The sequence below is a fragment of the Niallia sp. Marseille-Q9988 genome, from assembly GCF_976954375.1.
Genome location: NZ_CDRJSZ010000001.1, coordinates 403,700 through 460,848, shown reverse-complemented (window position 1 = coordinate 460,848; position 57,149 = coordinate 403,700). Strand labels below are relative to the sequence as shown.

The 57,149-nt window shown below is 38.3% G+C and carries 65 protein-coding genes, 3 rRNA genes and 2 other annotated features (1 of these 70 cut by a window edge); all 68 genes read left to right on the top strand.

The genetic code is table 11. The annotated features are described in order from the left end of the window. Nucleotides 1-119: ribosomal RNA gene (locus ACWNMZ_RS02335) — 16S ribosomal RNA — on the top strand; it begins 1,429 nt to the left of the window's first position. 358 nt (nt 120-477) lie between these two features. Beyond that, nucleotides 478-3,412, top strand: a 23S ribosomal RNA gene (locus ACWNMZ_RS02330). A 245-nt stretch (nt 3,413-3,657) separates the two neighbouring features. Further along, nucleotides 3,658-3,775 (top strand): 5S ribosomal RNA (gene rrf, locus ACWNMZ_RS02325). Together the 16S, 23S and 5S rRNA genes form the textbook arrangement of a ribosomal RNA operon. Before the next feature lie 365 nt (nt 3,776-4,140). Next, nucleotides 4,141-4,602, top strand: a complete 462-nt coding sequence (locus ACWNMZ_RS02320; RefSeq protein WP_031537870.1) for a CtsR family transcriptional regulator — start codon at nt 4,141-4,143, stop codon at nt 4,600-4,602. Nucleotides 4,603-4,632: 30 nt separating this feature from the next. Further along, a complete protein-coding gene (locus ACWNMZ_RS02315; RefSeq protein ID WP_031537871.1) occupies nt 4,633-5,181 on the top strand; it encodes a UvrB/UvrC motif-containing protein in 549 nt (182 codons plus the stop codon). 1 nt (nt 5,182) lies between these two features. Continuing rightward, a complete protein-coding gene (locus tag ACWNMZ_RS02310; protein ID WP_031537872.1) occupies nt 5,183-6,241 on the top strand; it encodes a protein arginine kinase in 1,059 nt (352 codons plus the stop codon). Nucleotides 6,242-6,263: 22 nt separating this feature from the next. Then, nucleotides 6,264-8,714, top strand: coding sequence for an ATP-dependent protease ATP-binding subunit ClpC (gene clpC, locus ACWNMZ_RS02305; protein WP_031537873.1), 2,451 nt, complete (start codon nt 6,264-6,266; stop codon nt 8,712-8,714). A 180-nt stretch (nt 8,715-8,894) separates the two neighbouring features. Continuing rightward, on the top strand, nt 8,895-10,274 hold the full coding sequence (gene radA, locus ACWNMZ_RS02300; RefSeq protein ID WP_031537874.1) for a DNA repair protein RadA: 1,380 nt from the start codon (nt 8,895-8,897) through the stop codon (nt 10,272-10,274). 398 nt (nt 10,275-10,672) lie between these two features. Beyond that, nucleotides 10,673-11,746 (top strand): PIN/TRAM domain-containing protein, encoded by a 1,074-nt coding sequence (locus ACWNMZ_RS02295; RefSeq protein WP_031537875.1) that lies wholly within the window; start codon nt 10,673-10,675, stop codon nt 11,744-11,746. A 17-nt stretch (nt 11,747-11,763) separates the two neighbouring features. Beyond that, nucleotides 11,764-12,453 (top strand): 2-C-methyl-D-erythritol 4-phosphate cytidylyltransferase, encoded by a 690-nt coding sequence (gene ispD / locus ACWNMZ_RS02290; RefSeq protein WP_031537876.1) that lies wholly within the window; start codon nt 11,764-11,766, stop codon nt 12,451-12,453. Nucleotides 12,454-12,503: 50 nt separating this feature from the next. Then, a complete protein-coding gene (gene ispF / locus ACWNMZ_RS02285) occupies nt 12,504-12,986 on the top strand; it encodes a 2-C-methyl-D-erythritol 2,4-cyclodiphosphate synthase (RefSeq protein ID WP_048717923.1) in 483 nt (160 codons plus the stop codon). A gap of 92 nt (nt 12,987-13,078) precedes the next feature. After that, nucleotides 13,079-14,536, top strand: coding sequence for a glutamate--tRNA ligase (gltX, locus tag ACWNMZ_RS02280; RefSeq protein WP_048717921.1), 1,458 nt, complete (start codon nt 13,079-13,081; stop codon nt 14,534-14,536). A 42-nt stretch (nt 14,537-14,578) separates the two neighbouring features. After that, nucleotides 14,579-14,814: a binding site (T-box leader), on the top strand. Nucleotides 14,815-15,250: 436 nt separating this feature from the next. Then, entirely contained in the window at nt 15,251-15,901 is a 651-nt protein-coding gene (cysE, locus tag ACWNMZ_RS02275) for a serine O-acetyltransferase (RefSeq protein ID WP_048717919.1), read from the top strand. Next, nucleotides 15,901-17,301, top strand: a complete 1,401-nt coding sequence (gene cysS / locus ACWNMZ_RS02270) for a cysteine--tRNA ligase (RefSeq protein WP_048717917.1) — start codon at nt 15,901-15,903, stop codon at nt 17,299-17,301. Before cysE ends, cysS begins: the two co-directional genes overlap by 1 nt. Nucleotides 17,302-17,304: 3 nt before the next feature. Then, nucleotides 17,305-17,712 (top strand): Mini-ribonuclease 3, encoded by a 408-nt coding sequence (locus tag ACWNMZ_RS02265; protein ID WP_048717914.1) that lies wholly within the window; start codon nt 17,305-17,307, stop codon nt 17,710-17,712. Nucleotides 17,713-17,724: 12 nt separating this feature from the next. Continuing rightward, on the top strand, nt 17,725-18,468 hold the full coding sequence (rlmB, locus tag ACWNMZ_RS02260; protein ID WP_048717913.1) for a 23S rRNA (guanosine(2251)-2'-O)-methyltransferase RlmB: 744 nt from the start codon (nt 17,725-17,727) through the stop codon (nt 18,466-18,468). A gap of 2 nt (nt 18,469-18,470) precedes the next feature. Then, nucleotides 18,471-18,980: an NYN domain-containing protein gene (locus ACWNMZ_RS02255; RefSeq protein WP_048717912.1), complete on the top strand. Its 510-nt coding sequence runs from the start codon at nt 18,471-18,473 to the stop codon at nt 18,978-18,980. 70 nt (nt 18,981-19,050) lie between these two features. Further along, on the top strand, nt 19,051-19,710 hold the full coding sequence (sigH, locus tag ACWNMZ_RS02250; protein ID WP_048717910.1) for an RNA polymerase sporulation sigma factor SigH: 660 nt from the start codon (nt 19,051-19,053) through the stop codon (nt 19,708-19,710). Nucleotides 19,711-19,817: 107 nt separating this feature from the next. Further along, nucleotides 19,818-19,961 (top strand): 50S ribosomal protein L33, encoded by a 144-nt coding sequence (gene rpmG, locus ACWNMZ_RS02245; RefSeq protein WP_081836646.1) that lies wholly within the window; start codon nt 19,818-19,820, stop codon nt 19,959-19,961. Between the two features lie 47 nt (nt 19,962-20,008). After that, nucleotides 20,009-20,191: a preprotein translocase subunit SecE gene (gene secE / locus ACWNMZ_RS02240; protein WP_031537887.1), complete on the top strand. Its 183-nt coding sequence runs from the start codon at nt 20,009-20,011 to the stop codon at nt 20,189-20,191. Between the two features lie 171 nt (nt 20,192-20,362). Continuing rightward, nucleotides 20,363-20,896 (top strand): transcription termination/antitermination protein NusG, encoded by a 534-nt coding sequence (gene nusG / locus ACWNMZ_RS02235; RefSeq protein WP_016204544.1) that lies wholly within the window; start codon nt 20,363-20,365, stop codon nt 20,894-20,896. A 167-nt stretch (nt 20,897-21,063) separates the two neighbouring features. Then, nucleotides 21,064-21,489 (top strand): 50S ribosomal protein L11, encoded by a 426-nt coding sequence (gene rplK / locus ACWNMZ_RS02230; RefSeq protein ID WP_031537888.1) that lies wholly within the window; start codon nt 21,064-21,066, stop codon nt 21,487-21,489. Nucleotides 21,490-21,603: 114 nt separating this feature from the next. Next, on the top strand, nt 21,604-22,293 hold the full coding sequence (gene rplA / locus ACWNMZ_RS02225) for a 50S ribosomal protein L1 (RefSeq protein WP_031537889.1): 690 nt from the start codon (nt 21,604-21,606) through the stop codon (nt 22,291-22,293). Between the two features lie 56 nt (nt 22,294-22,349). Beyond that, nucleotides 22,350-22,501, top strand: a sequence feature (ribosomal protein L10 leader region). A 32-nt stretch (nt 22,502-22,533) separates the two neighbouring features. Further along, on the top strand, nt 22,534-23,034 hold the full coding sequence (gene rplJ / locus ACWNMZ_RS02220) for a 50S ribosomal protein L10 (protein ID WP_251628849.1): 501 nt from the start codon (nt 22,534-22,536) through the stop codon (nt 23,032-23,034). Between the two features lie 55 nt (nt 23,035-23,089). Next, complete coding sequence (gene rplL / locus ACWNMZ_RS02215; RefSeq protein ID WP_016204548.1) at nt 23,090-23,449, top strand: 50S ribosomal protein L7/L12; 360 nt, start codon at nt 23,090-23,092, stop codon at nt 23,447-23,449. A 283-nt stretch (nt 23,450-23,732) separates the two neighbouring features. Next, nucleotides 23,733-24,338 (top strand): class I SAM-dependent methyltransferase, encoded by a 606-nt coding sequence (locus tag ACWNMZ_RS02210; RefSeq protein ID WP_031537891.1) that lies wholly within the window; start codon nt 23,733-23,735, stop codon nt 24,336-24,338. A 248-nt stretch (nt 24,339-24,586) separates the two neighbouring features. Then, nucleotides 24,587-28,147, top strand: coding sequence for a DNA-directed RNA polymerase subunit beta (rpoB, locus tag ACWNMZ_RS02205; protein WP_031537892.1), 3,561 nt, complete (start codon nt 24,587-24,589; stop codon nt 28,145-28,147). Nucleotides 28,148-28,353: 206 nt separating this feature from the next. Further along, a complete protein-coding gene (rpoC, locus tag ACWNMZ_RS02200) occupies nt 28,354-31,953 on the top strand; it encodes a DNA-directed RNA polymerase subunit beta' (protein ID WP_031537893.1) in 3,600 nt (1,199 codons plus the stop codon). 212 nt (nt 31,954-32,165) lie between these two features. Further along, a complete protein-coding gene (locus ACWNMZ_RS02195) occupies nt 32,166-32,414 on the top strand; it encodes a 50S ribosomal protein L7ae-like protein (protein ID WP_031537894.1) in 249 nt (82 codons plus the stop codon). A 100-nt stretch (nt 32,415-32,514) separates the two neighbouring features. Next, nucleotides 32,515-32,937 carry a 30S ribosomal protein S12 gene (gene rpsL, locus ACWNMZ_RS02190; RefSeq protein ID WP_016204553.1) on the top strand — a complete coding sequence of 141 codons (423 nt, stop codon included), beginning with the start codon at nt 32,515-32,517 and terminating at the stop codon, nt 32,935-32,937. Between the two features lie 40 nt (nt 32,938-32,977). Further along, complete coding sequence (gene rpsG / locus ACWNMZ_RS02185; protein WP_031537895.1) at nt 32,978-33,448, top strand: 30S ribosomal protein S7; 471 nt, start codon at nt 32,978-32,980, stop codon at nt 33,446-33,448. Nucleotides 33,449-33,495: 47 nt separating this feature from the next. Continuing rightward, nucleotides 33,496-35,571, top strand: a complete 2,076-nt coding sequence (gene fusA / locus ACWNMZ_RS02180; protein WP_031537896.1) for an elongation factor G — start codon at nt 33,496-33,498, stop codon at nt 35,569-35,571. A 118-nt stretch (nt 35,572-35,689) separates the two neighbouring features. Then, nucleotides 35,690-36,877, top strand: a complete 1,188-nt coding sequence (gene tuf, locus ACWNMZ_RS02175) for an elongation factor Tu (protein WP_031537897.1) — start codon at nt 35,690-35,692, stop codon at nt 36,875-36,877. A 557-nt stretch (nt 36,878-37,434) separates the two neighbouring features. Next, nucleotides 37,435-37,743 (top strand): 30S ribosomal protein S10, encoded by a 309-nt coding sequence (rpsJ, locus tag ACWNMZ_RS02170; RefSeq protein ID WP_009336571.1) that lies wholly within the window; start codon nt 37,435-37,437, stop codon nt 37,741-37,743. A gap of 39 nt (nt 37,744-37,782) precedes the next feature. After that, on the top strand, nt 37,783-38,409 hold the full coding sequence (rplC, locus tag ACWNMZ_RS02165; RefSeq protein WP_031537899.1) for a 50S ribosomal protein L3: 627 nt from the start codon (nt 37,783-37,785) through the stop codon (nt 38,407-38,409). Between the two features lie 28 nt (nt 38,410-38,437). Beyond that, the gene (rplD, locus tag ACWNMZ_RS02160) at nt 38,438-39,061 is read left to right on the top strand and encodes a 50S ribosomal protein L4 (RefSeq protein WP_031537900.1); all 624 of its coding nucleotides are present in this window, start codon (nt 38,438-38,440) and stop codon (nt 39,059-39,061) included. After that, the gene (gene rplW / locus ACWNMZ_RS02155) at nt 39,061-39,345 is read left to right on the top strand and encodes a 50S ribosomal protein L23 (RefSeq protein WP_016204560.1); all 285 of its coding nucleotides are present in this window, start codon (nt 39,061-39,063) and stop codon (nt 39,343-39,345) included. Before rplD ends, rplW begins: the two co-directional genes overlap by 1 nt. Before the next feature lie 30 nt (nt 39,346-39,375). Continuing rightward, nucleotides 39,376-40,206 (top strand): 50S ribosomal protein L2, encoded by an 831-nt coding sequence (rplB, locus tag ACWNMZ_RS02150; RefSeq protein WP_251628851.1) that lies wholly within the window; start codon nt 39,376-39,378, stop codon nt 40,204-40,206. Between the two features lie 60 nt (nt 40,207-40,266). Then, nucleotides 40,267-40,545, top strand: coding sequence for a 30S ribosomal protein S19 (gene rpsS / locus ACWNMZ_RS02145; RefSeq protein WP_016204562.1), 279 nt, complete (start codon nt 40,267-40,269; stop codon nt 40,543-40,545). Between the two features lie 18 nt (nt 40,546-40,563). Continuing rightward, complete coding sequence (gene rplV / locus ACWNMZ_RS02140; RefSeq protein ID WP_016204563.1) at nt 40,564-40,905, top strand: 50S ribosomal protein L22; 342 nt, start codon at nt 40,564-40,566, stop codon at nt 40,903-40,905. Between the two features lie 3 nt (nt 40,906-40,908). Then, entirely contained in the window at nt 40,909-41,565 is a 657-nt protein-coding gene (rpsC, locus tag ACWNMZ_RS02135) for a 30S ribosomal protein S3 (protein WP_031537903.1), read from the top strand. Nucleotide 41,566: 1 nt separating this feature from the next. Further along, nucleotides 41,567-42,001, top strand: coding sequence for a 50S ribosomal protein L16 (gene rplP, locus ACWNMZ_RS02130; RefSeq protein WP_031537904.1), 435 nt, complete (start codon nt 41,567-41,569; stop codon nt 41,999-42,001). Then, the gene (gene rpmC / locus ACWNMZ_RS02125) at nt 41,991-42,194 is read left to right on the top strand and encodes a 50S ribosomal protein L29 (RefSeq protein ID WP_003351417.1); all 204 of its coding nucleotides are present in this window, start codon (nt 41,991-41,993) and stop codon (nt 42,192-42,194) included. Before rplP ends, rpmC begins: the two co-directional genes overlap by 11 nt. Before the next feature lie 20 nt (nt 42,195-42,214). Next, entirely contained in the window at nt 42,215-42,478 is a 264-nt protein-coding gene (gene rpsQ / locus ACWNMZ_RS02120) for a 30S ribosomal protein S17 (RefSeq protein ID WP_031537905.1), read from the top strand. Nucleotides 42,479-42,516: 38 nt separating this feature from the next. After that, nucleotides 42,517-42,885, top strand: a complete 369-nt coding sequence (gene rplN, locus ACWNMZ_RS02115) for a 50S ribosomal protein L14 (protein WP_031537906.1) — start codon at nt 42,517-42,519, stop codon at nt 42,883-42,885. A 36-nt stretch (nt 42,886-42,921) separates the two neighbouring features. After that, a complete protein-coding gene (gene rplX, locus ACWNMZ_RS02110) occupies nt 42,922-43,233 on the top strand; it encodes a 50S ribosomal protein L24 (protein ID WP_016204568.1) in 312 nt (103 codons plus the stop codon). A gap of 27 nt (nt 43,234-43,260) precedes the next feature. Continuing rightward, complete coding sequence (gene rplE, locus ACWNMZ_RS02105) at nt 43,261-43,800, top strand: 50S ribosomal protein L5 (RefSeq protein ID WP_031537907.1); 540 nt, start codon at nt 43,261-43,263, stop codon at nt 43,798-43,800. Between the two features lie 25 nt (nt 43,801-43,825). Further along, nucleotides 43,826-44,011 carry a 30S ribosomal protein S14 gene (gene rpsN / locus ACWNMZ_RS02100; protein WP_009499044.1) on the top strand — a complete coding sequence of 62 codons (186 nt, stop codon included), beginning with the start codon at nt 43,826-43,828 and terminating at the stop codon, nt 44,009-44,011. Nucleotides 44,012-44,041: 30 nt separating this feature from the next. Then, a complete protein-coding gene (gene rpsH / locus ACWNMZ_RS02095) occupies nt 44,042-44,440 on the top strand; it encodes a 30S ribosomal protein S8 (RefSeq protein ID WP_016204570.1) in 399 nt (132 codons plus the stop codon). A gap of 31 nt (nt 44,441-44,471) precedes the next feature. Then, nucleotides 44,472-45,008: a 50S ribosomal protein L6 gene (gene rplF / locus ACWNMZ_RS02090; protein WP_031537908.1), complete on the top strand. Its 537-nt coding sequence runs from the start codon at nt 44,472-44,474 to the stop codon at nt 45,006-45,008. Nucleotides 45,009-45,040: 32 nt separating this feature from the next. Continuing rightward, nucleotides 45,041-45,403, top strand: a complete 363-nt coding sequence (gene rplR, locus ACWNMZ_RS02085; RefSeq protein ID WP_031537909.1) for a 50S ribosomal protein L18 — start codon at nt 45,041-45,043, stop codon at nt 45,401-45,403. A 23-nt stretch (nt 45,404-45,426) separates the two neighbouring features. Then, on the top strand, nt 45,427-45,927 hold the full coding sequence (rpsE, locus tag ACWNMZ_RS02080) for a 30S ribosomal protein S5 (RefSeq protein ID WP_016204573.1): 501 nt from the start codon (nt 45,427-45,429) through the stop codon (nt 45,925-45,927). Nucleotides 45,928-45,940: 13 nt separating this feature from the next. Further along, nucleotides 45,941-46,123 (top strand): 50S ribosomal protein L30, encoded by a 183-nt coding sequence (rpmD, locus tag ACWNMZ_RS02075; protein WP_031537910.1) that lies wholly within the window; start codon nt 45,941-45,943, stop codon nt 46,121-46,123. 33 nt (nt 46,124-46,156) lie between these two features. Continuing rightward, nucleotides 46,157-46,597, top strand: coding sequence for a 50S ribosomal protein L15 (gene rplO, locus ACWNMZ_RS02070; protein ID WP_031537912.1), 441 nt, complete (start codon nt 46,157-46,159; stop codon nt 46,595-46,597). Continuing rightward, nucleotides 46,597-47,892 carry a preprotein translocase subunit SecY gene (gene secY, locus ACWNMZ_RS02065; protein ID WP_031537913.1) on the top strand — a complete coding sequence of 432 codons (1,296 nt, stop codon included), beginning with the start codon at nt 46,597-46,599 and terminating at the stop codon, nt 47,890-47,892. The genes rplO and secY overlap by 1 nt, the downstream gene beginning before the upstream one ends. A gap of 61 nt (nt 47,893-47,953) precedes the next feature. Beyond that, nucleotides 47,954-48,604, top strand: coding sequence for an adenylate kinase (locus ACWNMZ_RS02060; protein WP_031537914.1), 651 nt, complete (start codon nt 47,954-47,956; stop codon nt 48,602-48,604). Between the two features lie 832 nt (nt 48,605-49,436). Continuing rightward, complete coding sequence (gene infA, locus ACWNMZ_RS02055) at nt 49,437-49,655, top strand: translation initiation factor IF-1 (protein WP_016204578.1); 219 nt, start codon at nt 49,437-49,439, stop codon at nt 49,653-49,655. A gap of 37 nt (nt 49,656-49,692) precedes the next feature. Further along, nucleotides 49,693-49,806: a 50S ribosomal protein L36 gene (gene rpmJ / locus ACWNMZ_RS02050; protein ID WP_000868344.1), complete on the top strand. Its 114-nt coding sequence runs from the start codon at nt 49,693-49,695 to the stop codon at nt 49,804-49,806. A 22-nt stretch (nt 49,807-49,828) separates the two neighbouring features. Beyond that, nucleotides 49,829-50,194, top strand: a complete 366-nt coding sequence (gene rpsM, locus ACWNMZ_RS02045) for a 30S ribosomal protein S13 (RefSeq protein WP_031537915.1) — start codon at nt 49,829-49,831, stop codon at nt 50,192-50,194. Nucleotides 50,195-50,216: 22 nt separating this feature from the next. Continuing rightward, nucleotides 50,217-50,606 (top strand): 30S ribosomal protein S11, encoded by a 390-nt coding sequence (gene rpsK, locus ACWNMZ_RS02040; protein WP_031537916.1) that lies wholly within the window; start codon nt 50,217-50,219, stop codon nt 50,604-50,606. Nucleotides 50,607-50,778: 172 nt separating this feature from the next. Continuing rightward, entirely contained in the window at nt 50,779-51,723 is a 945-nt protein-coding gene (locus ACWNMZ_RS02035) for a DNA-directed RNA polymerase subunit alpha (protein ID WP_109768975.1), read from the top strand. 57 nt (nt 51,724-51,780) lie between these two features. After that, nucleotides 51,781-52,143 carry a 50S ribosomal protein L17 gene (rplQ, locus tag ACWNMZ_RS02030; RefSeq protein WP_016204582.1) on the top strand — a complete coding sequence of 121 codons (363 nt, stop codon included), beginning with the start codon at nt 51,781-51,783 and terminating at the stop codon, nt 52,141-52,143. Between the two features lie 571 nt (nt 52,144-52,714). Beyond that, nucleotides 52,715-53,554, top strand: a complete 840-nt coding sequence (locus tag ACWNMZ_RS02025; protein WP_031540206.1) for an energy-coupling factor ABC transporter ATP-binding protein — start codon at nt 52,715-52,717, stop codon at nt 53,552-53,554. Beyond that, on the top strand, nt 53,530-54,402 hold the full coding sequence (locus tag ACWNMZ_RS02020) for an energy-coupling factor ABC transporter ATP-binding protein (protein WP_031540204.1): 873 nt from the start codon (nt 53,530-53,532) through the stop codon (nt 54,400-54,402). Before ACWNMZ_RS02025 ends, ACWNMZ_RS02020 begins: the two co-directional genes overlap by 25 nt. Beyond that, nucleotides 54,402-55,196, top strand: a complete 795-nt coding sequence (locus ACWNMZ_RS02015; RefSeq protein WP_031540203.1) for an energy-coupling factor transporter transmembrane component T family protein — start codon at nt 54,402-54,404, stop codon at nt 55,194-55,196. The genes ACWNMZ_RS02020 and ACWNMZ_RS02015 overlap by 1 nt, the downstream gene beginning before the upstream one ends. 11 nt (nt 55,197-55,207) lie before the next feature. Beyond that, the gene (truA, locus tag ACWNMZ_RS02010; protein WP_285846554.1) at nt 55,208-55,948 is read left to right on the top strand and encodes a tRNA pseudouridine(38-40) synthase TruA; all 741 of its coding nucleotides are present in this window, start codon (nt 55,208-55,210) and stop codon (nt 55,946-55,948) included. Nucleotides 55,949-56,251: 303 nt separating this feature from the next. Next, entirely contained in the window at nt 56,252-56,689 is a 438-nt protein-coding gene (rplM, locus tag ACWNMZ_RS02005; protein WP_016204587.1) for a 50S ribosomal protein L13, read from the top strand. Between the two features lie 22 nt (nt 56,690-56,711). Beyond that, nucleotides 56,712-57,104 (top strand): 30S ribosomal protein S9, encoded by a 393-nt coding sequence (rpsI, locus tag ACWNMZ_RS02000; RefSeq protein ID WP_016204588.1) that lies wholly within the window; start codon nt 56,712-56,714, stop codon nt 57,102-57,104. Nucleotides 57,105-57,149 lie beyond the last annotated feature (45 nt).

The window sequence follows — 57,149 nt, the reverse complement described above, 5'->3', positions numbered from 1 at the left end:
TAACACCCGAAGTCGGTGGGGTAACCTTTTGGAGCCAGCCGCCTAAGGTGGGATAGATGATTGGGGTGAAGTCGTAACAAGGTAGCCGTATCGGAAGGTGCGGCTGGATCACCTCCTTTCTAAGGAAAATGGAATGTACATTCCATCAAAGATTGTTGACGATTTGTTGTTCAGTTTTGAGGGAGCAATTCCTCAAAAGTAGGCTTATAATAAGCCAATTGTTCCTTGAAAACTAGATTATGAATAGTAAAAACAAGAAAGAAACCGAGTAATCGCCATCTTAGATTCTCTATTTTAGAGAATTATTTCTTTGAAAAGTAATCGTATCAATCGAATACTCTTTCAAAGATTTGAGAGCAAAGAGAAGCAAGTAGGTCAAGGAAGCGACCGAGCGAGCACCGGAGCGTACGCTAGTACGTGAGGAGCAGAGTAAGGAAGCTGACGAAGAGATACGCCGCTTATCTTTGGTCGAAACTAAGTTAAGTTAGAAAGGGCGCACGGTGGATGCCTTGGCACTAGGAGCCGATGAAGGACGGGATTAACACCGATATGCTTTGGGGAGCTGTAAGTAAGCTTTGATCCAGAGATTTCCGAATGGGGAAACCCTCTATCCGTAATGGGATAGAATCTTTACCTGAATACATAGGGTACTGAAGGCAGACCCGGGGAACTGAAACATCTAAGTACCCGGAGGAAGAGAAAGCAAACGCGATTCCCTGAGTAGCGGCGAGCGAAACGGGATTAGCCCAAACCAAGAGGCTTGCCTCTTGGGGTTGTAGGACACTCTATATGGAGTTACAAAGGAACGGGGTAGACGAATCGATCTGGAAAGGTCAGTCGTAGAAGGTAAAAACCCTGTAGTCGAAACTTCGTTCCCTCCAGAGTGTATCCTGAGTACGGCGGGACACGAGAAATCCCGTCGGAAGCAGGGAGGACCATCTCCCAAGGCTAAATACTCCCTAGTGACCGATAGTGAACCAGTACCGTGAGGGAAAGGTGAAAAGCACCCCGGAAGGGGAGTGAAATAGATCCTGAAACCGTGTGCCTACAAGTAGTTAGAGCCCATTTATGGGTGATAGCGTGCCTTTTGTAGAATGAACCGGCGAGTTACGATTACATGCGAGGTTAAGTTGATAAGACGGAGCCGCAGCGAAAGCGAGTCTGAATAGGGCGAAATAGTATGTGGTTGTAGACCCGAAACCAGGTGATCTACCCATGTCCAGGGTGAAGTCCAGGTAACACTGGATGGAGGCCCGAACCCACGCACGTTGAAAAGTGCGGGGATGAGGTGTGGGTAGCGGAGAAATTCCAATCGAACTTGGAGATAGCTGGTTCTCTCCGAAATAGCTTTAGGGCTAGCCTCAAGATTTAGAGTATTGGAGGTAGAGCACTGTTTGGACTAGGGGCCCCCATCGGGTTACCGAATTCAGACAAACTCCGAATGCCAAATACTTATTCTTGGGAGTCAGACTACGAGTGATAAGATCCGTGGTCAAGAGGGAAACAGCCCAGACCACCAGCTAAGGTCCCAAAGTATACGTTAAGTGGAAAAGGATGTGGAGTTGCTTAGACAACCAGGATGTTGGCTTAGAAGCAGCCACCATTTAAAGAGTGCGTAATAGCTCACTGGTCGAGTGACTCTGCGCCGAAAATGTACCGGGGCTAAACGTATCACCGAAGCTGTGGATTGACATCTAATGATGTCAGTGGTAGGAGAGCGTTCTAAGGGCGTTGAAGCTAGACCGTAAGGACTGGTGGAGCGCTTAGAAGTGAGAATGCCGGTATGAGTAGCGAAAGATGAGTGAGAATCTCATCCACCGAATGCCTAAGGTTTCCTGAGGAAGGCTCGTCCGCTCAGGGTTAGTCGGGACCTAAGCCGAGGCTGAAAAGCGTAGGCGATGGACAACAGGTTGATATTCCTGTACCACCTTTCAATCATTTGAGCAATGGGGGGACGCAGGAGGATAGGGTAAGCGTGCTGTTGGATTAGCACGTCCAAGCAGTTAGGCCGGTAATGAGGCAAATCCCATTACCACATAAGCGGAGCTGTGACGGCGAGGGAAATATAGTACCGAAGTTCCTGATTCCACACTGCCAAGAAAAGCCTCTAGCGAGATTGATGGTGCCCGTACCGCAAACCGACACAGGTAGGCGAGGAGAGAATCCTAAGGTGAGCGAGAGAACTCTCGTTAAGGAACTCGGCAAAATGACCCCGTAACTTCGGGAGAAGGGGTGCTCTTGCGGGTGCAAGCCTGCGAGAGCCGCAGTGAATAGGCCCAGGCGACTGTTTAGCAAAAACACAGGTCTCTGCGAAGCCGCAAGGCGAAGTATAGGGGCTGACACCTGCCCGGTGCTGGAAGGTTAAGAGGAGGGGTTAGCGTTCGCGCGAAGCTCTGAATTGAAGCCCCAGTAAACGGCGGCCGTAACTATAACGGTCCTAAGGTAGCGAAATTCCTTGTCGGGTAAGTTCCGACCCGCACGAAAGGTGTAACGATCTGGGCACTGTCTCAACGAGAGACTCGGTGAAATTATAGTACCTGTGAAGATGCAGGTTACCCGCGACAGGACGGAAAGACCCCGTGGAGCTTTACTGCAGCCTGATATTGAATTTTGGTACAGCTTGTACAGGATAGGTAGGAGCCTTGGAAGCCGGAGCGCTAGCTTCGGTGGAGGCATTGGTGGGATACTACCCTGGCTGTATTGACATTCTAACCCGCACCCCTTATCGGGGTGGGAGACAGTGTCAGGTGGGCAGTTTGACTGGGGCGGTCGCCTCCTAAAAAGTAACGGAGGCGCCCAAAGGTTCCCTCAGAATGGTTGGAAATCATTCGTAGAGTGTAAAGGCACAAGGGAGCTTGACTGCGAGACCTACAAGTCGAGCAGGGACGAAAGTCGGGCTTAGTGATCCGGTGGTTCCGCATGGAAGGGCCATCGCTCAACGGATAAAAGCTACCCCGGGGATAACAGGCTTATCTCCCCCAAGAGTCCACATCGACGGGGAGGTTTGGCACCTCGATGTCGGCTCATCGCATCCTGGGGCTGTAGTCGGTCCCAAGGGTTGGGCTGTTCGCCCATTAAAGCGGTACGCGAGCTGGGTTCAGAACGTCGTGAGACAGTTCGGTCCCTATCCGTCGTGGGCGTAGGAAATTTGAGAGGAGCTGTCCTTAGTACGAGAGGACCGGGATGGACGCACCGCTGGTGTACCAGTTGTCTTGCCAAAGGCATCGCTGGGTAGCTATGTGCGGAAGGGATAAGTGCTGAAAGCATCTAAGCATGAAGCCCCCCTCAAGATGAGATTTCCCATAGCGTAAGCTAGTAAGATCCCTGAAAGATGATCAGGTTGATAGGTCAGAGGTGGAAGCGTGGCGACATGTGGAGCTGACTGATACTAATAGATCGAGGACTTAACTAAAACGAAAAGCGGAAACGCCTGTTTATCGGCGTACAAACTGGAAGAGCTTGTTCTTTCGATAAAGGAAACACGATGAACGTAAGTGAATCGATGTTGACTTACGCAAAAGAGATGATCGGAAGTTTGATAGGCGATAGGCGTTGGAGCTGGACAATAAAACTTAGCGTAAGCTAAGTGAGATTACTTGTTTCTTTTCTTTTACTTCATAATCTAGTTTTGAGGGAATAACTCTCAAAAATCAATAGTCTGGTGGCGATAGCGAGAAGGTCACACCCGTTCCCATACCGAACACGGAAGTTAAGCTTCTAAAGCGCCGATGGTAGTTGGGGGTTCTCCCCCTGTGAGAGTAGGACGTCGCCAGGCTGTCAAAAAGTTCTAAAAGCATTATGCTTTTAGGGCTTTTTTTATTTTAATTATCCCTTTTTATATTTACCCCAAATGTTTTAATCTTTTAAGTTTCTTTCGCTTGATAAATATAAATATATATTATTTTTTTATTCAATAAGATAAGCCTCGGCAAATTATTTAAACTTGAAAATTGTGATAAATCAGACTATAGTTAATATAATCTTTATACATACTCTCCTTTCTGGCATGAAAGAATGATGATAGTAGGTTTGGAATCACTAAAAAATGGGAAAATTAATAAAACGTCTTCCTTGCTAAATATTATTTTTATCGTGTATAATTATAGTCAAATATAGTCAAAGTCAGAAGGGGGAGGCTTGGTGAGAAATATTTCGGATATAATTGAGCTTTACTTAAAAGAAGTATTAGAAATGAGCGAAAAATCATTAGTGGAAATAAAGCGAAGTGAAATTGCCGATAAATTTGAGTGTGTCCCATCACAAATTAATTATGTTATTAATACTCGTTTCACTATTGAAAAGGGGTATGTAGTTGAAAGTAAACGTGGTGGCGGTGGTTTCATTCGAATTATGAAGGTTCAAACACATGATCATGCCCATTTAATTGATCAATTACTATCCCTTATTCAAAGTCGGATACCTCAAAACAGTGCGGAAGATTTAATTCTTCGACTAGTAGAAGAAGATGTTATTAATAAGCGAGAAGCAAAGATTATGTTAAGTGTAATCGATCGCTCTGTATTATATTTAGAATTACCTTATCGAGATGAATTAAGAGCAAGATTATTAAAGGCGATGTTAACATCATTAAAATATAAATAACATCCCAGTTTTTAAATTGAGGTGAGAAACATGATGTGTTCTGAATGTAATCAAAGACCAGCTACTTTACATTTTTCAAAAAATATTAATGGGAATAAGACAGAGTTTCATCTCTGCGAGCATTGTGCACAAGAAAATGGTGATATGTTTATGATAAACGGAACAACTGGTTTATCTTTAAACAGTTTATTAGCGGGGTTACTAAATATAGAGCCAAGTTTTCAACACATCACTGAGGATACTTATAAGCGACAACAGCCTTTACAGTGCAAAGAGTGTCAGATGACATTTTCTCAATTCAGGAAAGTTGGTAAATTAGGCTGTCCTCACTGTTATGATACATTTAAAGAACAATTGCTGCCATTCATTAAACGATTGCATGGTGGTAATGTAGAGCATAAAGGGAAAATTCCAGAACGAATAGGTGGTCATTACCTCATTAAAAAGGAAATTGACCAGTTGCGAATAGAGCTCAAAGATCTAATTAATAGGGAAGAGTTTGAAAAAGCAGCAGTTATTCGAGATGAAATAAAGCATAAAGAACAACAGTTAACTTCTTTTAATGAGGGAGGGGAGTAACGTGTCTTTAGAAAAATTTATAAGTAAAGCACGGACTTCATGGATGAGTTCCGAGGGACCTGACTCTGAAATTGTGCTTACCTCTCGGATTCGATTAGCTAGGAATATACAGAACGTGAATTTTCCTCTTTTATTTTCAAAAGAAGAAGCTGATAATGTGATTCAGCAGGTGGAGGATTCTCTATTAAAGCAATTCAATCAAGAACTAGAATTGCTTGCAATGAGTGAGTTAAACACATTAGAGAAAAGAGTTCTAGTAGAAAAGCATCTCATTAGTCCTCAGCTTGCTGACCAATCTCCTAATGGAGCTGTAATATTATCAGAAGATGAAGAGTTAAGCATAATGATTAACGAAGAAGATCATATTCGAATTCAGTGTATAAAGCCTGGTCTCCAAATAGATGAAGCATTTAAAGAAGCTGATTCAATGGATGATTTAATAGAAAAAAAGATAAATTATGCTTATCATACAGAAATGGGATATTTAACAAGCTGTCCGACTAATATAGGAACAGGTTTAAGAGCTTCTGTAATGATGCATTTGCCAGGAATGGTGTTAACGCAACAAATGAGTCGAATTATTCCGGCTATTCAACAGCTTGGCTTAGTGGTTAGAGGTATTTATGGAGAAGGTAGTGAGGCACTTGGAAATATTTTTCAGATATCCAATCAAATAACATTAGGAAGATCTGAAAAAGACATCATGGAGGAACTAAAAAGTGTCGTTATGCAGTTGATTGAGCAAGAAAAAGGAGCAAGAAATGCATTAGCACAAACCTCCAACATACAATTAGAAGATAGAGTTTTCCGCTCCTATGGAATATTATGCAATAGTCGTATTATGGAAACAAAGGAAGCAGCTAAATGCCTTTCCGATGTTCGATTAGGTATTGATATGGGATATATCAAAAATATATCAAAAAGTATCCTTAATGAATTAATGATTCTTACCCAGCCAGGGTTTTTACAACTTTACGCTGGAGAACAAATGAATCCAACTGATCGCGATATTCGTCGTGCATCCTTAATAAGAGAAAGATTAAAATTGGAAACAGAATAAAGATTCTAAGGAGGATGAAAGTATGATGTTTGGCCGATTTACAGAAAGAGCGCAGAAGGTATTGGCACTTTCCCAGGAAGAAGCAATTCGCTTAGGTCATAATAATATTGGTACAGAGCATATTTTACTTGGGTTAGTTCGTGAAGGGGAAGGAATCGCAGCAAAGGCTTTACAGGCGCTTGGATTAGGTGCAGAAAAAATTCAAGAGGAAGTAGAAAACTTGATCGGCCGTGGGCAAGATGCAGCACAAACTATTCATTATACACCAAGAGCTAAAAAAGTAATAGAACTGTCGATGGATGAAGCAAGGAAATTAGGTCATTCATATGTAGGTACAGAACATATCCTTTTAGGGTTAATAAGAGAAGGAGAAGGGGTTGCTGCTAGAGTATTAAATAATTTAGGTGTAAGCCTAAATAAAGCTCGCCAACAAGTACTTCAATTACTTGGAAGTAGTGAGTCTGGCAACCATCCAGGTGGATCGGCAGCTAGTGCTAATACCCCAACTCTAGATAGTTTAGCTCGTGATTTAACAGCTATTGCAAGAGAAGGAAGCCTAGATCCGGTTATTGGTAGAAGCAAGGAAATCCAACGTGTTATTGAAGTGTTAAGCAGACGAACAAAAAATAACCCTGTATTAATTGGGGAACCTGGTGTTGGTAAAACAGCTATTGCTGAAGGCCTTGCACAACAAATTGTTCAAAATGAAGTTCCGGAAATATTAAGGGATAAACGTGTTATGACATTAGATATGGGGACAGTTGTGGCTGGTACGAAATACCGTGGTGAATTTGAAGACCGTTTAAAGAAGGTAATGGATGAAATTCGCCAAGCTGGTAATATTATTCTATTCATCGATGAGTTGCATACGTTAATTGGTGCTGGTGGAGCAGAAGGTGCAATTGATGCTTCCAATATTTTGAAACCATCTCTAGCGCGTGGGGAGCTTCAATGTATTGGTGCTACTACATTAGATGAATATCGTAAATATATTGAAAAAGATGCGGCATTAGAAAGAAGATTCCAGCCTATTACAGTAGATGAACCTACAAGTGAAGAATCTATTCAAATTTTAAAAGGTTTAAGAGATCGCTATGAGGCACATCATCGTGTTTCAATTACAGATGAAGCAATTGATGCAGCTGTAAAATTATCTGATCGCTATATTTCTGATCGCTTCTTACCAGATAAAGCAATTGACTTGATTGATGAGGCTGGTTCTAAGGTCCGTTTAAGATCTTATACAACTCCTCCTAACTTAAAAGAGTTGGAAGTAAAGTTAGAGGAAGTACGCAAAGAAAAGGATGCTTCTGTTCAAAGTCAAGAATTCGAGAAGGCGGCATCTTTACGTGATACGGAACAAAGATTGAGAGAACAGTTAGAAGAGACGAAGAAGAATTGGAAAGAAAAGCAAGGACAAGAGAATACAGAAGTGACAGTGGAAGATATTGCGAGTGTTGTTTCTAGCTGGACTGGAATCCCTGTATCTAAGCTTGCACAAACAGAAACAGATAAGTTATTAAACATGGAAAATATTCTTCACAATCGAGTAATTGGTCAAGAAGAAGCAGTAATTGCGATTTCTAAAGCAGTAAGACGTGCTAGAGCTGGATTAAAAGATCCAAAGAGACCAATTGGTTCCTTTATTTTCCTTGGTCCTACTGGGGTGGGTAAGACGGAGCTTGCTCGTGCCCTTGCGGAGTCTATGTTTGGGGATGAAGATGCGATGATTCGTATCGATATGTCTGAATACATGGAGAAGCACTCTACTTCAAGGCTAGTAGGATCTCCTCCAGGGTATGTCGGATATGAAGAAGGCGGACAATTAACGGAGAAAGTAAGAAGAAAACCATACTCTGTCGTGCTTTTAGATGAAATTGAGAAGGCACATCCAGATGTATTCAATATCTTACTTCAAGTTCTAGAAGATGGTCGACTTACAGACTCAAAAGGAAGAACGGTTGATTTCCGTAATACTGTCTTAATAATGACATCTAATGTTGGTGCTTCTGCGTTGAAACAAAATAAATATGTTGGTTTCAATGTTCAGGATGGAGACCAAGATTATAAAGATATGAAGGGTAAAGTAATGGAAGAGCTGAAAAGAGCATTCCGTCCAGAGTTTTTAAATCGTATCGATGAGACAATTGTTTTCCATGCATTAGAGAAAAAGCATTTAAAAGAAATCGTTACTTTAATGGCAGATCAATTAGTTAAACGCCTAGTAGAACAGGACATTCAACTATCTATTACAGAAGCGGCAAAAGAAAAAATAGCGGAAGAAGGCTATGATCCAGAGTATGGAGCAAGACCACTTCGTCGTGCGATACAAAGACATGTAGAGGACCGATTATCGGAAGAGCTTCTAAAAGGAACCGTATTAACTGGTCAACAGATTGAGTTAGATGTAGAGAATGGTGAGTTCACAGTAAAGGTCAATGGAGCAGAGCCAGCAGTAAATTTACAAAAATAATAAACGAGTAAATGAATATAAGTGACACACGTATTACAGCTTCCTGCGTGTGTCCTTTCTTTATTTAATAAAATATAGGTGTAAGATTACCATCTAAGTATTTTCGTATAGCAACATACCGGGAATACATATCATTAAGGTAGAAGAAGAAATGAGTATACAAGGAAAAGGGTGCTGAATATGGCCAAAAGGAAAACAAAATTTCTTTGTCAGGATTGCGGATATGAATCTGCAAAATGGATGGGGAAATGTCCAGGATGTGGCAACTGGAATACCATGGTGGAAGAAGTAGAGAAAAGCGCTGTTCAAAGAAAAGGAGCGTTTGCCCACACAGCTACCAGTACGATTGCTGCAAAACCGATTCCTATAACAAGCATTGAAACTGTTAATGAACCTAGAATTTATACAGATTTAATCGAATTAAATCGTGTGCTTGGAGGAGGAATAGTTCGAGGTTCACTCGTATTAATAGGGGGCGATCCAGGGATAGGGAAGTCTACGCTTTTATTACAAGTTTCTTCTCAATTGGCACAGAAGAAGCATTCCGTTTTATACGTATCTGGGGAGGAATCTCAGAAGCAAACAAAATTAAGAGCAGATCGGTTAGGTGTAGTTTCAGACCATTTGCTTGTTTATTCGGAAACCAATCTAGAAGAAATAAGTAGAACGATTGAAAATACGAATGTAGAGTTTGTTGTTATTGATTCGATTCAAACAATCTATCATCCCGAAGTTACTTCTGCACCTGGAAGTGTTTCTCAAGTTAGAGAATGTACAGCGGAATTGATGCGAATTGGAAAAACAAAAGGAATAGCAATTTTTATTGTAGGACATGTTACAAAAGAAGGATCTATAGCAGGTCCAAGATTGTTAGAACATATGGTGGACACTGTTTTATATTTCGAGGGAGAAAGACATCATACATATCGCATTTTGCGGGCAGTAAAGAATCGATTTGGGTCTACCAATGAGATGGGCATTTTTGAAATGAAAGAATTTGGTCTTGAAGAAGTAGAGAATCCATCTGAAATTTTCCTAGAAGAGCGTTCACAAGGTGCCGCGGGTTCAACAGTTGTAGCATCAATGGAAGGGACGAGACCTGTTCTTGTTGAAATCCAAGCATTGATTTCACCGACGAGCTTTGGTAATCCAAGGAGGATGGCGACTGGGATTGATCATAATAGAGTCCCGCTTTTAATGGCAGTGTTAGAAAAAAGAGTAGGAATGTTATTACAGAATCAGGATGCTTATTTAAAGGTAGCTGGTGGGGTAAAACTGGATGAGCCTGCTATTGATTTAGCAATCGCAGTAAGTATTGCGTCAAGCTTTAGAGATAAACCAACTAAAGCTACGGATTGCATTATAGGAGAAGTTGGATTAACTGGGGAAGTTAGAAGAGTTTCTCGTATTGAGCAAAGAGTACAGGAGGCTGCAAAACTTGGGTTTGAACGTGTTATTATTCCAAGCAATAATTTAAGCGGTCTAAAGGCACCAGAGGGAATAAAGGTTGTGGGAGTTAGTTCAGTGGCAGAGGCATTAACAGCCGCTTTTGGGGACTAATTAAGAAAAAATACATTGATGTGAATTTTTAGTTGTGTTAAAATGGAGTATTTAATTATTTGACAGCGATTTATTTTTAATGCTAATCTAGTTTTATCAAATAAAATAGATATTTATCTCTCTGTCTGTGTTATCTTTTCAATTTACAGTTGGGAATTATATGTTTTTCTATGTATCTTCCTTTATCAATAATTTTTATAGATAGATACGAAGGAAGTATTTATAGTATATTATTATTTCCCGCGCAATGTATAAGGATTGCATCAAAATTAACACTAGTATTTGGCATAGTCATCATATCTATAAAAATAACTTTTTCATTACAAATAAAAAATTCCTGTAATATTAGGTTTCAAATCTGGGAATTTGTTTATAATGTGAAAGAGGAGGTGGAAGTATTGTTAAAACGCATTGTTCAAATTTGTTTTTTAATTATTGGAGGAACAATAGGATTTTTATTCATTCCTGATTTATTCTCCATAATGTCTATTGATCATAATCTTATTAATAACGCATATGTGTCAGCAATACTTGGTGCCATTATTTTTTATCTTATTACTTTTTGGGCGATTGATTATATTGTTAACTTTATCAAGTTCTTGGAAGAATCGATTGTAAAGGCTCCAATAACAGATATTATTTTTGGTAGTGTTGGAATAGGATTTGGGTTAACTTTGGCCTTTTTAGTAGGGTATGCGTTAACATCTGTTCCTGTGCTTAATAATGTCGCGCCAATTCTTTTGTCATTACTTTTTGGATATTTAGGTTTTCAAGTTGGCTTTAAGAAGAGAGATGAACTGTTAACGCTCTTCACAGCAAGAAAGAAAAAAGTAGTGGAAGAAGAACCCTTAAAAGTTGAAAAAAGTAATTTAAAAATATTGGATACTAGTGTTATTATTGATGGGAGAATTGCGGATATTTGCCAAACAGGGTTCCTAGAGGGCACCATTGTTATTCCGCAATTTGTTCTTGGAGAGCTTCAGCATATAGCAGATTCATCAGATGCGCTTAAACGTAATCGAGGAAGAAGAGGGTTAGATATTCTTAATCGGATACAAAAAGAGTTAGCGATTAAAGTGGAAATTTACGAAGGTGATTTTGAAGATATCACAGAAGTAGATAGTAAACTAGTTAAATTAGCTAAATTGACTAATGGTGTTGTTGTAACGAATGATTTTAACCTAAATAAAGTTTGTGAACTGCAGAAGGTTGCTGTTCTTAATATTAACGACTTGGCAAATGCCGTAAAACCGGTTGTTCTTCCTGGAGAAGAGATGAAAATCCAAATTATCAAAGACGGGAAAGAACATAATCAAGGTGTTGCATATCTAGATGATGGAACAATGATTGTTGTGGAAGAAGGACGCAATTATATTGGAAAACATATAGATGTTCTTGTAACAAGTGTCTTGCAGACGTCTGCGGGTCGAATGATTTTTGCTAAACCAAAGTTATTAGAAAAAGCATTGTAAGAATAGGGGTTAGTAACATGGCTTATGAAGTCATTATTCCGGCAGCTGGACAAGGGAAACGAATGGGATTAGGAAAGAACAAACTGTTTCTTGAGTTAGACCATTTACCAGTATTTATTCATACCTTACTTGTTTTCGAAAATGATCCAAACTGTAATGGAATTTGGTTGGTAGTTAGTTCAGACGATAAAAAACAAATGAGTGAACTAGTAAAGAAATATGCAATTATGAAAGTTGCTGCACTAATTGAGGGTGGTAGTGAAAGACAACACAGTGTCTACCATGCAGTAAAGGAAATATCGGATGATACGATCGTTCTTGTTCATGATGCGGCTAGACCTTTTATTCAAACAGATCAAATAGCTAGATTGACAAAGGTTGCAGAGGAAAGTGGCGCAGCTGTTTTAGCAGTACCAATTAAAGATACTGTCAAAAGGGTTGATGGTGATTTGGTAGTGGAAACAGTTGAGCGTTCAAGCTTGTGGGCTATTCAGACCCCACAAGCTTTTCGCATTTCCATTTTAAAAGAGGCACATGAAAAGGCGGTTGTAGATACATATATAGGTACAGACGATGCTAGTTTGGTGGAGAGATTTGGACAAGCTGTTCACATTGTTGAAGGAAACTATGACAATATTAAATTGACGACACCGGAAGATTTATACTTTGCTGAAGCAATAGTAGCGAAGCGAAAAATAAAGAACTAGCGAGAGAGTAATATTTTTTAATAAGGGAAAAAGACTGGAGGATTTTTAAGATGTTTCGGATTGGACAAGGTTTTGATGTTCATCAATTAGTAGTCGGCAGGCCGCTTATTATCGGTGGGATAGAAATACCGCATGAAAAGGGACTGCTCGGACACTCTGATGCAGATGTTTTACTACATACGATTGCGGATGCCTGTTTAGGAGCTATTGGAGAAGGAGATATTGGAAAGCATTTTCCAGATACGGATGATGCATTTAAAGATGCTGATTCAGCAAAACTATTGCAGCATGTATGGCAAATAGTGAAGGAAAAAGGCTATAAATTAGTAAATGCTGATTGTACGATTATGGCACAGCAACCTAAAATGGCACCCCATATTCAGGCAATGCAAGCAAGGATTGCGGAGTTGCTCGAAACAGAACAGGAAAATGTAAATGTAAAAGCGACTACTACAGAGAAATTAGGGTTTACTGGAAGAGGAGAAGGAATTGCATCACAAGCGGTTGTATTACTCCAAAAAAGAAATGGATAAATGATAGGTAATTAAGGACGAAACCTTTTAAAGGAAAAAGCAAAGTGATAGAATAGATTAGAAAAAGCGTAAGTAATCAAGGAGGCACAAGCATGTCTAACGAAATTCGTGTTCGTTATGCTCCAAGTCCAACGGGACATCTGCATATTGGGAATGCGCGTACAGCATTATTTAATTATTTATTTGCACGTAGTAAAGGCGGAAAGTTTATTATCCGCATTGAAGATACTGATAAAAAAAGAAATATTCAAGGTGGAGAAGAAAGCCAGCTGAAATATTTAAAATGGCTTGGAATGGACTGGGATGAAAGTACGGATGTTGGTGGTGAATATGGCCCGTATCGTCAGTCTGAAAGAAATGATATTTACAAAAAGTACTACACAGAATTATTGGAAAAAGGACTTGCTTATAAATGTTATTGTACGGAAGAGGAAATTGAAGCAGAAAGAGAAGAACAAGTAAGCAAAGGAGAAACACCTAAGTATTCAGGCAAATGTCGCCATTTAACAAAAGAACAACAGGGGAAATTAGAAGCTGAGGGAAGACAGCCTAGTATTCGAATTCGTGTTCCTGAAAATGTTGTTTATGAATTTAATGATATGGTTAAAGGGGAAGTTTCTTTTGAATCAGAAACAATTGGCGATTATGTCATTGTTAAAAAGGACGGGACTCCAACATATAACTTTGCTGTGTCTATTGATGATCATTTAATGGATATCACCCATGTTTTACGTGGAGATGATCATATTACCAATACACCAAAACAATTGATGCTCTATGATGCATTTGGTTGGGAAAGACCGATATTTGGGCATATGACATTAATTGTCAATGAAAGCAGAAAGAAATTGAGTAAGCGTGATGAATCAATTATTCAATTTATTGAGCAATATGAAGAACTAGGCTATTTACCTGAAGCGTTATTCAATTTTATTGCTTTATTAGGCTGGTCTCCAGAAGGCGAAGAGGAATTATTCTCTATTGAAGAATTTATTCGTATTTTTGATCCAGCGAGATTGTCTAAATCTCCTGCGCTATTTGATCAAAATAAATTGGCATGGATGAATAATCAATATATTAAAAAGGCAAATATAGAAACTGTTGTGCGTCTAGCTGTTCCACATTTAGAAAAAGCTGGCTTAGTGAATGAAAATCGTTCTGCTGAAGAAGAGGCATGGGTAAATAATTTGGTTGCTTTATACCAAGAACAAATGAGCTGTGGAGCAGATATTGTAGACTTATCTACTTTGTTCTTCAGTGACGAAATTCATTATGATGAAGAAGCAAAAGAAGTTTTAGCTGGGGAACAAGTTCCTGCAGTAGTACAAGCCTTTAAAGAAGCATTAGCTGAAATGTCGGAATGGAGTGCTGATCAGATAAAGGCTTCCATTAAAGCAGTTCAAAAGGCTACCGGTCAAAAGGGTAAAAACTTATTTATGCCAATTCGAGTTGCTACAACAGGACAAACGCATGGACCAGATTTACCAAAAGCCATTGAGCTTCTAGGAAGAGAAAAAATTGATGCAAGATTAACAGCATTAATTAGTTAACATTTCTAGGGAAATGTAATATAGTAATAGGAAAGCTATATAGAAAAATCGTAGATGAGGAAAAGTAAAAAAGGAGAAGCTTATTAGAGAGAATCATCACCCGGCTGAAAGTGATTCAAGTAACCTCTTTTTTGAAGTGCGCCTCAGAGTCCTATATCGAAAAAATGTTTTAGTAGATAGAGGCGGAACCTATCCGTTAACAGGGATTGAGTGGAGATTATCGTTTACGAGCGATAGTCTAAACAGAGTGGAACCGCGCCTCAAAAAGCGTCTCTGTCTTTTTTAGACAGAGACGCTTTTTTTATGGATTTATCCCATTCTTAATGGACAGTAATTCTCCTAAAAGCTTATGGAAAATAAGAAGATAAGTGGGAGGTTAACTTTCCGTAAAGGTCCCATTGGTTCAACAAACCATCGGGAGAGGGCCCTCGACTAATGAAGGTTTCTTTATTCATTAAAGGTAAGAGCGAACTTGCTATTTGGAGGGAGTACGTTTACCTTGTGGTGATAGATTTGTTTTTAGAGTATTGTCTGTATGGAGAGTCGGGAGAATTTCTAAGTTCTAATTTTATATTAACAATAATGGTATTAAACTGATGTATCTTTTGCATAAAAATAATTATTTTAGGAAATGAAGCGAAAGAACAACGATCCATTTTTAAGGAGTATGACTGTTAGAAAGCAGAATATAGTTGCAAATGGGGGGAGATTAGTATGTTTCGGCGCATAAAAGAGGATGTTGCAGTTGTGTTTGAACAAGATCCTGCTGCAAGAAGCTCAATAGAGGTTATCTTAACCTACTCAGGGTTGCATGCCATATGGTTTCATCGAATTGCTCATTTTTTATATAGACATAAAAGGTTCTTCCTAGCTAGGGTCATCTCACAATTTTGCCGCTTTTTGACAGGTATTGAAATACACCCAGGAGCAAAGATCGGAAATCGACTATTTATTGATCACGGAATGGGCGTTGTCATAGGGGAGACGTGTGAAATTGGGGATAATGTCACCATTTTTCAGGGAGTAACGCTTGGGGGAACAGGGAAAGAAAAAGGAAAAAGACATCCGACTGTTAAGGATAATGCGCTGATTGCCTCCGGAGCCAAAGTATTAGGATCAATTGTTATTGGGGAAAATGCGAAAATCGGTGCTGGTTCCGTTGTGCTTAGAGACGTACCAGCAAATTCAACGGTTGTAGGTATTCCGGGGAGAGTAAAGGTACAAGATGGTATTAAAATAAAGAAAGACTTAAATCATTGTGATTTACCAGATCCAGTTGCTGATCGACTAAAAGAAATGGAAATGGAAATTACTCAATTAAAAGAACAACTAAAAGAATTACAGGATGAAAGGAGTTATAAGTAATGTCTATTCAAATATATAACACTTTATCAAGAGTAAAGGAGGACTTTGTTCCACTTGAAGAGGGAAAGGTAAAAATGTATGTGTGTGGACCAACAGTCTATAATTATATCCATATTGGTAATGCTCGTCCTGCTATTATTTTTGACACAGTTCGTCGCTATCTAGAATTCCGTGGTTATGATGTACAATACGTATCCAACTTCACTGATGTGGATGATAAATTGATTAAAGCAGCAAATGAACTTGGAGAAACAGTACCGGTTATTGCTGACCGCTTTATCCATGCATACTTTGAGGATGTTTCCGCATTGGGCTGCAAAAAAGCTGATTCGCATCCCCGTGTAACAGAGAATATGGATATTATTATCGATTTTATTGCTGCATTAATTGAAAAGGGCATTGCCTATGAGTCAGAAGGTGATGTCTATTATCATACAAGAGCTTTTAATGGATATGGTAAGCTCTCTCATCAATCCATTGATGAACTGCGCTCAGGTGCTAGAATTGCAGTAGGAGAGAAAAAACAAGATTCATTAGATTTCGCTCTATGGAAGAAGGCGAAAGATGGAGAGATTTTCTGGGAAAGTCCTTGGGGGCAAGGGCGTCCGGGGTGGCATATCGAATGCTCTGCAATGGTCCGCAAATATTTGGGTGATACCATTGATATCCATGCAGGCGGGCAGGATTTGGCATTTCCCCATCACGAAAATGAAATTGCTCAGTCTGAAGCATTAACTGGAAAGACTTTTGCTAATTATTGGATGCATAATGGATATATTAATATTGATAATGAGAAGATGTCTAAGTCGCTTGGGAATTTTATTACGGTAAACGATATTATTAAAATTCATGATCCACAAGTGTTAAGATTCTTTATGCTATCTGTTCATTATCGCAATCCAATTAACTATAGTGAAGAGGTATTGGAAAAGACAAGAGCTGGTTTAGAAAGAATTCGGACTTCTTATGAAAACTTAAAGCATCGCAGTACAGCAAGTACAGATCTTACTGATACAAATGACGAATGGATTGCTAAAATTGCTGATCTTCGAAAACAATTTGTTGAAAGTATGGATGATGATTTTAATACAGCGAACGGAATATCTGTTCTATTTGAATTATCGAAGCAAGCAAACTATTACCTACTTGAAAAGACAACATCACCTGCTGTTATTCATGCTTTTATGAATGAATTTGAAGAATTATTTGGAGTGCTTGGTCTATCCCTATCTCTTGATGAGGAATTATTAGATGAAGAAATAGAAGCACTGATTGAAAAAAGAACACAAGCAAGAAAGGATAGAAATTTTGCCCTTGCTGATCAAATTAGAGATCAATTAAAGGCAATGAATATCATTTTAGAGGACACAGCACAAGGTATACGATGGAAAAGAGGGTAAAAGATGCTTCTCTATGAAAAAAAAGTAGATGAAAAGCAATTGAACAGCCTTGCCCTTGCCTATATGGGTGATGCTGTTCTTGAAATATATGTAAGAAGACATTTGTTATATAGCGGAAAAGTGAAGCCAAATCAGCTTCATAGGGAAGCTACCAGATATGTATCAGCTAAAGGACAGGCAAAAGTAGTGCATCACCTCCTTGAAAAGGAATTTTTTTCGGAAGAGGAAATAGCAGTATTAAAGAGGGGAAGAAATGCAAAATCGGGTACGGTCCCTAAAAATACGGATGTACAGACATATCGATATAGTACTGGTTTTGAAGCGGTATTAGGATATTTATATTTAGCGATGAAAGAAGAGCGACTTGAGGAAATAATCCAAGCGGCTTTTTCTATCATTGAAAGCAAATAGGAGGAGCAAAAAGTGTCTAGTGACTTTATTGTTGGAAAAAATGCAGTAATTGAAGCATTAAAATCAGAAAGAGATGTAAATAAAATACTTATTGCCGAAGGATCCCAAAAGGGCCAAATGCAAACAGTAATCGGTTTAGCTAAACAGGAAAATGTACTCGTTCAATTCGTTCCCAAAAAAAAATTAGATAGCTTGGTAGATGCGAATCATCAAGGGGTTGTAGCGCAAGTGGCTGCCTATCAGTATGCAGAAATAGATGATTTGTTTGCATTAGCAGAAAAGAAGCAAGAAACACCCTTTTTCTTGTTGCTTGATGAAATTGAGGATCCGCATAATTTAGGATCTATCATGAGAACGGCTGATGCAGTAGGTGCGCACGGCATTATTATTCCTCGGAGACGGGCAGTAGGTTTAACGGCAACTGTAGCCAAAGCTTCCACAGGTGCTATTGAGCATATTCCTGTTGTACGTGTGACAAATATGGCAAGGACGATAGAGGAACTTAAGACGAGAGGAATATGGATTGCAGGAACAGATGCAAAAGGAAGTGAAGATTATCGGAGATTCGATGGAACGATGCCATTAGGATTAGTGATTGGTAGTGAAGGAAAAGGCATGGGAAGGCTGATTAAGGATAAATGTGATTTCCTTATTCATTTACCTATGGCTGGAGCTGTCACTTCGTTAAATGCTTCTGTTGCAGCCGCACTTTTAATGTATGAGGTATATCGGAAACGCCATCCACTTGAGGGATAAAAATGGATATTCTTATCGTCGATGGATATAACATTATTGGAGCTTGGCCAGAATTAAATGCGCTAAAACATAAAGATCTTGCAGCAGCAAGGGATGCTTTGGTTAGTAAAATGGCGGAGTATCAGGGATATTCAGGATATCGAGTAATAGTTGTATTTGATGCCTATTATGTGAAGGGGACAGAGAAAAAGTATAAAGATTACAAGGTGGAAGTCATTTTTACTCGGGAAAACGAAACAGCTGATGAACGGATTGAAAAGCTTGCTATTGAGCTAAATAACAGAAAAACACAAATACATGTTGCGACATCAGATTTTACGGAACAGTGGGCGATTTTTGGACAAGGTGCCCTGCGAAAATCAGCCCGGGAATTGTGGATAGAGATGGGTGGCATGGAGCAGGAAATAGGGAAAAAAGTAAAAAAAATAAAAGAAAAAAAGCCTGTTGCTAAGATTCCGCTTTCGAGAGAAATAGAAGAAATTTTCGAAAAATGGCGCCGTGGAGAGAAATGAGTTGTTGACGCTCAAAAAAAAGCTAGAGTATAATGGATTTATCCATGATTGCACGGTCGGGGGGATCTGTATGAGTACTGACAACTGGACTAAGAGTAACGAATATATTAGAAATTATATGGAACTTGAAGATGAAGTGTTAGTGGAATTGGTGCACAAAGGGGAAAGTGATGCTTTAGATTACTTAATTCAAAAGTATCGTAACTTTGTGCGAGCTAAAGCCAGATCCTATTTCTTAATCGGAGCAGACAAAGAAGATATTGTACAAGAAGGAATGATTGGTCTTTATAAGGCGATTCGTGACTTTAAAGAGGACAAACTCTCCTCATTTAAAGCTTTTGCAGAACTATGTATAACACGCCAGATTATAACTGCTATTAAAACGGCAACTAGGCAAAAGCATATTCCTTTAAATTCTTATGTTTCTTTGGACAAGCCTATCTATGATGAAGAATCTGATCGAACATTAATGGATATTATATCTGGTGCAAAGGTTCTTGATCCAGAAGAATTAATCATTAATCAGGAAGAATATGATCATATCGAGATAAAAATGTCTGAATTATTGAGTGATTTAGAAAGAAAAGTATTGTCTCTATATCTTGATGGTCAATCTTATCAGGAAATTTCTGAAGAATTAAATAGACATGTAAAGTCTATTGATAATGCTCTACAACGAGTGAAGAGAAAGTTAGAGCGATATTTAGAAATAAGAGAATTTTCGCTTTAAGCATCAATGTTTTTTTGAAATAGCAAATATTTACTGATATTGACATCTTATGCGTGTCCATGATACAGTTTGAGAAGATATAAAGGACGTAGTAGGTGTAATGTGAAATGAGAAAAAAGCTTGTGTTAGCATGTGAAAAATGTGGGTCAAGAAATTATTCTACTGTGAGTAACAATGGAACAGACCGTTTGGAGATAAAGAAATTTTGTCAAAATTGTAATGCTCACACCGTTCATAAAGAAACAAAATAACGATTTTTTAGAATAAATTACCCGCACTTAAAGATGGAGGTAACAAAATGCAAAGTGCTGTTAAGTATTTTCGCGAAGTTGGTAGAGAGTTAAGAAAGGTTAGTTGGCCAAGAAAGAAAGAGTTAACTAATTATACGCTCACAGTTCTTGTAACTGTTGTCTTTTTTGCTATCTTCTTTGCGGTTGTTGATTTAGGAATTTCTGAACTTATTCGTTTAATACTTGAATAACAGTTGTCTACTCATGGTATAATGGTAAAACGATAGGAAACATTTACAAAAGCCCGGTAACGGGTTTTTTCATTTGCTGAAAAATAAATGAATTGTTCCTTACAGATACTATAAAAAAACAGCACGAAAAAATAAAGTTACAGGGAGGGACGGACGAAGTAGTCCTCTTTTATGGAAAAAAACTGGTATGTAGTGCATACGTACTCCGGATATGAAAATAAGGTGAAAGCCAATTTAGAAAAAAGGGTAGAAACAATGGCGATGCAAGATAAAATTTTCCGCGTTGTGGTACCTGAAGAAGAAGAAACCGATATTAGAAATGGTAAAACAAAAGTAGTAAAAAGAAAAGTTTTCCCAGGTTATGTGTTGGTAGAAATTGTTATGACAGATGATTCTTGGTATGTAGTTCGTAATACCCCTGGTGTAACTGGGTTCGTAGGCTCTGCTGGATCGGGCTCGAAACCAACTCCGCTTTTGCCGGAAGAAGTCCAAGTGATTCTGAAGAGAATGGGTGTCGAGGAACAAAGAATTGAAATTGAGTTCGAATTAGGGGAAACAGTGAAGGTGAATGAAGGTCCATTTGCTAACTTTACTGGGACTGTTGAGGAAATTGATAAGGATAAGGCAAAGGTTAAAGTACTAGTAAATATGTTTGGAAGAGATACCCCTGTGGAACTCGATTTTACACAAATTGAAAAATTTTAACTAGAAAACTTGAAATGATATTAAAAAAGTGTTACTATTTCATAGGTCAGTATATCTCATAAAGAGATAGGATATTGTCAAATTTCTTTATTTCATATAAAGACGAAAAGTTGAGTGGGAGGGGAAACCCCTATTACCACATCACGGACTTTAAGGAGGTGTGTCTCGTGGCTAAAAAAGTAATTAAAGTTGTTAAATTGCAAATCCCAGCAGCTAAAGCGAATCCGGCACCACCAGTTGGTCCTGCATTGGGTCAAGCTGGCGTAAACATCATGGGATTCTGTAAGGAGTTTAACGCTCGTACAGCTGAACAAGCTGGTTTAATAATTCCTGTTGAGATTACGGTTTTCGAAGACCGTTCATTTACATTTATTACAAAAACTCCACCTGCTGCAGTTTTACTTAAAAAAGCAGCTGGTATCGAGTCTGGTTCTGGTGAACCAAATCGTAATAAAGTAGCAACTGTTAAGCGTGATAAAGTACGCGAGATTGCTGAAACAAAAATGCCCGATCTAAATGCAGCTAGCGTTGAATCCGCTATGCGCATGGTTGAAGGTACTGCCCGCAGCATGGGTATTGTTATTGAAGACTAAACCTATATATGGTTAGTGTTGATTAAGGTTGTGACGACGGTAAATCTTTAGTCGCAACCTTTATTCGTGGGAGGTAATTCCGCTAAAACCACAATTCAAGGAGGAAATAAAGTTATGGCTAAAAAAGGTAAGAAGTATTTAGAAGCTATCAAACTTGTTGATCGTACTAAAGCTTACCCAATTCAAGAAGCAATTGAATTAGTAAGAAAAACTAGCACTACAAAATTTGATGCATCTGTTGAGGTTGCTTTCCGTCTAGGCGTTGACCCTAAGAAAGCTGACCAACAAATCCGTGGAGCAGTAGTTCTTCCAAACGGAACTGGTAAAACTCAACGCGTTTTAGTTTTCGCTAAAGGTGAAAAATTAAAAGAAGCTGAAGCAGCAGGAGCAGACTATGTAGGCGATGCTGAATATATAAATAAAATCCAACAAGGTTGGTTTGATTTCGACGTAATCGTTGCAACACCAGACATGATGGGTGAAGTTGGTAAACTTGGTCGTGTATTAGGACCTAAAGGTTTAATGCCAAACCCTAAAACTGGAACAGTTACATTTGATGTAACGAAAGCAGTTAACGAAATTAAGGCTGGTAAAGTAGAATACCGTGTAGATAAAGCTGGTAACGTACATGTTCCAATCGGTAAAGTATCATTTGATGATGCTAAACTAGTTGAAAACTTCCAAACTATCTTTGATACAATGTCAAAAGCAAAACCAGCAGCTGCAAAAGGAACTTACATGAAGAACGTTTCTGTTACTTCAACAATGGGTCCTGGCGTAAAAGTAGATCCTTCTACTGTTTGATAAAAATTGGTATTTGACAAAATGAGATGGATATCATATACTTCATCTTGTTGAAAAAATAAATAACATTTGTACCGTAGACAGTAGGTGCTAAAATTTTAGCTTAATGTCCTGCCGAGGTAATACGATAGATTATTTGATCAGTTGTGAGAACGACTATTGTATACACCTCCATGTCTAAATGATATGGAGGATTTTATTTGTCGGTATAAATGTAGAAATTCTACAGGAGGTGTAAAGATGAGCAGCGTAATCGAACAAAAGAAACAAGTAGTATCTGATATTGCTGAAAAATTCAAAGCGAGTAAATCAACAATCGTTGTTGACTACCGTGGTTTGACTGTTTCAGAAGTAACTGAACTTCGTAAACAACTTCGTGAAGCAGGAGTAGAGTTCAAAGTTTTCAAAAACTCTTTAACTCGCCGTGCTGCAGAATCTGTTGAATTAGCAGGTTTAAACGAATCTCTAACTGGTCCTAACGCTATTGCGTTCAGTACAGAGGATGTTGTTGCACCAGCAAAAATTTTAAACGACTTCGCAAAAAAACACGAAGCGTTAGAAATTAAAGCAGGAGTAATCGAAGGAAACTTAGCAACAGTTGAAGAAGTGAAAGCTCTTGCTGAACTTCCATCACGCGAAGGTTTACTTTCTATGTTACTCAGCGTTCTTCAAGCACCAATCCGCAACCTTGCTCTTGCTACAAAAGCAGTTGCAGATCAAAAAGAAGAACAAGGCGCTTAATATTTAATACGGAAACGTATCATAAAAAACCCAAAATACAAGGAGGAAAAATATAATGTCTAAAGAACAAATCTTAGAAGCAGTTAAAAATATGACTGTTTTAGAATTAAACGATTTAGTAAAAGCAATTGAAGAAGAATTTGGAGTAACTGCTGCAGCTCCTGTAGCTGTAGTTGCAGGTGGCGGAGAAGCTGCTGCAGAAAAAACTGAGTTTGATGTAGTTCTTGCATCTGCTGGAGATCAAAAAATCAAAGTTATCAAAGTTGTACGTGAAATCACAGGTCTTGGTCTTAAAGAAGCAAAAGAACTTGTTGACAACACTCCAAAAGCAGTTAAAGAAGGAGCTTCTAAAGAAGAAGCTGAAGAAATCAAAGCTAAACTTGAAGAAGTTGGAGCTAACGTTGAAGTTAAGTAATGTTAGTTAAAAAAAGAAGCTCGCTATAATAGCGGGCTTTTTTTTCCTAAAGTGTATGAGGCTTAAGAAGCATCTAGTTACAATCAGTCCAGTAGGAAATGGCTTTTTTTGAAACCATCTTTTGTTAGGTTAATTATGTGAGAAGATTTGGTGGGGTCAGCTAACTGTATGTGATAGCTTAAAAGTCATCTACGCTTTTTTTAATTCATTGCAAGAATAGCTTGCTTTGCAATTAATCCTCAAGTAGTCTTCCTTATATAAATTCTCCTAAGGAGGTGTTCGTATGACAGAACATTATTATTCCCGAACCCAGAATGTAAATAGCGATCCAAATTACTGGAATTTTACACTTAAAGGTAATACAATACGTTTTAAAACAGATAATGGGGTTTTCTCCAAAAGAGAAGTTGATTTTGGCTCTAGGCTATTAATTGAAACCTATACATTTCCAAAAATAGATGGAGATATTTTAGATGTGGGTTGTGGTTATGGTCCATTAGGTCTTTCTATTGCAAAAGCAAATCCAGATAGAATGGTTCATATGGTAGATGTTAATTTAAGAGCGATTGAATTAGCACAAGAAAATGCGCAACAAAATAGTATTGAAAATGTTCAAATTTATGAAAGTGATCGACTTCTTGATGTGAAAGGGACTAAGTTTGCGTCTATCTTAACAAATCCTCCGATTAGAGCAGGAAAAAAAGTAGTCCATGATATTTTTGAACAAAGCTATGAACATTTAGCAGCAAATGGTGAGCTTTGGGTAGTGATTCAAAAGAAGCAAGGAGCTCCATCGGCGATTGCAAAGTTAGAAGCGTTTTTTAAAGAGGTAAATATAGTAGAAAAGAAAAAAGGGTATTTTATAATTCAAGCAAAAAAGATTGACTAGTCCTTTTTGTTGTGATAGCATTGTATAATGCCAATATAATATTTTTCTGAAACTCACAATTTTATCCATCTTATTGTATAAAATTGGTGTAAGAAGGAAAAACTAACAGAATAATATTAGAAATATGAAAATGTGGTTTTTTGATTGGAAAACCCTTTTTCTTTTTGTCTTATAAAAACAGGCTTTTAAGCCTATTTTATAAGATGTTAATAGATGTACTATAACGTTTGATTTGAGGGGTGAATCAGTTGACAGGTCAACTTGTTCAGTATGGACGACACCGCCAGCGGAGAAGCTACGCACGTATTAGTGAGGTTTTAGAATTACCAAATCTTATTGAAATCCAAACCTCTTCCTATCAATGGTTTTTAGATGAGGGATTGCGAGAAATGTTCCAGGACATTTCACCTATTGAAGATTTTACTGGCAATTTATCACTTGATTTCATTGATTACAGCTTAGGTGATCCTAAGTATTCAGTGGAAGAATCGAAAGAGCGAGATGTTACATATTCTGCACCTTTGCGTGTGAAGGTCCGTCTTGTGAATAAAGAAACAGGAGAAGTAAAAGACCAAGATGTATTCATGGGTGATTTCCCGCTTATGACTGAAACTGGTACTTTTGTTATTAATGGTGCGGAACGTGTTATCGTTTCTCAGTTAGTACGTTCTCCAAGTGTATATTATAATGGGAAACTCGATAAAAACGGGAAAAAAGGATTTACCGCAACGGTTATTCCTAACCGTGGAGCATGGCTAGAGTATGAAACAGATGCAAAGGATGTTGTATATGTACGTATTGACCGTACACGTAAACTTCCGGTTACTGTTCTGTTGCGTGCATTAGGATTCGGTTCTGATCAGGAGATTCTTGAACTGATTGGTGACAACGAATATTTACGCAATACTTTAGAAAAGGATAACACTGAAGGAACAGACAAAGCGCTACTAGAAATTTATGAGCGTCTGCGTCCTGGTGAACCGCCTACTGTTGAAAACGCAAAAAGTCTATTGGTATCAAGATTCTTTGATCCAAAAAGATATGATCTTGCAAATGTAGGACGCTATAAAATTAATAAAAAGCTTCATATAAAAAATAGATTGTTTGGTCAACGCCTGGCAGAAACACTAGTGGACCCTGAAACAGGAGAAATCATTGCTGAAAAAGGAACACTTCTAGATCGCCGTGCACTTGATCGTATTATTCCAAATCTAGAAAACAATATCGGATTTAAAAAACTAAGCCCTTATGGTGGTGTTTTAGAGGATGATGTTGTTGTTCAATCGGTAAAAATTTACTCACCATTGGATGAGGGAGATAAAGAAATTAATGTTATTAGTAATGCATATGTAGAAGAAGCTGTGAAAAACATCTCTCCTGCAGATATTATTGCTTCCATCAGTTATTTCTTTAACTTATTACATGGTGTTGGTTTAACAGATGATATTGACCATTTAGGTAACAGACGTTTACGCTCTGTAGGTGAATTGTTACAAAACCAATTCCGTATTGGTTTATCTAGAATGGAGCGTGTTGTTCGCGAAAGAATGTCTATTCAAGATACGAATACGATTACGCCGCAACAACTAATCAACATTAGACCTGTTATTGCATCCATTAAAGAATTCTTTGGAAGCTCTCAGCTTTCTCAATTTATGGACCAAACAAATCCATTGGCTGAATTGACCCATAAACGTCGTCTTTCTGCCTTAGGACCTGGTGGTTTAACAAGAGAACGCGCAGGAATGGAAGTTCGTGACGTTCACTATTCTCACTATGGCCGTATGTGTCCGATTGAAACACCTGAGGGACCAAATATTGGTTTGATTAACTCTTTATCTTCTTATGCAAAAGTGAATAGATTCGGGTTTATTGAAACACCATATCGACGTGTTGATCCTGAAACAGGTAAAGTATCATCAAGAATTGATTATTTAACTGCTGATGAACAAGATAACTACGTTGTTGCCCAAGCAAACTCTCGTTTAGGAGAAGATGGTTCTTTCTTAGATGAAGATGTAGTTGCACGTTTCCGTGATGAGAACGTTGTTGTTAAGCGTGAGCGTATAGACTATATGGACGTTTCTCCAAAGCAGGTTGTATCTGCTGCGACAGCATGTATCCCATTCTTAGAAAACGATGACTCTAACCGTGCCTTGATGGGTGCGAACATGCAACGTCAAGCAGTACCTTTAATGCAACCAGAAGCTCCAAGAGTAGGAACTGGAATGGAGTACGTTTCAGGAAAAGACTCTGGTGCAGCGGTTATCTGTAAGCATCCTGGTATTGTTGAACATGTAGAAGCACGTGAAGTTTGGGTTAGACGTATTTCGGAAGTAGATGGTCAAGAGGTTAAAGGAAATCTTGATAAATATAAAATGCTTAAATTTGTTCGTTCAAACCAAGGTACATGCTATAACCAACGCCCAATTGTTGCTGTTGGAAACAAAGTAACAAAAGGGGAAGTTCTAGCAGATGGACCTTCTATGGAGCTTGGTGAATTAGCACTTGGTCGTAACGTATTAGTTGCCTTTATGACATGGGACGGATACAACTACGAGGATGCTATTATCATGAGCGAACGCTTAGTAAAAGATGATGTATATACTTCTATTCATATTGAAGAATATGAATCAGAATCTCGTGATACAAAGTTAGGGCCGGAAGAAATTACACGTGATATCCCGAATGTCGGGGAAGATGCATTACGCAACTTAGATGATCGCGGTATTATTCGCATCGGTGCAGAAGTGAAAGATGGAGATTTACTAGTTGGTAAAGTTACACCTAAAGGGGTAACAGAATTAACAGCTGAAGAACGTTTATTACATGCTATTTTTGGTGAAAAGGCTCGTGAAGTTCGTGATACAAGCTTACGTGTTCCGCATGGCGGTGGCGGTATAGTTCATGATGTTAAAGTCTTCAATAGAGAAGATGGAGACGAATTGCCACCAGGCGTTAACCAATTGGTACGTGTATATATTGTTCAAAAACGTAAAATCCATGAAGGCGATAAGATGGCTGGGCGTCACGGTAACAAAGGGGTTATCTCCCGTATTTTACCTGAAGAAGATATGCCATATTTACCAGACGGAACACCAGTTGATATCATGTTAAACCCACTAGGTGTTCCATCACGTATGAACATCGGTCAAGTATTAGAATTGCATCTTGGAATGGCTGCCAGAAGCCTGAACATCCATGTTGCATCCCCTGTATTTGATGGTGCTCGTGAGGAAGACGTATGGGAAACAATTAGAGAAGCTGGAATGGCACAAGATGCGAAAACAGTACTATATGACGGACGTTCAGGTGAACCTTTTGATAACCGTGTATCCGTTGGTGTTATGTATATGATTAAACTTGCCCACATGGTTGATGATAAACTACATGCTCGTTCTACTGGACCATATTCTTTAGTAACGCAACAACCACTAGGAGGAAAAGCTCAATTTGGTGGTCAGCGTTTTGGAGAGATGGAGGTTTGGGCGCTTGAAGCTTATGGAGCAGCTTATACTTTACAAGAAATTCTTACTGTTAAATCAGATGATGTTGTTGGTCGTGTGAAAACATATGAAGCAATTGTTAAAGGAGAGAACGTTCCAGAACCAGGTGTGCCAGAATCATTCCGCGTGTTAATGAAAGAGCTACAAAGCTTAGGGCTAGATGTAAAAATCTTATCTAGCACAGAAGAAGAAATCGAAATGAGAGACACAGACGATGATGATGATATTCATCAAGCAGAATCTCTAACTATTGTTTCGGAAACGCAAGAGCCTGAGTCAGAAAAGGTAGGCATGCAAGAATAATAAAGTAATGTACATGGCCTGTCTAAAAACGAAAGGGTCAGACTCCACTACGAAGACATCTAGATAGAAGATCCTTTTATATCTTTTATAAATAGATTATTCACGTGAGGTCAGACCCTTTTGTGACGGCCTGTCTTTGATTATAAATGTTTTTAAGAAGTTCTAAGTAAGGCAAAAGCCTGAAGATCGAAAGGGAGGTAGGACCCTTGTTGGATGTTAATAATTTTGAATATATGAAAATAGGTCTAGCTTCACCAGACAAAATCCGTTCTTGGTCATTTGGTGAAGTCAAAAAGCCAGAAACAATTAACTATCGTACTTTAAAACCGGAAAAAGATGGCTTGTTCTGTGAGCGTATTTTTGGTCCTACAAAAGACTGGGAATGTCACTGTGGTAAATACAAGCGTGTTAGATATAAAGGCGTAGTTTGTGATCGATGTGGAGTGGAAGTTACTCGTGCAAAAGTTCGTCGTGAGCGTATGGGTCACATCGAATTAGCAGCTCCAGTTTCACATATTTGGTATTTTAAAGGAATCCCTAGCCGTATGGGACTTGTTTTAGATATGTCTCCACGTGCATTGGAAGAAGTTATTTATTTTGCTTCTTATGTAGTAACAGATCCAGGCGATACTGCTTTAGAGAAAAAACAACTTCTATCTGAAAAGGAATATAGAGCATACCGCGATAAATATGGTGTGAAATTCCAAGCTTCTATGGGAGCTGAAGCAATCAAAAAGCTACTATCTGATATTGATTTAAATAAAGATGTAGATGCACTAAAAGAAGAATTGAAAACTGCGCAAGGTCAAAGAAGAACTCGTGCCATTAAAAGACTAGAAGTATTAGAAGCGTTCCGTGGTTCTGGTAATGAGCCTTCTTGGATGATTCTTGATGTACTTCCAGTAATTCCTCCAGAATTGCGTCCAATGGTTCAATTGGATGGTGGACGTTTTGCAACATCTGACTTAAATGATTTATATCGTCGTGTTATTAACCGTAATAACCGTTTAAAAAGATTATTAGATTTAGGAGCACCAAGCATTATCGTTCAAAACGAAAAACGTATGCTTCAAGAAGCTGTTGATGCGTTAATCGATAATGGTCGTCGTGGACGTCCGGTAACTGGTCCTGGTAACAGACCGCTTAAATCTCTATCTCACATGCTAAAAGGGAAGCAAGGACGTTTCCGTCAAAACTTATTAGGAAAACGTGTTGACTATTCTGGACGTTCTGTTATTGTCGTTGGTCCTAACTTAAAGATGTATCAATGTGGCCTTCCTAGAGAAATGGCAATTGAATTGTTTAAGCCTTTTGTAATGAAAGAGTTAGTAGAAAAAGGAATTGCTCATAATATTAAATCTGCAAAGAGAAAAATCGAAAGACTTCAGCCTGAAGTGTGGGATGTGCTTGAAGAAGTAATTAAAGAGCATCCAGTATTGCTTAACCGTGCCCCAACTCTACATAGATTGGGAATCCAAGCGTTTGAACCAACTTTAGTAGAAGGCCGTGCGATTCGTCTTCATCCGCTAGTATGTACAGCATACAACGCTGACTTTGACGGAGACCAAATGGCTGTTCACGTTCCTTTATCTTCTGAAGCTCAAGCGGAAGCTCGTTTACTTATGCTTGCAGCTCAAAACATCTTGAACCCTAAAGATGGTAAACCAGTTGTTACTCCTTCTCAGGATATGGTATTAGGAAACTATTATCTAACATTAGAACGTGAAGGTGCAGTTGGAGAAGGTATGATCTTCAATGATACGAACGAAGCTGTTTTGGCATATCAAAATGGTTATGTACATTTACACACACGTGTAGCAGTACGCGCTACCTCTTTAAACAATGAAACATTCACGGAAGAGCAAAATAAGCAATTGTTATTAACAACTGTTGGTAAGCTAGTATTCAATGAAATTTTACCAAAATCTTTCCCGTATATTAACGAACCAACTAAAACAAACTTAGAAGAAAAAACTCCTGAACGATACTTTGTAGAGCCAGGTGTAGATGTGCCAGCTGCTATTAAAGAGTTGCCAATCATAGAACCGTTTAAAAAGAAAATTTTAGGGAATATAATCGCTGAAGTATTTAAACGTTTCAAGATTACGGAAACTTCTAAGATGTTGGATAGAATGAAGGATCTAGGATTTAAGCATTCTACCAAAGCTGGTATTACTGTTGGTGTGGCCGACATCGTTGTATTAGGTGAAAAACAAGAAATTATCGATGAAGCACAAGGTAAAGTCGATAATGTCATGAAGCAATTTAGACGTGGATTAATCACAGAGGAAGAGCGTTATGATCGCGTAATTTCTATCTGGAGCGCAGCGAAAGATACAATTCAAGCGAAGCTAATGAAATCCTTAGATAAACGAAATCCTATCTTTATGATGAGTGACTCTGGTGCCCGTGGTAACGCATCTAACTTTACACAGCTTGCTGGTATGCGTGGTTTGATGGCCAACCCGGCTGGTAGAATTATTGAGTTACCGATTATTTCAAGTTTCCGTGAAGGATTAACGGTATTAGAGTACTTTATCTCTACTCACGGAGCACGTAAAGGTCTTGCTGATACAGCGTTAAAAACAGCAGACTCTGGTTACTTAACTCGTCGTCTAGTAGATGTAGCACAAGATGTCATTGTACGCGAAGATGATTGCGGCACAGATAGAGGATTGTTAGTTGCTGCTCTTAAAGAGGGTACAGAAATTATCGAATCTCTTGATGAGCGTTTAATTGGTAGATATGCAAGAAAATCAATTAAACATCCAGAAACGAATGAAGTTATTGTTCCTGAAAATGGACTTATCACAGAAGACTTAGCAGTAGAAATTGTAGAGGCGAATATCGAAGAAGTATGGATTCGTTCTGCATTTACATGTAATACACGTCATGGTGTATGTAAAAAATGTTATGGTCGCAACCTAGCAACAGGCCAAGAGGTGGAAGTAGGAGAAGCTGTTGGTATTATAGCGGCACAATCTATCGGGGAACCAGGTACACAGTTAACAATGCGTACATTCCATACAGGTGGAGTTGCAGGGGACGATATCACACAAGGTTTACCTCGTATTCAGGAGATATTTGAAGCTCGTAATCCAAAAGGGCAAGCAGTTATTACTGAAATGGCAGGGGTAATTGTTGGTATCAATGAAGGCAGAGACCGTCAACATGAAATTGTTGTTCAAGGTGAATTAGAAACTAGAACATATACTGCTCCTTACACAGCAAGATTGAAAGTTAAGATCGATGATGTTGTAGAACAAGGACAAGAATTAACAGAGGGTTCTATTGATCCGAAAGAATTAATTAAAGTGAAAAACGTTACAGCAGTACAAGAGTATCTACTTCGCGAAGTACAAAAAGTATATCGTATGCAAGGGGTAGAAATTGGGGATAAACACGTAGAAGTAATGGTTCGCCAAATGTTACGTAAAATCAGAGTAGTGGATGCTGGTGAGACAGATGTATTACCAGGTACACTATTAGATATTCACCAATTTACTGATGCTAACGCAAAAGCTTTAAGAGAAGGTAAGCTTCCAGCAACAGGTAGACCAGTATTGCTTGGTATTACAAAAGCATCTCTTGAAACTGATTCATTCTTATCGGCTGCATCGTTCCAAGAAACTACAAGAGTTCTGACAGATGCTGCTATTAAAGGAAAACGTGATGAATTACTAGGATTAAAAGAGAATGTAATTATTGGTAAATTAGTTCCAGCTGGAACTGGTATGCCAAGATACAGACATGCTGAACCTATTACAGCAGAAGAACTAACAGAAGAGTCAATTACTGTAGAGTAATTAGCGATAAAGCATTTATTTTAGAAAAAAGAAAGTGGTTAATACGAGGATTATCGATTCTATCATTTAGGAAAGAGTCGATAATCCTCGTAAACCATAACTTTTAGGAATATCTATTAAAGTTTTTCAGGAAAATAATTGACATCTAATTTTATAGATGATACTATATCAAAGGTGCTCCTATTTCACCTGTTGCTTTGGAGGATATAAAAATGTCTTATGAAAAAGTACTACAGGCAAGTAAGATAGTAGTAGGAACAAAGCAAACAGTAAAAGCGTTAAAAAAAGGAATAGCGACAGAGGTTATTGTTGCTGAAGATGCTGATCCAATATTAATTAGAAAAGTATCTGAAATAGCCAAAGAAGTTAATGTTCCCATTATACTTGTTGAATCCATGAAGAAGCTAGGCGAATCATGTGGAATAGAAGTAGGCGCAGCAACTGTTGCCATAATTAATTAAAACTGTTTTTATGGAAAATACCATGAAAACTTTGTTTTTGCCCTAATATGAACCACCTGGATGTGTGGGCTTCAAACATAAAGGAAGGGAGGAAAAAGAAATGCCTACAATTAACCAATTAGTACGCAAACCTCGTCAATCTGCTGAAGAGAAGTCGAAGTCTCCTGCGTTAAACAAAGGTTATAACAGTTTCAAAAAAGCACAAACAAACGTATCTTCACCTCAAAAACGTGGGGTATGTACTCGTGTTGGTACAATGACACCGAAAAAACCAAACTCTGCATTACGTAAATATGCACGTGTTCGTTTAACAAATGGTATCGAAGTAACAGCATACATTCCTGGTATTGGTCACAACCTACAAGAACACAGTGTTGTACTAATCCGTGGAGGACGTGTAAAAGACTTACCGGGGGTACGTTATCATATCGTACGCGGTGCTCTAGATACTGCTGGTGTTAACAACCGTATGCAAGGTCGTTCTAAATACGGTACTAAAAAACCAAAAGCAGCTAAAAAATAATAAATTTGATTTTATAGCATAATTGAAAGGAGGAAATCAAATGCCACGTAAAGGTCCTGTAGCAAAAAGAGACGTGTTACCAGATCCGATATACAATTCTAAGCTTGTATCTCGTTTAATCAATAAAATGATGATCGATGGTAAAAGAGGAAAAGCACAAGCTATTCTATATTCAGCATTCGAAATCGTTGCTGAGCGTTCTGGAAAAGAAGCGATTGAAGTATTTGATCAAGCATTAAAGAATATCATGCCAGTTCTTGAAGTAAGAGCACGCCGTGTTGGTGGTTCTAACTATCAAGTTCCAGTGGAGGTTCGTCCTGAAAGACGTACAACTTTAGGTCTTCGCTGGTTAGTTAACTATGCTCGTCTTCGCGGTGAGAAAACAATGGAAGAGAGACTAGCTAACGAAATCCTAGATGCAGCAAACAACACTGGTGCATCTGTGAAAAAGCGTGAAGATACACACAAAATGGCTGAAGCAAACAAAGCGTTTGCTCACTATCGTTGGTAAGATTATAATTCATAAAAATACTTTCAATATGAAAGGAGAAAGACCAAATGGCAAGAGAGTTCTCCTTAGAAAACACTCGTAATATTGGTATCATGGCACATATCGATGCTGGTAAAACGACTACAACTGAGCGTGTACTTTATTACACTGGTCGTATCCACAAAATTGGTGAAACTCACGAAGGTGCATCTCAAATGGACTGGATGGAGCAAGAACAAGAGCGTGGAATTACCATTACATCAGCTGCAACAACTGCACAATGGAAAGGTAACCGTGTAAACATTATCGATACTCCAGGGCACGTAGACTTCACAGTTGAAGTTGAACGTTCTCTACGTGTACTTGATGGTGCTGTTGCAGTACTTGATGCTCAATCAGGTGTTGAGCCACAAACAGAAACAGTTTGGCGTCAAGCAACAACTTACGGTGTACCTCGTGTAGTATTCGTAAACAAAATGGATAAAATTGGGGCAGACTTCCTTTATTCATTAAAAACTTTACATGATCGTTTACAAGCAAACGCTCATGCAATCCAACTACCGATTGGTGCTGAAGATCAATTCGAAGGTATCATTGATTTAGTTGAAATGAAAGCGACTTTCTACGGAAATGACCTTGGTACAGATATTCAAGAACGTGAAATTCCAGAAGAGTACAAAGAGTTAGCTGATGAATACCATGAGAAATTGGTTGAAGCAGTAGCTGAACTTGATGAAGAACTTATGGAAAAATATCTTGGTGGTGAAGAAATCACTACTGATGAGTTAAAGGCTGCTATCCGTAAAGGTACAGTTAACGTTGAATTCTATCCAGTAATCTGTGGATCTGCTTTCAAAAACAAAGGTGTTCAAAAAATGCTTGATGCTGTAATCGAGTACTTACCATCACCATTAGATGTACCTGCAATTAAAGGTACAGCTCCTGATTCTGATGAAGTAATTGAAAAGCATTCAAGTGATGATGAACCATTTGCAGCTCTTGCGTTTAAAGTAATGACAGACCCATTTGTTGGTAAACTGACATTTTTCCGTGTATATTCTGGTACATTGAGCTCAGGTTCATATGTACAAAACTCTACAAAAGGCAAACGTGAGCGTGTAGGACGTATCCTACAGATGCATGCAAACAGCCGTCAAGAGATTACAGAAGTATATGCTGGTGATATCGCAGCAGCTGTAGGTTTAAAAGATACTACAACTGGAGATACTCTATGTGATGAAAAAGATTTAGTAATCTTAGAGTCCATGGAATTCCCAGAACCAGTTATCGAATTGTCTATCGAGCCAAAATCAAAAGCTGACCAAGACAAAATGACAACTGCTCTACAAAAATTACAAGAAGAAGATCCAACATTCCGTGCACATACTAACCAGGAAACTGGTCAGGTTATCATTGCAGGTATGGGTGAACTTCACTTAGATATTCTTGTAGACCGTATGCGTCGTGAATTCAAGGTTGAGGCTAATGTTGGTGCTCCTCAGGTTGCTTACCGTGAAACATTCCGTTCTTCTGCAGCAGTTGAAGGGAAATTCACTCGTCAATCTGGTGGTCGTGGACAATATGGTCACGTTTGGATTGAGTTTGCACCAAACGAAGAAGGTAAAGGATTCGAATTTGAAAATGCTATCGTCGGTGGTGTTGTTCCTCGTGAATACATTGCTCCAGTTCAAGCTGGTCTAGAAGATGCATTACAAAGAGGAGTACTTGCTGGTTATCCATTGGTAGATATCAAAGCTAAATTATTTGATGGATCATACCATGATGTTGACTCATCTGAAATGGCGTTCAAAATCGCTGCTTCAATGGCATTGAAAAATGCAGCATCTAAATGTAATCCTGTAATTCTTGAGCCTGTTATGAAAGTAGAAGTTATCATTCCGGAAGAATACATGGGTGATATCATGGGTAACATTACTTCACGTCGTGGACGTGTTGAAGGTATGGAAGCTCGTGGTAACGCACAAGTAGTTCGTGCAATGGTTCCACTTTCTGAAATGTTTGGTTATGCTACGACATTACGTTCAAGCACGCAAGGTCGTGGGGTATTCTCAATGGTGTTCGATCATTATGAAGAAGTACCAAAATCAATCTCTGAAGAGATCATCAAAAAAAATAAAGGGTAATTGTTGATTTTACCTTTTTAATGAAGTATAACTACTATGTAAGCAATAAAGCTGTGATGAATATTCACAGCTCTATAAAAATACTTAATTTTTTTAAAATCAAAGGAGGATTTTCCTAATGGCAAAAGCTAAATACGATCGTTCTAAGCCACACGTAAATATTGGAACTATTGGTCACGTTGACCATGGTAAAACTACATTAACAGCTGCTATCACAACTGTACTTTCTAAAGTGGGTGGCGGTGAAGCACGCGGATATGATCAAATCGACGCTGCTCCAGAAGAGCGCGAGCGTGGAATTACAATCTCAACTGCACACGTTGAGTATGAAACAGCTACTCGTCACTATGCACACGTTGACTGCCCAGGACATGCTGACTATGTTAAAAACATGATCACTGGTGCTGCTCAAATGGATGGCGGTATCTTAGTAGTATCAGCTACTGATGGTCCTATGCCACAAACTCGTGAGCACATCCTTCTTTCTCGTCAAGTTGGTGTACCTCACTTAGTAGTATTCTTAAACAAATGTGATATGGTTGATGATGAAGAACTATTAGAATTAGTAGAAATGGAAGTACGTGACCTATTATCAGAATATGAATTCCCTGGTGATGATATTCCTGTAATCAAAGGTTCAGCTCTTAAAGCTCTTGAAGGTGAAGCTGCTTGGGAAGAAAAAATCACTGAGCTTATGGCTGCAGTTGACGAATATATCCCAACACCAACTCGTGATACTGACAAACCATTCATGATGCCAGTTGAGGATGTATTCTCTATCACTGGTCGTGGTACAGTTGCTACTGGTCGTGTTGAGCGTGGACAAGTTAAAGTTGGTGACGTTGTAGACATCATCGGTTTAGCTGAAGAAAAAAAATCAACTACTGTAACTGGTGTTGAAATGTTCCGTAAATTACTTGATTATGCTGAAGCTGGAGATAACATCGGTGCACTTCTTCGTGGGGTTGCTCGTGAAGATATCCAACGTGGTCAAGTATTAGCAAAACCAGGTACTATTACTCCACACGTAAAATTCAAAGCTGAAGTTTACGTATTATCAAAAGAAGAAGGTGGACGTCATACTCCATTCTTCACAAACTACCGTCCTCAGTTCTACTTCCGTACAACTGACGTAACTGGTATTTGTAACTTACCTGAAGGTGTAGAAATGGTTATGCCTGGCGATAACATCGAAATGGATGTTGAATTAATTTCTTCTATCGCTATTGAAGAAGGAACTAAATTCTCAATCCGTGAAGGTGGACGTACAGTAGGCGCTGGTGTAGTTGCTACTATCGTTGAGTAATAACATTTAAAAAAACAAGCTGATTCGTCAGCTTGTTTTTTTGTGCTTAAAAGTAAGTAATCTATGAAAAGAATACTAGGATCAAATAAGTAAGTTAAACAACTCCTTTATTAGAATGAAAGGTATTTAATGTAATAATAAGTATAAGTGTTTACTATTGAAATAATTAGCTATAATAGATAAAAGTATTTATATAGAAGGAAATAGATTTTCCATAATCTTTCTATTTAAACAGCAATCCATTTTTGTTAGAATAAAAAAGTCGCAAAATGATTGGTTCGATTGAAAGATCATTAGCGTCTAATTGACTGACTATTGTACATTGGGTTGAAATATCAGCTTAGAATATGTATAATAATCTGAGTGTACTAAAACGAAAGAAAAATAATAAATGTTGTTGCTTTTCTAGGCGTTTTTATGTATAATAGACAATGTTGGTCTTTGACTGCGATGATGCGGGAGGTTGCTGACACACCCGGCCGCTTTGCCATGGCGAGTGTGTGGGAAATTCCTGCGGAGAATGTCTATTCTAAAATAGGCGAAAAGGAGGGAAAATAATGGCAAAACAAAAAATTCGTATTCGTTTAAAAGCGTATGATCATAGAATTTTAGATCAATCAGCAGAGAAAATCGTTGAAACTGCAAAACGTTCTGGTGCTGCTGTATCTGGACCGATTCCGTTACCAACAGAAAAGTCTATATACACTATCCTACGTGCGGTTCATAAATATAAAGATTCTCGTGAACAATTTGAAATGCGTACGCATAAACGTCTAATCGACATCGTGAACCCAACTCCACAAACAGTTGATTCACTAATGCGTCTGGATTTACCATCAGGTGTAGATATCGAAATTAAATTATAATTGAAATAAACATTTAAACTATCAGGAGGTGTGACTTAAATGACCAAAGGAATCTTAGGAAGAAAAATAGGTATGACTCAAGTATTTGCTGAAAATGGCAACCTTATCCCTGTAACAGTAGTTGAAGCTGCTGAGAATATTGTTCTTCAAAAGAAAACTGTTGAAGCTGATGACTATACAGCAGTTCAAATCGGTTTTGAAAACAAACGTGAAAAGTTAGCTAATAAACCTGAACAAGGGCATGTTGCTAAAGCAAGTACTGCTCCTAAGCGCTTCGTTCGTGAATTCAGAGATGTTAGCGTGGATGAGTATGAGGTTGGTCAAGAAGTCAAAGTAAGTATTTTCGCAGAAGGCGATGTAGTAGATGTAACAGGTATCTCTAAAGGGAAAGGTTTCCAAGGTTCAATCAAGCGCCATGGACAATCACGTGGACCAATGGCTCACGGATCTCGTTATCATCGTCGCCCAGGTTCAATGGGACCTGTTGCACCAAACCGTGTATTTAAAGGGAAAGCATTACCTGGTCGTATGGGTGGAGAACAAATCACAGTTCAAAACTTAGAAATCGTTAAAGTAGATACAGAACGCAATCTTCTATTAATTAAAGGTAATGTACCTGGAGCAAGAAAAGCTTTATTAAAAATCAAAACTGCTGTTAAAGCATAATTATTAATCTGGAAAGGAGGAAATAAGAATGCCTAAAGTTGCATTATTCAACCAAGACGGTACGCAAGCTGGAGATATCGAATTAAATGAATCAGTATTTGGTATCGAGCCTAACAATCATGTTTTATTTGAAGCTGTTGTTATGCAAAGAGCTTCATTACGTCAAGGAACTCATAAAACTAAAATTCGTTCTGAGGTTGCTGGTGGTGGACGTAAGCCATGGCGCCAAAAGGGTACAGGACGTGCACGTCAAGGATCTATCAGATCTCCACAATGGCGTGGTGGTGGAACAGTATTTGGACCAGTTCCACGTAGCTATAGCTACAAACTACCTAAAAAGGTTCGTAGACTAGCAATTAAATCTGCATTATCTGCTAAAGTATTAGAAGAAAATATTTTAGTATTACAAAGCCTTGCTTTTGATGCACCTAAAACGAAAGAATTCAAAGCGGTACTAGGTAATCTTTCTGTTGAAAAGAAAGCATTAATCGTTACAGCTGATCTTGATGAGAACGTAGCATTATCTGCTCGTAACATCCCGGGGGTAACAGTTGTTACTGCTACTGGAATTACAGTTTTAGATGTTTTAAACCATGATAAATTAATCATGACAAAAGCAGCGGTTGAAAAAGTAGAGGAGGTGCTTGCATAATGGATGCACGCGATACGATTAAGCGCCCCGTTATCACTGAACGTTCTACTGATTTAATGGTTGACAAAAAATACACGTTTGAAGTTGATGTAAGAGCTAATAAAACTCAAGTTAAAGATGCAGTTGAAGAAATCTTTGGCGTTAAAGTTGAAAAAGTAAACATCATGAACTATAAAGGTAAATTCAAACGTATGGGACGTTTTGGTGGATACACAAACAAACGTCGTAAGGCAATTGTTAAATTAACAGCTGACAGCAAAGAAATCGAATTCTTTGAAGCTTAATAATAATATTTAGAAGAGGAGGGAACACAAATGGCGATTAAAAAATATAAACCTACCTCCAATGGTCGACGTAACATGACGTCTTCTGACTTTAGTGAAATCACTACAAGTACTCCAGAAAAGTCATTGCTTGCTCCTTTACACAGAAAAGGCGGCCGTAATAACCAAGGTAAGTTAACTGTTCGTCATCAAGGTGGAGGTCATAAGCGTCAATATCGTGTTATCGATTTTAAACGTGACAAAGATGGCGTTCCAGGACGCGTTGCTACAATTGAGTATGATCCAAACAGATCTGCTAACATCGCGCTAATCAATTATGTAGATGGTGAAAAACGCTACATTCTTGCACCTAAAAATTTAGAAATTGGATTAGAAGTTATGTCAGGACCTGAGGCTGATATCAAGCCGGGTAATGCATTACCACTTGCTAACATTCCAGTTGGTACAGTAATCCACAACATCGAGTTAAAGCCAGGTAAAGGTGGACAATTAGTTCGCTCTGCTGGAACAAGCGCTCAAGTGCTTGGTAAAGAAGGTAAATACGTACTTGTACGTTTAAACTCTGGTGAAGTTCGTTTAATCCTTGCTACATGCCGTGCTTCTATCGGTCAAGTTGGTAATGAACAACACGAACTAATCAACATTGGTAAAGCAGGTCGTAATCGTTGGTTAGGTAAACGCCCAACTGTACGTGGATCTGTAATGAACCCTAATGACCATCCACATGGTGGTGGTGAAGGACGCGCTCCAATCGGACGTAAATCACCAATGTCTCCTTGGGGTAAACCAACACTTGGTTACAAAACGCGTAGCAAGAAGAATAAATCTGATAAATTTATTGTACGTAGCCGTAAAAAATAACGGGGTTGAACTACGGTTCAATGATAGAACCGTAGAACAATCACGAAGGGAGGTTCCATTATGGGTCGCAGCTTAAAAAAAGGACCTTTTGTTGATGATCATTTACTAACAAAGATCGAAAAATTAAGTGATAGTGATAAGAAGCAAGTTGTTAAAACTTGGTCTCGTCGTTCTACGATCTTCCCACAATTCATCGGTCAAACAATCGCTGTTTATGATGGTCGTAAACATGTGCCAGTTTATGTTACTGAAGACATGGTAGGTCACAAACTTGGAGAATTTGCTCCAACTCGTACTTACAAAGGTCATGCAAGTGACGATAAGAAAACAAGACGTTAATGAGAGGAGGGCATTCCAATGCAAGCAAAAGCTGTTGCAAATACAGTTCGTATTGCTCCTCGTAAAGCTCGTTTAGTCGTAGATTTAATTCGAGGAAAGCAAGTTGGTGAAGCGGTAGCTATTTTGAAGTTAACTCCAAAGGCAGCTTCTCCAATCGTAGAGAAAGTTCTAAAATCTGCTGTTGCTAATGCAGAGCATAACTACGAAATGGATATTAATAACCTAGTGGTTGAGCAAGCATATGTTAATGAGGGACCAACTCTAAAGAGATTTCGTCCACGTGCACAAGGTCGTGCAAGTCAAATTAACAAACGCACTAGCCATATTACTATCGTTTTATCAGAAAAGAAGGAGGGGTAATTAGTGGGTCAAAAAGTAAATCCAGTCGGTTTACGTGTTGGGATCATTCGTGACTGGGAATCTAAATGGTTCGCAGGTAAAGACTATGCTGATCTTTTACACGAAGACCTAAAGGTACGTGAGTATATTACAAAACGCCTAAGCGATGCTTCTGTTTCTAAAGTAGAAATCGAGCGTGCAGCAAACCGCTTAAATGTTACTATCCACACTGCTAAACCAGGTATGGTTATTGGTAAAGGTGGTACAGAAGTTGAAGCTTTACGTAAAGCTCTTAACTCACTTACTGGCAAACGTGTACACATCAATATCTTAGAAATTAAAAGAGCAGACATGGATGCTAAACTAGTTGCTGAGAACATTGCTCGTCAATTAGAAAATCGTGTTTCCTTCCGTCGTGCTCAAAAACAAGCGATCCAACGCTCAATGCGCTCTGGAGCTAAAGGTATTAAAACAATGGTATCAGGTCGTCTAGGTGGCGCAGATATCGCACGTTCAGAGTCTTATAGCGAAGGAACTGTTCCATTGCACACTCTACGCGCAGATATCGATTATGCAACTGCTGAAGCTGATACAACTTATGGTAAATTAGGTGTAAAAGTTTGGATCTATCGTGGAGAGATCCTTCCAACGAAGAAGAAAACTGAGGAAGGAGGCAAATAATATGTTACTACCTAAACGTGTAAAATATCGTCGTGTACACCGTGGTAAAATGCGTGGTCAAGCAAAAGGTGGTACAGAAGTTGCGTTCGGTGAATATGGTCTACAATCTTTAGAAGCTTCTTGGATTACAAACCGTCAAATCGAATCTGCTCGTATTGCAATGACACGTTATATGAAACGTGGCGGTAAAGTTTGGATTAAAATTTTCCCACATAAGCCTTACACTGCTAAGCCTCTAGAAGTCCGAATGGGTTCCGGTAAGGGTGCTCCTGAAGGTTGGGTTGCAGTAGTTAAGCCTGGAAAAATATTGTTCGAAGTTGCTGGTGTATCTGAAGAGATCGCTCGTGAAGCACTTCGTCTTGCAGCGCACAAACTTCCTGTTAAATGTAAGTTTGTAAAACGTGAAGAAATTGGTGGTGAAACTAATGAAAGCTAATGAAATTCGTGACCTTACCACTGCTGAAATTGAACAAAAAGTTAAATCCTTAAAAGAAGAGCTTTTCAACCTTCGCTTTCAATTAGCGACTGGACAACTTGAAAATACAGCTCGCATTCGTGAAGTACGCAAAGCGATCGCTCGAATGAAAACTGTCATTCGTGAGAGAGAAATCGGCGTCAATAATCGATAAGTTGAGAGGAGGTTCGTAGAATGAGCGAACGCAATCAACGCAAAGTCTATACTGGTCGTGTTGTATCTGATAAAATGGATAAAACCATTACAGTTGTTGTTGAAACATACAAAAAACACCCATTATACGGCAAACGCGTGAAATACTCTAAGAAGTATAAAGCTCATGATGAGCAAAACACAGCAAAAACTGGCGATATCGTACGTATTATGGAAACTCGCCCATTATCAGCTACAAAACGTTTCCGTCTTGTAGAAGTAGTAGAAAAAGCAGTTATTATATAATTGTTCGGAATTAAGCATCCCGAAGGGAGGTTACACACATGATTCAACAAGAATCACGTTTGAAAGTTGCTGACAACTCTGGTGCTCGTGAAGTACTTACTATTAAAGTTCTTGGTGGTTCAGGACGTAAAACTGCAAACATCGGTGATATCATCGTTGTTACTGTGAAACAAGCAACACCAGGTGGCGTTGTTAAAAAAGGTGAAGTAGTAAAAGCAGTAGTCGTTAGAACTAAAAGTGGTGTTCGTCGTGCTGACGGTACTTACATTCGTTTCGATGAAAACGCATGTGTAATTATCCGTGATGATAAGAGTCCACGTGGAACACGTATCTTTGGACCAGTTGCACGCGAACTTCGCGACAATAACTTTATGAAGATTGTATCATTAGCTCCAGAAGTACTATAATATAAATTTTAATTGCCTTTAAGGAGGTGCGAAAAGATGCATGTAAAAAAAGGTGACAAAGTAATGGTCATCTCTGGTAAGGATAAAGGTAAAACAGGTGTTGTTCTTGCTGCATTCCCTAAGAAAGATCGTGTGATCGTTGAAGGGATTAATATTGTTAAGAAGCACTCTAAGCCATCCCAGTTGAATCCACAAGGTGGAATCAATGACCAGGAAGCCGCTATTCATGTATCCAACGTTATGCCTATCGACCCTAAAACTGGTGAACCTACTCGTGTAGGATCAAAAACGGTTGATGGTAAAAAAGTTCGCGTAGCGAAAAAATCCGGTGAAATTCTAGATAAATAGTTCAAATGAAGAAGGGAGGTACAATGAATGAACCGCCTAAAAGAAAAATTTGTTAAAGAAACTACTCCTGCTCTTATGAGCAAGTTCAATTATAAATCAGTTATGGAAGTTCCAAAACTGGAAAAAATCGTTGTTAACATGGGCGTTGGTGATGCTGTAGCGAATGCTAAAGCATTAGACGTTGCTGTTGAAGAATTAGCACAAATTACTGGTCAAAAACCATTAATCACACGTGCGAAAAAATCAATCGCAGGTTTCCGTCTACGTGAAGGAATGCCAATCGGAGCAAAAGTTACTCTTCGTGGAGAACGCATGTATCAATTCCTTGATAAACTTGTATCTGTTTCTCTTCCACGTGTACGTGACTTCCGTGGTGTATCTAAAAAATCATTTGATGGTCGCGGTAACTACACTTTAGGTGTAAAAGAACAATTAATTTTCCCTGAAATTGATTACGATAAAGTAAACAAAGTAAGAGGAATGGATATTGTTATTGTTACAACTGCAAACACAGATGAAGAAGCTCGTGAACTGTTAACTCAATTTGGAATGCCGTTCCAAAAGTAATCTCTAATTAGAGGGAGGCGAAGATGTGGCTAAGAAGTCAATGATTGCGAAACAAAAACGCACGCCTAAATATAAAGTACAAGAATACACACGTTGCGAACGTTGTGGTCGTCCACATTCTGTGTACCGTAAATTTAAGCTTTGCCGTATTTGTTTCCGCGAATTAGCGTATAAGGGACAAATTCCTGGTGTGAAAAAAGCTAGCTGGTAAAACCCGATATTGGGAAGGAGGTAAATACAAATGGTTATGACAGATCCAATTGCAGATTTGCTTACAAGAATCCGTAATGCGAATATGGTTCGTCACGAAAAATTAGAAGTTCCTGCTTCTAACATCAAAAAAGAGATCGCCGAAATTTTAAAGCGTGAAGGTTTTGTACGTGATGTAGAATATATCGAAGACAACAAACAAGGTATTATCCGCATTTTCTTAAAATACGGTTCAAGCAACGAGCGTGTAATAACTGGACTTAAAAGAATTAGTAAACCTGGTCTTCGTGTTTATGCGAAAGCAACAGAAGTACCTCGTGTATTAAACGGTCTTGGAATTGCATTAGTTTCTACTTCTCAAGGAGTACTTACTGATAAAGAAGCTCGTGCGAAACAAGTTGGCGGAGAAGTATTAGCATACGTTTGGTAATAATAGGTTTAATGAATGGAGGTGCAACTAAATGTCTCGTGTAGGTAAAAAACCAATCGAAGTACCAGCAGGCGTTACAGTTACTATTGATAAAAGTACTGTAACGGTGAAAGGTCCTAAAGGTGAATTAACTCGTACTTTTAATTCTGATATTGCGATCAACTTAGAAGAAAACGTGATTAATGTAACTCGTCCTTCAGATGTGAAGGAACATCGTGCATTACATGGAACAACTCGCGCATTGTTATCAAACATGGTTGAGGGTGTTTCAAAAGGCTTTGAAAGAGGTCTTGAATTAATCGGTGTCGGTTACCGTGCTCAAAAACAAGGAAGCAAACTTGTGTTGAACGTAGGTTACTCTCATCCAGTAGAAATCGAACCAGAAGCTGGTATTGAAATCGAAGTACCATCTGCTACGAAAGTAGTTGTAAAAGGAACTAGTAAAGAGCGTGTTGGAGCACTTGCTGCTAACATCCGTGATGTTCGCCCACCAGAACCTTATAAAGGTAAAGGTATCCGTTATGAAGGCGAATATGTACGTAGAAAAGAAGGTAAAACTGGTAAGTAATGCCGCATAGGTAAACGAAAGGAGTGACCTAAATGATTACGAAGGCTGATAAAAATCAAGTCCGTAGAAAAAGACACGCACGTGTGCGTTCTAAACTTAGCGGAACTGAAGCTCGTCCTCGTTTAAATGTGTTCCGTTCAAACAAACACATTTACGCTCAACTAATTGATGATGTTAAAGGTGTAACAATCGCAAGTGCATCTTCATTAGATAAAGAGCTTAACCTTGAATCTACTGGTAATTTAGAAGCTGCAGTTAAGATCGGTGAATTAGTAGCGAAACGTGCAGTAGAAAAAGGAATTAAATCAGTAGTATTTGACCGCGGAGGATATTTATATCATGGTCGCGTTAAAGCTTTAGCTGATGCTGCTCGTGAGAACGGCCTAGAATTTTAATAGACAAGGAGGGACATAAAAAGATGCGTCGTATTGATCCAAACAAACTTGAACTTGAAGAACGCGTAGTTACAGTTAACCGTGTAGCGAAAGTTGTTAAAGGTGGACGTCGTTTTCGTTTCTCTGCTCTAGTAGTAGTTGGGGACAAAAATGGTAACGTTGGTTTTGGTACTGGTAAAGCTCAAGAAGTACCAGATGCTATTCGCAAAGCGGTTGAAGATGCGAAGAAAAATCTTATTGAAGTACCAATGGTTGGTACAACAATTCCACACGAAATTATCGGACATTTCGGAGCTGGTGAAATCCTATTAAAGCCTGCTTCAGAAGGTACTGGGGTTATCGCTGGTGGTCCAGTACGTGCTGTGCTTGAACTAGCTGGTGTAGCTGATATCTTATCTAAGTCATTAGGTACAAACACACCAATTAACATGGTTCGTGCTACTTTAGACGGTTTAAAACAATTAAAACGTGCTGAAGACGTAGCAAAGTTACGTGGAAAATCAGTAGAAGAACTGTTAGGATAAGGAGGGAAATTAGATGGCAAACAAACTGGAAATTACCCTCACTAAAAGCGTAATTGGTCGTCCGCAAGACCAACGCGAAACAGTTAAAGCTTTAGGATTACGTAAAGTAAATCAAACAGTTGTTCAACAAGATAATGCTGCTATTCGCGGTATGATCAATAAAGTATCACATCTTGTAACTGTATCAGAAAATTAAAAATCATTCTTCTTCAAATAAGGAGGTGCCAAAATGAAACTTCATGAATTAAAACCTGCAGAAGGTTCTCGTCAAGAACGCAAACGCAAAGGGCGCGGTATCGGTTCAGGTAATGGTAAAACTGCTGGTAAAGGTCATAAAGGTCAAAATGCACGTTCAGGTGGGGGTGTAAGACCAGGATTCGAAGGTGGTCAAACTCCTTTATTCCGTCGTTTACCAAAACGTGGTTTTACTAATATCAACCGTAAAGAATACGCTATTGTTAATTTAGATACTCTAAATCGTTTTGAAGATGGAACTGAAGTAACTCCAGAACTTCTTATCGAAACAGGAGTTGTTAGTAACGAGAGAGCAGGAATTAAAATTCTTGCAAAAGGCAACGTAGAGAAAAAGCTTACTGTTAAAGCTCACAAATTCTCCTCTGCTGCTAAGGAAGCTATTGAAGCTGCCGGCGGTCAAACAGAGGTGATCTGATGTTTAAGACAATCTCCAATTTTATGCGCGTGGGTGAAATAAGACGAAAAATCATATTCACCCTATTAATGTTGATTATATTTCGTTTAGGTACTTTTATTCCTGTACCTTATGTAAATGCAGACTTCTTAAAAGCACAAGATGCTTTCAGTGCCTTCGGAATTTTAAATACTTTCGGTGGTGGGGCACTTAAAAACTTTTCTATTCTTGCAATGGGGATCATGCCATATATTACAGCATCCATTATTGTAAGCTTATTACAAATGGATGTTGTTCCAAAATTTACGGAATGGTCAAAGCAGGGTGAGGCTGGGCGTAGAAAGCTGACACAATTTACGCGTTACTTTACAATCGTTCTAGCTCTTATCCAAGGCTTTGGTATGTCATATGGTTTTAATAATCTTGCAGGTGGTGCACTGATTACAAAACCTGGATTTGCATCCTATCTAGTTATTTCTATTGTATTAACAGCAGGAACTGCCTTTTTAATGTGGTTAGGTGAACTAATTACTTCTAAAGGTGTTGGAAATGGTATATCTATTATCATTTTTGCTGGTATTGCTGCAGGAATTCCTTCAATGGCTAATCAAATCTATGCACAGCAGTTTGACAATCCAGGTGATCAATTATTTCTCAATATTGTAAAGCTAGCTTTAATTATTATAGCTGTCGTTGCAATTGTAGTTGGGGTAATTTTTATCCAGCAAGCTCTTAGAAAGATACCGATTCAATATGCAAAAAGAATGGTAAATGGTAATAGCAGCGCAGGAGGACAATCAACACATTTACCGTTGAAAGTAAACTCTGCTGGTGTTATTCCAGTTATCTTTGCAGTTTCCTTCTTGGTAACTCCAAGAACAATTGCATCGTTCTTACCGCAAAATGACGTTACTTCCTGGATACAAAGAGTATTTGATTATACTCATCCAATAGGAATGATTATATATACAGTGTTAATTATTGCGTTTACTTATTTCTATGCTTTCATTCAGGTGAACCCAGAACAAGTTTCTGAAAACCTGAAGAAACAAGGTGGATATATCCCAGGTATTCGTCCTGGTAAAAGTACGCAAGAATATTTGTCACGTGTTCTATCTCGTTTAACATTAGTTGGAGCTCTATTCTTAGCCATTATTGCTATACTACCTGTATTTTTTATTAATATTGCAGGACTTCCACAATCTGCACAGATCGGTGGAACAAGTATTATAATTGTGGTTGGGGTTGCATTGGAGACAATGAAGCAATTAGAATCTCAACTAGTTAAACGACACTATAAAGGTTTTATTAAATAGTATAATTTAGGGGACGTTTGTCCCTTGAATTTTATGTAAGAGAACTTGAGGGGGAATACGCATGAATTTAGTCTTAATGGGGCTCCCTGGCGCAGGTAAAGGTACTCAAGCTGAGAAGATTGTCGAGAAATATGACATCCCTCATATCTCAACTGGCGACATGTTCCGTGCGGCTATGAAAGACGAAACAGAACTTGGACTTAAGGCAAAATCTTTTATGGATAAAGGTGAACTTGTACCTGATGAAGTTACAATCGGTATTGTTCGCGAAAGACTTAGCAAGGATGACTGTGAAAAAGGCTTTCTTTTAGATGGTTTTCCTCGTACTGTTCCTCAAGCAGAAGCTTTAGAAAATATTTTGTCTGATTTAAATAAGAAATTAGACTTTTGTATCAATGTTCAAGTGGATAAAGAGATCTTAATGGAGCGTTTAACAGGACGCCGCATTTGTAAAAGCTGTGGTGCAACCTATCATTTAGTATTTAATCCGCCATCTAAGCCAGATACTTGTGATCGTTGTGGCGGCGAATTATACCAACGTGCTGATGATAATGAAGCAACTGTTAAAAATCGCTTAGAAGTTAATATTAAGCAATCTAAACCATTACTTGATTTCTATGAGTCAAAAGGCTATCTTCGTAACATTAATGGTCAACAAGATATTAATAAAGTTTTCGTAGATCTTGATGCACTACTAAGTACTTTAAAATAAAAGTGACTTTTGCTTTGACTAATCTGTTATCTAGCATGGAAATGAATCAGAGATAATAAATAGAAGAATTGGGATGAAATGGCTGAGGAGTTTATTCCTAAACATGATGCATTTCCTTTTTTCAAAAGGTATAATAATTTTCATGGTTATATCTGTAACAAAAAAAGCATAACCGTGTTATTTTGACATGTTTATCTTCGTTAAAAGATTAATCAATTTAGATAATTGGTGCAGAGTATTTTGGATTTCATGGTAACTCCGCTTAAATTGCTTTTTTATCTAGTAGTGAAGAAGGTAATGTAACTATTATTCTTTCTATTATGACGATTGGTATTAGACCAGGTGTGCAAGTTGTCGAACGCTCTACGAAATCCTTTAAATACGAAATCTATGTGGCTTTTCAAGTGAAAACAAGTATGTAGTGGAAGATTTAAGGCTAGACTTTTGAAGGTGATTTATTTTTCTTGGAATTGTCTATACGTTGCATGCTTACTTCTATACGATAAGACACAAGCTGTTGATAGAATGTTCGTAAATCAAAGGAAAGATCATTTCTTTTCTATTAATGAATGATCTACCAAAGCTAAGTTTAGTTGGTAGCATTAAACTTATTATTATTTCTTCCCTATAAATATATTTTTTTATAATTAATAGCGGACGAAGTACCTATTCTTATGATATAATAATTTAGTTGCAGTTTAATGCAGTTTTATTATATTATAGGAGCAGTTCAGAGTAGTTTAATGTGCACGATCGTGTGACAAGAAGAGCTACACTTTGCTATATTAGTTAAGATGGATCTCGTATTTTTTATGGAAAGGAGAGATATTCGATGGCTAAAGACGATGTAATCGAAATTGAAGGCACAATCACTGAAACTTTGCCGAACGCCATGTTTAAGGTAGAATTAGAAAATGGTCATACTGTATTGGCTCACGTTTCTGGTAAAATCCGCATGCATTTCATCCGTATTTTACCTGGTGATAAAGTAACGGTTGAGTTATCTCCATATGACTTAACTCGCGGAAGAATTACTTACCGCTTTAAATAATCTGATTGCACTCCGTACTATCAAGGAGGTTAGGATAATGAAAGTTAGACCATCTGTTAAACCAATCTGCGAAAAATGTAAAGTTATCCGCAGACGTGGTAAAGTTATGGTTATCTGTGAAAACCCTAAACACAAACAAAAACAAGGTTAATAACAAGGAGGTGCGCATATAGATGGCACGTATTGCTGGTGTGGATATTCCACGTGAAAAACGTGTAGTAATATCTTTAACATACATTTACGGTATTGGAAAAAATACTGCACAACAAGTATTAGCAGAAGCAGGTGTTTCTGAAGATACACGCGTTCGTGATTTAACAGAAGATGAATTAAACAAAATTCGTGATATTATCGACCGTTTAAAAGTAGAAGGGGATCTACGTCGTGAGATTTCTCTAAACATTAAGCGTCTAATGGAAATTGGTTGTTACCGTGGTCTTCGTCACCGTCGTGGCTTACCAGTTCGCGGACAAAACACGAAAAACAACGCTCGTACACGCAAAGGTCCTCGTAAGACTGTAGCTAATAAGAAAAAATAATCGGTAAAGGAGGTACAATATAATGGCACGTAAAACTAATACACGTAAACGTCGTGTTAAAAAGAATATTGAAGCTGGTGTAGCTCATATTCGTTCTACTTTCAATAATACTATCGTAACTATTACAGACGTTCATGGAAATGCTCTTTCATGGTCAAGCGCAGGTGCACTTGGATTCAGAGGTTCTCGTAAATCTACTCCATTTGCTGCACAAATGGCTGCTGAAACTGCTGCTAAAGCATCAATGGAACACGGTATGAAAACTTTAGAAGTAACAGTTAAAGGACCAGGTGCAGGTCGTGAGGCTGCAATTCGTGCTCTTCAAGCTGCAGGACTAGAAGTTACAGCAATTAGAGACGTAACTCCAGTTCCTCATAACGGTTGCCGACCACCTAAACGTCGCCGAGTTTAATTTTTCTGTATAAATTTTGTATCCTTGTCTATAATGGGATATGACTAAAACTTTTAGAACCCGTACAGATTTATTAACTAACCCAGTTGTTGTGCACAAGCGGGAACGTAAACATGGGGAATTTCGGTAAAGCTTACCGGGGTTTCGACGTTTTGAAGGAGGGTATATCTTGATGATCGAAATAGAAAAACCAAAAATCGAAACGGTTGAGATCAACGATGATGCCAAGTATGGTAAATTCGTCGTCGAGCCACTTGAGCGTGGATATGGTACTACTTTGGGTAACTCCTTACGTCGTATTCTACTATCCTCACTGCCAGGTGCCGCTGTCACATCCATTCAAATTGATGGGGTACTTCATGAGTTCTCAACAATTGAAGGCGTCGTAGAAGATGTTACAGCTATCATATTAAATATCAAAAAACTAGCATTGAAAATATACTCTGATGATGAAAAAACTTTAGAGATTGATATGCAAGGTGCAGGAGTAGTTACAGCAGCAGATATTACACATGATAGTGATGTAGAGATCTTAAATCCAGATCTTCATATCGCAACTCTAGGTAGCAACGGTAATTTCCGTATGCGTTTAACTGCAAAGCGTGGTCGTGGTTACACACCAGCAGAGCAAAATAAACGCGAAGACCAACCTATTGGTGTAATTCCTATTGATTCTATTTTCACACCGGTATCTCGTGTTTCTTATCAAGTAGAGAATACTCGTGTTGGTCAATTGACTAATTATGATAAATTAACTTTTGACGTGTGGACTGACGGTAGTACTGGTCCTCAAGATGCTGTTGCACTTGGTGCAAAGATTTTAACTGAGCATTTAAATATCTTTGTTGGGTTAACTGACGAAGCTCAAAATGCTGAGATTATGGTAGAAAAAGAAGAAGATCAAAAAGAAAAAGTTCTTGAGATGACAATCGAAGAATTAGATCTTTCTGTTCGTTCTTATAACTGCCTAAAGCGTGCTGGTATCAATACCGTACAGGAATTAGCTAATAAGACGGAAGAAGATATGATGAAAGTTCGAAACTTAGGTAGAAAATCTCTAGAAGAAGTAAAACATAAATTAGAAGAGCTTGGATTAGGCTTAAGAAAAGATGACTGATTAGTCTCTTGACTATGTCTATAAAGCTTGTATTTTAACAAAAGGAGGGAATCTCACATGGGTTACAGAAAGTTAGGACGCACAAGCGCACAACGTAAAGCTATGTTACGTGACTTAACTACAGACTTAATCATCAATGAGCGTATTGAAACAACTGAAGCTCGTGCAAAAGAACTTCGTTCTGTTGTAGAAAAAATGATTACACTTGGTAAACGTGGAGATCTACATGCACGTCGTCAAGCAGCTGCTTACGTACGTCACGAGGTTGCTAACGCTGAGACAAACCAAGATGCTGTACAAAAATTGTTCAGTGATGTTGCTGCTCGTTATACTGATCGTCAAGGTGGTTACACTCGTATTATGAAAATGGGACCTCGTCGTGGAGACGGAGCACCAATGGTAATTATCGAGTTAGTATAATAGGATTTCAAAGAAACTTAGGGTGCGGGACAGTTTATATTGTTATGAAACTTGTTCAAGTGCCCTTTTTCTTTAAATCTCGCTTTATGATCAAGCCAATATAGAGTGTTACGATGAGCATTGATTTTCATTTAATGACTCGTCTAGCTCGTGCACCTCTTCTTTCGATAGGTCGATCGAATGAGGTGCGGGCTTTTTTCATTTTTAATTAGGACTGCAGGGTGCTAAGAAGTGGAATACCATAAGATATATTTTAACAAGCATAGAAATAGGATATCAGAGATTATTTAAATAATCTTATGTTAAACCAATTCAAAGCTCGCCCAATTGGCGAGTTTATTTTTTTATCCTACTCAAAATATTTTGATGACTAATGTTAACTTTTGAAAGCGGAGAAAGATGGTTAGTGGAGTCACTTTCCGTAATGGTTCTACTAGTTCAACTAAGCATCAGTAGATAAGTAGGAAACTTAATAAAAAAAGTGTACTTTATTTAGCAAATTATATTATTTATAAATAGTCCTATGTAATATATAATCGATAATATCTAGTAAGTAAATGGTGGGATTGTAATGGACCAAACGATTTTAGTAAAGGTCGAAAATGTAACCTTTAAATATGAGGAGCAATTAGAAAACGCCCTAGATCAAGTTTCTTTACATGTTAATAAAGGAGAATGGGTTGCTGTAGTTGGACACAATGGATCAGGTAAGTCTACGCTAGCTAAGTTATTAAATGGATTACAATTCTCTAATGAAGGTTCAATTATAATAGATAGTATTCCGATAACGGAAGATTCTGTGTGGGATATTAGAAAAAAGGTTGGAATGGTATTCCAGAATCCCGATAACCAGTTTGTTGGTACAACGGTTAAGGATGATGTGGCTTTTGGTTTAGAAAATAACGCAGTTCCAAGGAATGAGATGGTAACAAGAGTAGAAAGTTCTTTAGAAAAAGTTAAGATGTTATCTTTTCTTGATCAAGAGCCACATCATCTATCTGGTGGACAAAAGCAGAGAGTCGCTATTGCAGGAATTATTGCATTGAAACCTGAAATTATTATATTAGATGAGGCTACCTCTATGCTTGATCCGCAAGGAAGAGAAGAAGTTTTTGAAATCATGAGAGATTTACAAAAGGAAAATATGACGATTATCTCCATTACCCATGATTTAGATGAGGCTGCTAAAGCAGACCGTATCATCGTAATGAATAAGGGGAAAGTGTATAAAGAAGGAAGTCCTAAAGAAATTTTTAAGCTTCAGAAGGAACTTGTAGATATTGGTTTAGACATCCCTTTTACAATTAAATTAAGAGAAAGTTTAATGAACAAGGGGATTTCATTAGAAGAAGTATATTTAACAGAAGAAGAGTTGGTGACAGGCATATGGACATCTCACTTCAAAAAGTAGAGTATCGTTACCAGGAAAATTCGCCGTTTGAACGTTTAGCGATAGAGGATGTAAACTTTGACATTCCATCAGGAAGCTATGTAGCAATTATTGGCCACACTGGATCTGGCAAATCGACTATTTTACAGCATCTTAATGCTCTTATAACACCAACTAAAGGAACGGTCGTAATAGGTGACCGTAAAATTGAAGGTGGACAAAAGCACAAGAACCTGCGGAGTATACGGCAAAAAGTAGGTATTGTTTTTCAGTTTCCAGAACAGCAGCTGTTTGAAGAAACGGTTGAAAAGGATATTTGTTTTGGTCCTCTTAATTTTGGGATTTCAGAGTCGGAGGCAAAGAAAAGAGCAGAAAAGGCATTAGGAGAAGTGGGATTATCAAAAGAGTTCCTCCTAAAGTCTCCTTTTGATTTATCTGGTGGTCAGATGAGAAGAATTGCCATTGCGGGTGTTTTAGCAATGGAGCCGGATGTACTTGTTTTAGATGAGCCGACAGCTGGTTTAGATCCAAGAGGCAGACGAGAAATAATGGATATGTTTTACAAGCTTCATAAGGAGCGAAATTTAACGACCATTTTAGTTACGCATAGTATGGAAGATGCAGCACATTATGCTGATCAAATTGTTATTATGAATAAAGGGAAAGTTCATCGCCAGGGAACTCCGCTTGAGATATTTAGGGATGCAGAAGATTTGGCCACTATTGGGTTGAATGAGCCTGAGGTGGTTCGATTTCAAAAAAAAATAGAAGAAAAATTTGGAATAAAAATGGGACAAGTACATTTAAAGATGGAAGACTTCACAGAAGAGCTGGCAGTGTATTTAAAAAAGAAAGTAGGGAGTAGTTAATGGGAAAAATGATTATTGGCCGTTTTATTCCCGTTGATTCGCTATTGCATAGAATGGACCCCCGTTCAAAATTACTGCTTGTTTTTCTATTTATTTGCATTGTGTTTTTAGCTAACAATATTTGGAGCTATTCTTTATTAATTATATATGTAGGTACGTTAGTAGCTATATCTAATGTACCGATAAAGTATATTTATTTAGGATTAAGACCCATTTTTTGGCTAATTATCTTTACGTTTATCTTGCATTTATTTTTCACGAAGAATGGAGAGCTATTGTTTGAATGGGGATGGATTACCATTTATGAAGAAGGCGTGAGAATGGGAGTTCTGATTTCGATTCGATTCTTCCTGCTTATTATCATGACATCCTTGCTTACGTTAACAACTACCCCAATTGAATTAACAGATGCAATTGAAACACTGTTAGGGCCGTTAAAGAAAGTGAAATTTCCTGTCCATGAATTGGCGCTTATGATGTCTATTTCTTTGCGGTTCATCCCCACTTTAATGGATGAAACAGAGAAAATTATGAAGGCTCAGATGGCAAGAGGAGTAGAATTTTCTAGTGGTTCCATTAAAAGTCGGATTCAAGCAATTATTCCTTTATTGATTCCTTTATTTGTTAACTCCTTTAAACGGGCGGAGGAGCTTGCTATTGCGATGGAAGCACGCGGTTATCAAGGCGGAGAAGGAAGAACAAAGTATCGTCAATTAGTATGGAATCCAATCGATACAATCATGATTATTATTTTGATACTAGTAACAGCCTTGCTGTTTTTATTAAGAACATAGTGGAGAATATGATGCAAAGATACAAATGTACAATAAGCTATGACGGTTCAAATTATAGTGGTTTTCAGATTCAACCAAAGGATCGAACGGTGCAAGGTGAAATCGAAAAGGCTTTAAGAAAGCTTCATAAAGGGATAGAGATAAAGATTCAGGCATCAGGTAGAACCGATGCTGGTGTTCATGCGAAGGGACAAGTTATTCATTTTGATAGCGCTCTTGATATTCCAGCTGAAAAATGGCCGGTTGCACTAAATACCTTGTTGCCCCATGATATAGTAATAGCTGATGCTGTGAGAGTGTCTGAAGCCTTTCATGCAAGATACAATGTAACTGCAAAAGAATATCGTTACTTTATTCAATTAGGGGAGCGGAGAGATCCATTTAAACGCCATTATGCCTATTATTATCCATATACTCTAAATGTGGAGGCAATGAGAGAGGCACTTACCTATTTTATTGGAGAATATGATTTTACTAGTTTCTGCTCTGCTAAGACAGACAAAGAAAGAAAAGTAAGAACTGTAACGGGAATAAAGTTAACAGAGGAGGAAGATATGCTAATATTTTCCTTCCAAGGGAATGGGTTCCTTTATAATATGGTGCGCATCATGGTTGGAACATTGCTAGATGTTGGAAGAGGCAAAAAATCTCCGCAGGATATCCCTATGATTATTGAGAAAAAAGATAGAAAAGCAGCTGGGAAAACTGCTTCTGCGAATGGATTGTATCTTTGGAAAGTAATGTATGAATGAATGCCGTATATGTCACGCCACAATTATAATTTCTATGATGTTGAAATGCCGAAATAGCTTATTTATAAGTAAAAATCATTATTTAGTGAGTGAAAACAAAAAGAAAACTAATTTTTTTCTCATAACAACTAAACCTGGTGTAACATTCCCTTGACATATACTAGTCTAGGATATATCATAATATGGTATGTATTTTAATCCCACATTAAGCCCCGGAACTTAATTGTGTGAACATATAGACGTAAGAACAGAACATTCGTAATTTAAAACAAATTATAATTAAACATTTCAGGAGGGAAACTCATGCGTACAACGTTTATGGCTAATTCAAACACTGTTGATCGTAAATGGTACGTGATTGATGCTGAAGGCAAAACTTTAGGTCGTCTTGCTAGTGAAGTAGCATCAATTCTACGTGGTAAACATAAACCAACTTTCACACCTCATGTGGATACTGGTGATCATGTAATTCTTTTAAATGCTTCAAAAATTGAATTGACTGGTAAAAAATTAACTGACAAAATTTACTACCGTCACTCTATGCACCCAGGTGGATTAAAGCAAAGAACTGCTTTAGAAATGCGTACTAACTATCCAGAGCAAATGTTAGAACTTGCAATCAAAGGTATGCTTCCAAAGAATTCTCTTGGTCGTCAAATGTATAGAAAATTACACGTATATGCTGGTAGCGAACATCCGCACCAAGCTCAACAACCAGAAGTTTACGAACTTCGTGGATAATTAATAAAGGGAGGTAAAACAAATGGCACAGGTTCAATATATCGGTACTGGTCGTCGTAAAAGCTCTGTTGCTCGTGTACGTTTAGTTCCAGGTGACGGACAAATCATCATCAATGGTCGTGAAATCGAAAGTTATATCCCGTTTGCAGCTTTACGCGAAGTTGTTAAACAACCACTAGTAGCTACTGAAACTACTGGAAGCTACAATATTTTAGTAAATGTTAACGGTGGAGGTTATACTGGTCAAGCTGGCGCTATCCGTCATGGTATCGCTCGTGCTTTACTTCAAGTAGATCCTGAGTACCGTCCAACATTAAAGCGTGCAGGATTATTAACTCGTGACGCTCGTATGAAAGAACGTAAAAAATACGGTCTTAAAGGCGCTCGTCGTGCACCTCAGTTCTCAAAACGTTAATTATCAATGTTTCAAAGGCTCTCAACCGATTTGGTTGGGGGTCTT

Bases quoted from the DNA above. Each gene is read 5' to 3' on its own strand.
- rplL (WP_016204548.1), top strand. From the start codon at position 23,090: ATGTCTAAAGAACAAATCTTAGAAGCAGTTAAAAATATGACTGTTTTA.
- cysS (WP_048717917.1), top strand. From the start codon at position 15,901: ATGTCTATTCAAATATATAACACTTTATCAAGAGTAAAGGAGGACTTT.
- rplP (WP_031537904.1), top strand. From the start codon at position 41,567: ATGTTACTACCTAAACGTGTAAAATATCGTCGTGTACACCGTGGTAAA.
- infA (WP_016204578.1), top strand. From the start codon at position 49,437: ATGGCTAAAGACGATGTAATCGAAATTGAAGGCACAATCACTGAAACT.
- rpsH (WP_016204570.1), top strand. From the start codon at position 44,042: ATGGTTATGACAGATCCAATTGCAGATTTGCTTACAAGAATCCGTAAT.
- fusA (WP_031537896.1), top strand. From the start codon at position 33,496: ATGGCAAGAGAGTTCTCCTTAGAAAACACTCGTAATATTGGTATCATG.
- ACWNMZ_RS02210 (WP_031537891.1), top strand. From the start codon at position 23,733: ATGACAGAACATTATTATTCCCGAACCCAGAATGTAAATAGCGATCCA.
- ACWNMZ_RS02265 (WP_048717914.1), top strand. From the start codon at position 17,305: ATGCTTCTCTATGAAAAAAAAGTAGATGAAAAGCAATTGAACAGCCTT.
- rplN (WP_031537906.1), top strand. From the start codon at position 42,517: ATGATTCAACAAGAATCACGTTTGAAAGTTGCTGACAACTCTGGTGCT.
- secE (WP_031537887.1), top strand. From the start codon at position 20,009: ATGCAAAGTGCTGTTAAGTATTTTCGCGAAGTTGGTAGAGAGTTAAGA.
- rplC (WP_031537899.1), top strand. From the start codon at position 37,783: ATGACCAAAGGAATCTTAGGAAGAAAAATAGGTATGACTCAAGTATTT.
- rpsQ (WP_031537905.1), top strand. From the start codon at position 42,215: ATGAGCGAACGCAATCAACGCAAAGTCTATACTGGTCGTGTTGTATCT.
- gltX (WP_048717921.1), top strand. From the start codon at position 13,079: ATGTCTAACGAAATTCGTGTTCGTTATGCTCCAAGTCCAACGGGACAT.
- rplJ (WP_251628849.1), top strand. From the start codon at position 22,534: ATGAGCAGCGTAATCGAACAAAAGAAACAAGTAGTATCTGATATTGCT.
- rpsM (WP_031537915.1), top strand. From the start codon at position 49,829: ATGGCACGTATTGCTGGTGTGGATATTCCACGTGAAAAACGTGTAGTA.
- rplE (WP_031537907.1), top strand. From the start codon at position 43,261: ATGAACCGCCTAAAAGAAAAATTTGTTAAAGAAACTACTCCTGCTCTT.
- secY (WP_031537913.1), top strand. From the start codon at position 46,597: ATGTTTAAGACAATCTCCAATTTTATGCGCGTGGGTGAAATAAGACGA.
- ACWNMZ_RS02195 (WP_031537894.1), top strand. From the start codon at position 32,166: ATGTCTTATGAAAAAGTACTACAGGCAAGTAAGATAGTAGTAGGAACA.
- rpsL (WP_016204553.1), top strand. From the start codon at position 32,515: ATGCCTACAATTAACCAATTAGTACGCAAACCTCGTCAATCTGCTGAA.
- ACWNMZ_RS02315 (WP_031537871.1), top strand. From the start codon at position 4,633: ATGATGTGTTCTGAATGTAATCAAAGACCAGCTACTTTACATTTTTCA.
- ispF (WP_048717923.1), top strand. From the start codon at position 12,504: ATGTTTCGGATTGGACAAGGTTTTGATGTTCATCAATTAGTAGTCGGC.
- radA (WP_031537874.1), top strand. From the start codon at position 8,895: ATGGCCAAAAGGAAAACAAAATTTCTTTGTCAGGATTGCGGATATGAA.
- rplF (WP_031537908.1), top strand. From the start codon at position 44,472: ATGTCTCGTGTAGGTAAAAAACCAATCGAAGTACCAGCAGGCGTTACA.
- rpsE (WP_016204573.1), top strand. From the start codon at position 45,427: ATGCGTCGTATTGATCCAAACAAACTTGAACTTGAAGAACGCGTAGTT.
- ispD (WP_031537876.1), top strand. From the start codon at position 11,764: ATGGCTTATGAAGTCATTATTCCGGCAGCTGGACAAGGGAAACGAATG.
- rplA (WP_031537889.1), top strand. From the start codon at position 21,604: ATGGCTAAAAAAGGTAAGAAGTATTTAGAAGCTATCAAACTTGTTGAT.
- ACWNMZ_RS02025 (WP_031540206.1), top strand. From the start codon at position 52,715: ATGGACCAAACGATTTTAGTAAAGGTCGAAAATGTAACCTTTAAATAT.
- rplB (WP_251628851.1), top strand. From the start codon at position 39,376: ATGGCGATTAAAAAATATAAACCTACCTCCAATGGTCGACGTAACATG.
- rplX (WP_016204568.1), top strand. From the start codon at position 42,922: ATGCATGTAAAAAAAGGTGACAAAGTAATGGTCATCTCTGGTAAGGAT.
- rplW (WP_016204560.1), top strand. From the start codon at position 39,061: ATGGATGCACGCGATACGATTAAGCGCCCCGTTATCACTGAACGTTCT.
- rplM (WP_016204587.1), top strand. From the start codon at position 56,252: ATGCGTACAACGTTTATGGCTAATTCAAACACTGTTGATCGTAAATGG.
- rpsJ (WP_009336571.1), top strand. From the start codon at position 37,435: ATGGCAAAACAAAAAATTCGTATTCGTTTAAAAGCGTATGATCATAGA.
- rpsS (WP_016204562.1), top strand. From the start codon at position 40,267: ATGGGTCGCAGCTTAAAAAAAGGACCTTTTGTTGATGATCATTTACTA.
- ACWNMZ_RS02020 (WP_031540204.1), top strand. From the start codon at position 53,530: ATGGACATCTCACTTCAAAAAGTAGAGTATCGTTACCAGGAAAATTCG.
- sigH (WP_048717910.1), top strand. From the start codon at position 19,051: ATGAGTACTGACAACTGGACTAAGAGTAACGAATATATTAGAAATTAT.
- cysE (WP_048717919.1), top strand. From the start codon at position 15,251: ATGTTTCGGCGCATAAAAGAGGATGTTGCAGTTGTGTTTGAACAAGAT.
- rpsK (WP_031537916.1), top strand. From the start codon at position 50,217: ATGGCACGTAAAACTAATACACGTAAACGTCGTGTTAAAAAGAATATT.
- tuf (WP_031537897.1), top strand. From the start codon at position 35,690: ATGGCAAAAGCTAAATACGATCGTTCTAAGCCACACGTAAATATTGGA.
- truA (WP_285846554.1), top strand. From the start codon at position 55,208: ATGCAAAGATACAAATGTACAATAAGCTATGACGGTTCAAATTATAGT.
- rpsI (WP_016204588.1), top strand. From the start codon at position 56,712: ATGGCACAGGTTCAATATATCGGTACTGGTCGTCGTAAAAGCTCTGTT.
- ACWNMZ_RS02060 (WP_031537914.1), top strand. From the start codon at position 47,954: ATGAATTTAGTCTTAATGGGGCTCCCTGGCGCAGGTAAAGGTACTCAA.
- rplR (WP_031537909.1), top strand. From the start codon at position 45,041: ATGATTACGAAGGCTGATAAAAATCAAGTCCGTAGAAAAAGACACGCA.
- rpmG (WP_081836646.1), top strand. From the start codon at position 19,818: ATGAGAAAAAAGCTTGTGTTAGCATGTGAAAAATGTGGGTCAAGAAAT.
- ACWNMZ_RS02035 (WP_109768975.1), top strand. From the start codon at position 50,779: ATGATCGAAATAGAAAAACCAAAAATCGAAACGGTTGAGATCAACGAT.
- clpC (WP_031537873.1), top strand. From the start codon at position 6,264: ATGATGTTTGGCCGATTTACAGAAAGAGCGCAGAAGGTATTGGCACTT.
- rpmJ (WP_000868344.1), top strand. From the start codon at position 49,693: ATGAAAGTTAGACCATCTGTTAAACCAATCTGCGAAAAATGTAAAGTT.
- nusG (WP_016204544.1), top strand. From the start codon at position 20,363: ATGGAAAAAAACTGGTATGTAGTGCATACGTACTCCGGATATGAAAAT.
- ACWNMZ_RS02255 (WP_048717912.1), top strand. From the start codon at position 18,471: ATGGATATTCTTATCGTCGATGGATATAACATTATTGGAGCTTGGCCA.
- rpsG (WP_031537895.1), top strand. From the start codon at position 32,978: ATGCCACGTAAAGGTCCTGTAGCAAAAAGAGACGTGTTACCAGATCCG.
- ACWNMZ_RS02015 (WP_031540203.1), top strand. From the start codon at position 54,402: ATGGGAAAAATGATTATTGGCCGTTTTATTCCCGTTGATTCGCTATTG.
- rplV (WP_016204563.1), top strand. From the start codon at position 40,564: ATGCAAGCAAAAGCTGTTGCAAATACAGTTCGTATTGCTCCTCGTAAA.
- rpmD (WP_031537910.1), top strand. From the start codon at position 45,941: ATGGCAAACAAACTGGAAATTACCCTCACTAAAAGCGTAATTGGTCGT.
- rplO (WP_031537912.1), top strand. From the start codon at position 46,157: ATGAAACTTCATGAATTAAAACCTGCAGAAGGTTCTCGTCAAGAACGC.
- rplD (WP_031537900.1), top strand. From the start codon at position 38,438: ATGCCTAAAGTTGCATTATTCAACCAAGACGGTACGCAAGCTGGAGAT.
- rplQ (WP_016204582.1), top strand. From the start codon at position 51,781: ATGGGTTACAGAAAGTTAGGACGCACAAGCGCACAACGTAAAGCTATG.
- rpmC (WP_003351417.1), top strand. From the start codon at position 41,991: ATGAAAGCTAATGAAATTCGTGACCTTACCACTGCTGAAATTGAACAA.